Below are 57,671 nucleotides of genomic sequence, written 5' to 3' on the forward strand. Positions count from 1 at the left end.
CGGCGCTGGTGTCCGTTAGCCGTGGATGCCGCGGCGTTGCAGTGTCCGCCAGCGCAGCCTTCATCGAGTCCGCGCCCGACTAACGGACACAGCTGGGCTTATTCGGCGAAATATCGCCGATCAGGAACTCTAACGGACAGCGGCGCCGTTATTTGTCCATTTTGATCGCATATCGCCCCCAAAATGGGCGAATAGGAGCTCCTGTGTACGTTAGCCGCGCAGCTCGCTGACAGACAGGGAAATAACGGCGCTGGTGTCCGTTAGCCGTGGATGCCGCGGCGTTGCAGTGTCCGCCAGCGCAGCCTTCATCGAGTCCGCGCCCGACTAACGGACACAGCTGCGCTTATTCGGCGAAATATCGCCGATTAGGAACTCTAACGGACAGCGGCGCCGTTATTTGTCCATTTTGATTGAATTTCGTCCCCAAAATGGGCGAACAGGAGCTCCTGTGTCCGTTAGCCGCGCAGCGCGCTGACAGACAGGGAAATAACGGCGCTGGTGTCCGTTAGCCGTGTAATGCAGCCGTTAACAGGTAGCTTTCTGCTTATATTCCCTCTTTCATCCACCAATTCTGCCTATCGCCAATCGATCCACCATTAGTTCTGCCAGCATTTCCTCGTTCATCCACCAATTCAGCCTATCGACACTCGATCCACCACTAGTTCTGCCAGCGTTTCCACGTACGCCCACCAATTCAGCCTATCGACACTCGATCCACCACCAATTCTGCCAGCGTTTCCATGTACGCCCACCAATTCAGCCTATCGACACTCGATCCACCATTAGACCTGTCTGCATTTTCTCGTTCCTTCCACTACTTCTGGTTGCTTTTCACAATCCCCGCTAGTTATATCTGCGTTTCCTCGATCCACCACTAATTCTACCTATGTTCCTCGTCCATCCACCAAATCAGCCAATCGTCACTCATTCAGACGGCCTATCGCCAGTAAGAGGTTGCAACGAGACAAACTTGGCTATACCAGGGCAGTTCACTTCTTCTAACGGCATTTATATGCTATACTACAAAATGCGAACGCACGGTCGCATCGTGATGCTTCCCCCCATTGCAGCGTTTGCAAATTTATGCCGGAAGCTATACTCTTAGAATGAATTATGCCATTTATTCGCAGGAGGGGACAGACTTGAGATCATCTCGCTTCATATGGGGAACAATTGGCTTGACAGCCTCCATTACGACGATTGCATTCGCGGTAGGATTCGGCTACGCGGCGAATCAGATATGGTTTCCGAAAGCATCGGGTACGCTTCAGCTGAACACAGAGGCGCCGAAGAAGGAAACGATGATTGAAAGCAAGGCCAAGCTGCAAATTGTTGCGCTCGGCGATTCGTTGACCGCCGGTACAGGCGACAACACGGGCAAAGGCTACGTCGGACGCGTCCGCGAGAAGCTCGAGCAAGAAACCGGCAAGCCGGTCTTTGTGCTGAATAACCTGGCGATTCCGGGCTATAAGAGCGATCAATTGTTAGCTGATCTTGCTCTGAAGAAGACGCAGGATGCGCTGGCTCAGGCCGATATTGTTTTGCTGACGATTGGCGGCAATGACATATTCGCAGGCGGAGAAGGGTTGTTCACAGGGGACAATCAAACCGAGTTTAACCCCGAAGCCGCGGTTAGCCGCGTCACGCCAGCACTTGAGAAAATGGACAAGATTTTGCAAGCCATCAATCAGGCGAATCCGAAAGCAACCGTGCTTTATGTCGGGCTGTATCACCCGTTCCTGGATCTCGACGCCAAGAGGGAGGGCTCTTTGATCGTTCAGCGCTGGAATAACGGTGTCTTCGAACTGATCAATCGCTACCCGCAGATGATCATTGTCCCGACCTACGATTTGTTCGAACAAAATTTGATGAAATATTTGTCGTCTAGCGATCATTTTCATCCCAATGCGGATGGCTATGAGCGGATTGCGGATCGAATTTTACAAATTCTGAAGTAATGGGGGCAGGCAAAAATGGCAGCATCAGCAACAACATCAGCAACAGCAACAACCGTTCCTACAACCGTGTTGTCCGTTAAAAACTTAAAAAAACGAATTAAAAATAAAGAGATTATCAAAGGCATTTCCTTCGACGTGTATGCAGGTGAAATCTTCGGCTTTCTCGGACCGAACGGTTCCGGCAAAACGACAACCATCCGGATGCTTGTCGATCTGATCCGTCCGACGGAGGGCAGCATCGAAATCTGCGGCTACGATGTCCGCAAGCAGCACAATCAAGCTATGCGCCACATCGGCTGTATCGTTGAGAACCCGGAGCTGTACTCGTACTTGACAGGTTGGGAAAATCTTGAGCATTTCGCCCGGATGCTGCCGGATGTCGGTGAGGAGAGAATCCAGGAGGTCGTCGACATTGTCTCGATGGACGCTCGGATTCACGATAAAGTGCGGACCTATTCGCTCGGGATGAGACAGCGGCTTGGCATCGCTCAAGCATTGCTGGGACGGCCGAGCCTGCTTATTTTGGACGAGCCGACCAACGGCCTTGATCCGCAAGGCATTAAGGAAATGAGAGAATTCATCCAACGGTTAGCCGAAGGCGGATTAAGTTTGTTCGTTTCGTCCCACTTATTGAGTGAAATTCAACAAATGTGCGACAGGGTCGCGATCATTAGTCACGGGCAAGTGATTCAAGTAGGAGCCGTAGATGATTTGATTGCGCAGGGGGGCAAAGTGGTGTGGTCCGTGTCTCCGGCCGATAAGGCCGAGGGGCTTCTAGATGCGTCGCCGCTTGTGCATGCCATCGAGGAGATTGCTCAAGACGAGCACCATCTCACCCAGTCTTCGGTGAAACAAATCGTCACTCAGATGGATAAAGAGCATGTCCCGCAATTAAGCCGCGAATTGATGGAAGCAGGAATTAGCCTCTTTGCCGTAGAAATCAAGAACCCGACACTGGAAGATTTGTTCTTGAGCCTGACCGAAGGGGAAACGATACATTAGGGAGGGTGAGAGAAGTGCGTACTTTGTATGAGCTTGTCAAAAACGAATGCATCAAAATGATCAAGAAAAAGCGGTTCTATGTCATTATTCTTATCCTGCTTGCCCTTATTCCTATGTTTACGTATGCTCAAATGCGAGTCGCACAAAACGCTCAGAAGCAATTCGGCACAACGGATTGGAAGGCTGAGCAGCGTCAGAGAGTGATCGACTGGGAAAAGCGCCTAAGCTCCGTGCGCACCCCGGACGAGTTCAAGCAGCAGCTCAGGGTGCAAATTCAAATTGCGAATTATTATTTGGAGCAGGATGTCGATCCGAGCTCCCCGAATGCCGTTACGTTTACGCGCGAGTTTGTGAAAAATGCCGTCTCTTTATTCATCCCGTTGATCATTATGGTGATTTCTGCAGACATCGTATCATCCGAGCATTCTACGGGGACTATTAAATTATTGTTGACAAGACCGGTTCAGCGATGGAAAATCCTATTGAGCAAATTAATTACCGTTATTTTCTTTACTTCGCTCACCGTATTGTCCACAGGGGTCATGTGTTACTTGATTTCAGGCCTTGTGTTCGGCTATAACGGATGGACGATGCCCATATTTACCGGGATCCAAGTGAATGGTACGGAAGTGGACTTCTCCTTGGTCAGAGCCGTCGATCAATGGTTCTTTCTCCTTATGGAGTTCGGACTGGTATGGTTCTCTGCGCTGGTTGTCTCTTTCATGTCGCTTATGATCTCGGTGCTCATTCGTTCCACAGCAGCAGGTATGGGGGTAATGCTCGCCGTATTGATATCTGGTACGATTCTCTCGAATATGGTGTCGTCTTGGGAAACCGCCAAATATTTATTTATGGTCAACCTGGATTTAACCAAGTATTTAACGGGAGGGCTTCCGCCGATCAAGGGGATGGACTTAGGATTCTCGCTAAGCGTTTTGAGCGTTTGGGCTGCAGCTTCGCTCATCGTGTCCTTTACAGTTTTCACGCGCAAAGATATATTGAATTAAAAGATAACATGGAGAGGCGGATCTCCTGATGATGTACCCTATACTAGACAAAGGAGGGCTTCAATGACTGAGCAGCTAGAATTAGCGAATGGAAAAGCCCCAACATCCAATTATGAAGCAGATGATATTCAAGTACTGGAAGGGCTCGTCGCTGTGCGCAAAAGACCGGGCATGTACATCGGCAGCACCAGCTCATCCGGTTTGCATCACTTGGTTTGGGAAATCGTCGATAATGCGGTAGATGAGCATTTGGCGAAGTTTTGTTCCAAAATAACCGTAACGATACATAAGGACCAATCGATTACCGTTCAGGATAACGGCCGTGGGATTCCGACCGGCATGCATAAGACGGGAGTGCCTACGCCGCAAGTCGTGTACACCATTCTCCATGCCGGCGGGAAGTTCGGCGGGTCGGGCTATAAGAAATCCGGAGGTCTTCACGGCGTAGGCGCATCGGTTACGAACGCGCTTTCCGAGTGGCTGGAGGTTGAAATTTACCGGGACGGCAAAATTCACCGGATGCGCTTCGAATATTGGGTGGACGATGCGGGCGTCGAGCACGTCGGGGAGCCTGTAACCCCGCTCGAAGTGATTGGCAATACGAATCGGACGGGAACGAAGGTTACGTTCAAGCCTGACAAAAGGGTGTTCCAAGGCGGGACAACGATCTCCTATGATACGCTGGCCGAGCGGCTGCAGGAAATTGCTTTCCTGAACTCGGGGCTGCTTGTGAATATCAAGGATGAGCGTACGGACAAACAGGAGTCTTTTCAGTATGAAGGCGGCGCCAGCCAATTCGTTGAGTTCCTGAATGAAGAGAAGACGGTGCTTCACCCGGTCATTCATTTTGCCGCAGAAAAGGATGAGATTGAGGTCGAAGTCGCCCTGCAGTATAATGACGGCTACACCGAAACGATTGCTTCCTTCGTGAACGCCATCCCGACTCGCGGCGGCGGTACGCATGAGACAGGTTTCAAGACGGCGTACACGCGCGTCATGAATGAATATGCCCGCAAAGCGGGAATTCTCAAGGAAAAAGAAAAAAATCTGGACGGCACCGACCTGCGGGAAGGGATGATGGCTGTCATCAATATTAAAATGGGCGAGGTCGAATTCGTCGGTCAAACGAAGGACCAGCTTGGAAGCGCTATTGCCAGAAGTGCGGTCGATGCGGTCGTTTCCGATAAAATGACGGTATTCCTGGAAGAGAATCCGCAAATCGCGCAAATGATGCTGAAGAAGGCTGTGCAAGCCTCCAAAGCACGTGAAGCGGCACGCAAAGCGAGAGAAGAGATTCGCAGCGGGAAGAAGGGCAAGAGCGAAAGCTCGAACCTGGGCGGGAAGCTGACTCCCGCACAATCCAAGGATCTCCAACGCAATGAATTGTTCGTCGTTGAGGGCGATTCCGCCGGCGGATCGGCGAAGCAGGGCCGCGACTCCAAGCATCAGGCCATCCTGCCGCTGAAAGGCAAGCCGATGAATCCCGAGAAAGCGAAGCTGCTCGACATCATGAAAAATGACGAGTATAAAGCGATTATCGCCGCGATCGGCGCTGGCGTCGGTTCCGATTTTGAGTTAGATGAGATGAATTACGGCAAAATTATTATTATGACGGACGCCGATACCGATGGCGCGCACATTCAAGTGCTCTTGCTTACGTTCTTCTACCGGTATATGAAGCCGATGCTGGATGCAGGCAAGGTGTATATCGCTCAGCCTCCGCTCTATAAAGTGACGCGCAAAGGCAAAAACGGCGGGTACAAATATGCTTGGACGGACGAGCAGCTGCAAGCGGTTGTCAAAGAAATGGGCAAGAACAGCGAATTGCAGCGTTATAAAGGACTTGGCGAGATGAATCCGGAGCAGCTGTGGGAAACGACGATGAATCCGGAGAGCCGTACTTTGCTGCAAGTGCAGATCGAGGATGCTGCGAAAGCGGAGCGCCGCGTGACGACATTAATGGGTGACAAGGTAGATCCGCGCAAGCGCTGGATTATCGAGAACGTTGATTTTACCGAATATGTAGAGTAGACCAAAAAGAGTGGTGACTGAACGTTGGGCATTTTAGAAGAGTTTTTACCCGCCTATCTGGAGGAGATCGTTGGCGATCGCTTCGGGCGGTATTCCAAATATATTATTCAGGACCGCGCGATTCCTGACGTAAGAGACGGCTTGAAACCCGTTCAGCGGCGTGTTCTGTATGCAATGTACGACTCCGGCAACACGCCGGATAAACCGTATCGCAAATCCGCCAAAACGGTTGGGGATGTCATGGGTAATTATCATCCGCACGGCGATGCGTCGATCTATGACGGCATGGTGCGGATGGCGCAGCCGTGGAAAATGGGGCATACGCTCGTGGACGGCCACGGTAACTGGGGATCGCTCGACGACGATCCGCCGGCAGCGATGCGTTATACGGAAGCAAGGCTGTCCGAGATTGCGATGGAACTGCTTCGCGACATTGAGAAACGTACGGTGTTGTTCAAGGACAACTTCGACAATTCCACGAAGGAGCCTGTCGTGCTTCCGGCGCGTTATCCCAATTTGCTCGTAAACGGTGTGAGCGGCATTTCGGCAGGCTTCGCAACGGAAATTCCACCGCATAATTTGCGTGAGATTATCGACGCTTGTACGGCGATGATCGACAAGCCCGAGATTACGGTCGACGAGTTAATGACCATCGTCAAAGGGCCGGATTTCCCGACCTCCGGTATTATTATGGGGGAAGAAGGCATCCGGGACGCGTATCGCACCGGCAAAGGCAGGATCTACATCCGCTCCAAAACGGCGATTGAGGATCTGCGCGGGGGCAAACAGCAAATCGTGATTACGGAAATCCCGTACCAAGTCGTGAAATCGCGTCTTGTTACGTCGATGGAAAATATTCGTCTGGAGAAAAAGGTCGAGGGCATCGCGGAAGTGCGCGATGAGAGCGGCCGCAACGGCTTGCGGATCGTGATTGAGCTGAAGAAAGAAGCGGATGCGCAGGGGATTCTGGCCTATCTGCTGAAGAAAACGGACTTGCAAGTCACGTATAACTTCAATATGGTTGCGATTGTGAATAAGGCGCCGCGCCAATTGGGGATTCGCGAAATCCTGGAAGCTTACATCGAGCATCAGAAGGAAGTCGTTACCTTCCGTTCCCAATATGAGCTGGAGAAAGCGGAAGACCGCGCTCATGTGCTGGAAGGACTCGTGAAAGCACTTAATATATTGGACGAGGTTATCGCGACGATCAAAGCGTCCAAAAACCGCCAGGATGCTCAAAATAATCTGGTCGAGAAATTCGGCTTCTCCGAGCGCCAAGCCGATGCCATCCTTGTTTTGCAATTATACCGGTTAACGAATTTGGAAATTACGACGCTTGAGAAAGAATTGAAAGACGTTGAGAAAACGATTGCTTATTTGCGCGGCATTCTTGGCAGCTTGAAGAAGCTGCTCGGCGTGATCAAGGATGAGATGGGCGAAATCCGTAAAAAGTACGGAATCGACCGCCGTTCCGAGATCCAAGGGGAAGTTGAAGAGCTCAAGGTGAACCTGGAAGTGCTTGTTAATCCGGAAGATGTATTCGTTACGCTCTCGAATGAGGGTTATCTGAAGCGCACCAGCAAGCTGTCCTTTACTCGTTCCGGCGGCGAGTTGGAGAATACGGGACTTAAGGATGGGGATTACCTCCGCTATCTCCTTGACGTGAATACCATAGAGAATCTGCTGATCTTCACAAAGAAAGGGCTGTATTACCTGCTGCCTGTCCATCAGGTGCCCGAGTACAAGTGGAAAGAAAACGGCACCGCCATCGTTAATGTCATCCCGATCGCCAAGGAAGACCGCATCGTCAGCGTCATTCCGGTGAAAGGCTTCGACGATCCGGCGAAATCGCTCGTGTTCGTGACACGCAGAGGCCAAGTGAAACGGACGGAGCTCAAAGAGTACATGACGAACCGTTCCAACGGAATCGTCGCGTGCAAGCTCGGCGAGCAGGATGATGTGCTGCAGGTGCAGCTCAGCGACAACACGAAGGAAATTCTGCTCGTCACGAAGCAGGGCATGAGCATCCGCTTCCGCGAGGAGGAAGTGAACCCGATGGGCCGTGCGGCCGGTGGCGTGCGCGGCATCCAGCTCAAGGAGGACGACGAGGTCGTTGCCGCCGAGTGGATTTATGGCGATGAGGGCGAAGTGCTCGTCATTTCGGATCTCGGGTATGCGAAACGGTCGCTTGTCGTCGATTATCCGATTCAAGGGCGCGGAGGGAAAGGCATTCTTACCTTCGAATTCAAGGAAGGCAAGCGCGTAAGGCCTAACGGCTCGGCGCTCATCCGCACGTTCATCGTGAAGATGGATTATTTGATCACCGCGATTATGAGCAATGGCGAGAAGCTTCGCTTCTCTACGGAGACTGCACCTTTGGAAGACCGCAAGGCTCAAGGCAAGCAGCTGATCCCGGTGACCAAGACGGAGTCGATCGTCGATGTGCTGCGCTTCCCTCAATCATAGGAGATTGACGGAGGGTCCAGCTTTTCCATCAATTTAAAAGCTAACTCCAATACGACCCACAGGGGCATCGGTTCATCCAACCGATCCAGCCACTGTGGGTCGTTCAATATGCCGGCTTCCAGTGCTTTTTTGCCGAGCTCCATTTTCCAAGCGTCCACTTGACACCACTCCTTCATAGGCAGTTCACGATAAATATCCGCTTCACAGTATATGTCGGGAGTGGGCGTTGTGTTAAAAAAAGTCGAGCGGCAAGCCGCCTCTCACAGGAACAGACAAAGTTAGCGGAGCGTCGACAAACTGCCACAGCATGTCCTATTCAAGCGCAGCTTTTGTAGGAAAGTATTAATGGCATTAACCTTTTAACGAGCGGTAATGCGTGCTATACTTGGCTTATAGTAGATGTTGGAAGCGAGTTGATGTGAGGTTGTATTCTGATGAGTTTGGAAAGCTGTGGCTGAAATTGTCTAAGGAATTGAAGAGCCAGATGGAAGTAGGATTAGCACCTACGATTACAGAAGGGCAACTTAATGTATTAGAATTGCTTATGACGAATGAGCGTATGAAGCCTTCAGATCTAATCGAATATTTAACTACAACACCTGCGGCGGTTACAACTCTATTAGATCGTATGGAGAAAAGCGAATTAATCGTGAGAGTGCGAGATGAGAAAGACCGCCGGATCGTCTGGGTTCATGTAACAGACAAAGGAAGGGCGGAATGCGAGCGCGGTACGTTAATCCGGGAACAACTCCTCGATACGTACCTGAGCCGCGTGTCCGCCCATAATCAGAAACTGCTCATTTATTTGCTAGGAAAGGTTGCGAATTGATGTCTTGCGGCAAGGAACTTACAATTCCGGAATTGTAAATTCGCTCCACGGCCGCTGCACCGGAGGCAGCGAGCGGAAATGCATCCGCTCCTTAAGCGTCGGATGCTCGAAGGAGAGCGCCGCCGCCCAGAGCGCAAGCTGCTGGCCCGGCTTATTGACCGCGCTGCCATAGCGCTGGTCGCCATACAGCGTGCAGCCGATCGCGGCCATCTGCACGCGGATCTGATGCGGCCGCCCGGTATGCAGCTTGATCTGTACCAAGCTGAAGCCGTCACGGCTGCCGAGCAGCTTATAATCCAGCACAGCTTCCTTGGCTTCGTGCTGGCCCGGTTTGACGACGGAGACGGTGTTCGTCTTCGTATCCTTCCAGAGCCAGTGACGCAGCGTAGCGGACGGCTGTGGCGGTTTGCCATGCACAATTGCGACGTACGTCTTATCGAGCTGCCTCGTTCTTACGGCGTCCGAAAGCCGCGAAGCGGCCTTGGACGTCTTGGCGAAGACCATGACGCCGCCGACGGGACGGTCAAGCCGGTGAACAAGTCCGAGGTATACATTACCGGGCTTGTTGTGCCGAAGCTTGATGTCCGCCTTCAGCGCGTTCAGCAGGTCGGGATCGCGTGAATCGTCTTCCTGCGTCGGCATGTTCACGGGCTTCTCCACGACGAGAATGTGGTTGTCTTCGAACAGAATAGGTATTTGCGTGTCGGCCACGTTAAGCCTCCCAGCGTCCCAATATGCCGCAAGGGAGCATTAATCCGGAGTGGGTGATCGGCAATCCGATTTCTCCGCTGGAGATTGTGCCGCCGTGCTTGCTTTTCATCGCCATGGACAAGATGTTGTGCAGCACGGTTGCCGAGATGCCGGTTGTATACGAATTGATCAACAGGAAGAGCGGATTGTCGGTCAGAATCGTTTGGCATGTCTGGATGAAAGGAAAGAGATCTTCCTCCAATTTCCAGGTTTCGCCATTCGGCCCGCGTCCGTACGATGGAGGATCCATGATGATGGCATCGTATTTGCTGCCGCGGCGCTGCTCGCGCTGTACGAATTTGAACACGTCATCCGTAATGAAGCGAACGGGACGGCTGCCCATGCCGCTTAAGTGCAAGTTCTCTTTGGCCCATTGGACGACGCCTTTGGACGCATCGACGTGACAAACCTCGGCACCTGCATATGCGCACGCTAGCGACGCACCGCCGGTATAAGCGAACAGGTTCAACACTTTAATCGGCCTTTTGGCGCCTTGGATCTTCTCAATCATCCATTTCCAGTTCACGGCTTGCTCCGGAAATAAGCCCGTATGCTTGAAGCCTGTAGGCTTAATATAGAAAGTAAGCTTCTGGTCATAAGTGATCGTCCAACGCTCAGGAATTTCCGTATGGTGCTGCCATTGCCCGCCGCCGCTGGAGCTGCGGTGATAATGAGCATCCGCCTGACGCCAGGCTTGCGTTTCTTTCTCCAACGGCCAAATGATTTGCGGGTCCGGTCTTCTCAGGACGATCGTCCCCCAACGTTCCAGCTTTTCGCCGCTGCCGGTATCGAGAAGCTCGTAATCTACCCAGTCTTTTGCATAAAACATTGCTTCATTCCATCCTTCAACTTGTTTACTTTAACAAACATCCATTGTACACCATTTATTGACTTAAATCGATCTTTTCAATCAAAGCGGGCAGTTCTTTTTCGGTAAATTGCTGCATCTGGACCGGTTCCAGCGAATCTTTCAACGATTCCTTCACGGAATCCAGCGATTTAACGGATCTCGATTCAACTTTGATGACATGGTAGCCATATTGCGTCTCGACAGGGTCGCCGACGGTTCCAATCGCTTGCTCGACGGCAGCTTTCTTAAATTCGGGCACCCAGAGGCCAACCTCGGCATCCGCATACAGTCCGCCGGTCTCCTTGGAACCTGGATCGTCCGTCAGTTGTTGAGCCAGCTTCGCAAAGTCTTCGCCGTTCTTCAAGCGCTGCTGCACATCTTTCGCCAGCTTGAGGGCTTCTTCTTTGGTCCGTTTCACGGTGCCGTCGCTGCTGGTCAGACCGATAAGGATGTGGCGTACGGAGGCAATCGTATAAGCGTCCTTGTTCGCCTGCAGGTTGGCATCGTACTGCGCCTTCAGCTGGGCATCCGTAATGGTGGACCTGATTGCATGCTGCGCGATGACTTGTCCGACCCAAGCATATTGAAGCTGCGATTCCGTCACATTCGCTCTCTTGAGTATGTCTTGGAACTGCTGTTCGCCGGAATCTTGCTTCCACTTGTTGATTTGTTGTTCGGCCCCGGTTTTGGCTGCAAGGCGTTCTGTTTCCGAGGATCTGTCATACAAGATTCGGTTCCCGATCAATTGGGTAAGAACGTTTTTTTGATACGCCTGATCGTCTTTCGAAGCGTTATGGTATTGGTTGAATAAACCTTGAATCGCGAAGAACGTATCGAAATCGCCGCGGGTTACCGTACCGCCATGGTACGAAGCCACAATGGCATTCGGATTGCTGCCGATCCAGATCGTCTCATTCGCCTCATCCCATTCGACCTTCTTGCCAAGGGCTTCACTGACGAAGCGAAGAGGCACATATGTCGATCCTTCATAAATAAAGCCTTTGCCGCCATCAGGCGTCTTCTCGACACCATCGAACATATATTTGAGACTGCGGAAGGCGACTTCAATTTGAGTGCCAGCCGCAAAAGCGGCCGTGCCGCTAATTAACGAACCGATCGTTAAACCAACGATAAGTCCTTTTACCTTGTCTTTCATAACCTGGGTTCCACCTTTCAGTTATTAGTCACATTAATAATTCACCCCGCGCGAACTATTTTCCTTTTTTTAATATGAGGGGTTGAAGGAATTATCGCCTTGTATGTGGTATTAAAGGTGTATGTAATTATTTATTACATCCATATATTGATTGTTTAGGTTGAATATGGGAGGGATTACATGGGGGTTAATGTTGGTACACCCAGCTCAGAAGATTTGTTTCTGCTTCATGAAGGATCCCTGTATCACAGTTATCGGATTATGGGGGCGCATGTTAGCAAAGCTAAGGGCCAGGAGGGCGTTCGATTCGCTGTATGGGCACCTCATGCCAAACAGGTATATTTGCTCGGTGATTTCAATCAATGGCAATCGGGTAAGCATCGCATGGAGAAATTCAGCACGCTTGGCGTATGGATGCTTTTTGTTCCTGAGGCAAGCGAAGGGGACTATTACAAGTTCGAGATTCATAGCGAAACCGGCCAAATTTTGTTGAAAGCCGACCCCTACGCCTTCTATTCCGAAGTTCGTCCAGGCACGGCCTCGCGAGTCGCCGATCTCCATGGCTATGAATGGCAGGATCAAGCATGGCAGCAGCAGAAAAAGCTGAATCCGTCTTATGATAAGCCTCTGTCCATTTATGAGGTGCATCTCGGTACTTGGCGTAAAAAAGATAAGAAAAGCGAAGAATTATATACTTATGAGCAGCTGACGGAGGAGCTTGTCGACTACGCAGTTGAAATGGGTTATACACATATTGAAGTCATGCCGCTCGCCGAGCACCCGTTCGACCGCTCTTGGGGCTACCAGGCAACCGGGTATTATTCGGTGACGAGCCGGCACGGTTCGCCTAAAGCGTTCATGCAGTTCGTCGACCGCTGCCATCAGAAGGGGATCGGGGTCATTATGGACTGGGTGCCCGGCCATTTCTGCAAGGATGCCCACGGGCTCAGGCAGTTCGATGGAAAGCCGCTGTATGAATACGAAGATCCCCGCAAAGCGGAGAAGCTGGAGTGGGGGACGCTCACGTTCGATTTCGGCAGGCCGGAGGTGCAGAGCTTTCTCATCTCCAACGCGATCTTCTGGATGGATATGTACCATATCGACGGAATACGGGTGGACGCGGTCGCTTCCATGCTGCATCTGAATTTCGGAAGATGGAACGAGAAGCCTCTGAAGAATCAATGGGTCGGTGACGACAACCCTGAAGCGATCGCTTTCCTGAGAAAGCTGAATCAGGTCGTCTTCTCGTACTACCCGGAAGCGTTAATGATGGCGGAGGATTCGACCGACTGGCCGCTCGTGACGGCTCCCGTGCATGACGGCGGATTAGGGTTTAACTATAAGTGGAACATGGGCTGGATGAACGATATGCTTCGCTATATGAAGCTGGATCCGGTTTACCGCAAATATCACCATAAGCTGATTACGTTCTCTTTCATGTACGCGTTCAGCGAAAATTATGTGCTGCCGTTCTCCCACGATGAGGTCGTACACGGCAAACGCTCCCTGCTGCATAAGATGCCGGGTGATTATTGGCAGAAATTCGCCAACCTTCGCGTATTATATGGATATATGACGGGGCACCCTGGGAAGAAGCTGCTGTTCATGGGCAGTGAATTCGGTCAATTCGACGAATGGAAGGACCAGGAAGAGCTGGATTGGTTCCTGCTCCGGGGTTATGAGAAGCATGAGCAGATGCATCATTACGTGAAGAAGCTCAATCAATTCTATAAGGACCAGCCGGCCTTATGGCAGAAGGATCATCACCCGGACGGATTCCAATGGATCAATCCGCATGACGAGAGCCAGAGTGTCGTAACCTTCATGCGCAAAGGCGATTCGTCTGAGGACGATTTGATTCTCGTCTGCAATTTCACGCCGGTGGTCCATCCGGACTATAAGATCGGCGTTCCGCACAACGGGATCTATGAAGTTGTTTTCAATAGCGATGCAGTCGAATTCGGAGGATCCGGTCAAGGGAACAAACTGCCGATTACGAGTGTCAAACATACGTGGCATGGCCTGCCTTACAGCTTATCGTTGTGTATTCCGCCGCTTGCGGCTGTGTATATAAAATGTGTTCAGCAATTCCAAGATGAGAATGACGACGAAGTTGAAGGGGGAAATCAGAGATGCGCAGTAAAGAATGTGTTGCCATGCTCCTCGCTGGTGGAGAAGGACGAAGATTAGGCGTACTGACGAACAATTTGGCGAAGCCAGCCGTACACTTTGGCGGTAAATACCGTATCATTGATTTCACCCTAAGCAATTGCACGAATTCGGGTATCGATACTGTAGGTGTCTTGACCCAATATCAACCACTTGTGCTCAACACGTATATAGGCATCGGCAGTTCATGGGATTTGGACCGCAAGAACGGCGGTGTCACCGTATTGCCTCCGTTCATGGAACAAAAGGGCGGAGACTGGTATAAAGGTACAGCCAATGCGATTTATCGCAATATCGGCTTCATCGAGCAGTATGACCCGGAGTATGTACTGATCATCTCGGGTGATCACATATATAAGATGGATTACGACAAGATGCTGTCGTATCACAAAGAGAAGAATGCGGATGCGTCGATCGCCGTCATTGAAGTGAAATGGGAAGAAACGAGCCGTTTCGGCATCATGAGCGTCAATGACAATCAGGAAATTACCGAATTTGCCGAGAAACCAAAAGAAGCGAACAGCAATCTGGCTTCGATGGGTATTTATATTTTCAACTGGAGCGTGCTCAAAGCGTATTTGATCGCCGATGAGGAAAATCCGAATTCCAGTAAAGATTTCGGGAAAGATATCATCCCGATGATGCTGCAGAACGAAGCAAGAATGTTCGCATATCCGTTCGAAGGCTACTGGAAGGATGTCGGTACGATCGATTCTTTATGGGAAGCGAATATGGATCTGCTGGATGAGAATAATGAGCTTAATCTGAATGACAAAGATTGGCGCGTATACTCCCAGAATCCGTATCAGCCTGCACAATATGTAGCGCCAACGGCTAACATCAAGCGTTCGTTGGTGAACGAAGGCTGTGCAATTTTTGGCGATGTCGATCATTCGGTTCTGTTCTTCGGCGTTCAAGTAGGGGAAGGCACGCAGATTCGCGACTCCGTCATTATGCCTAATGCCAAAATTGGAAATAACGTGATCATTAACAAAGCGATTATCGGGGAGAACACCGTCGTGGAAGACGGCGCCGTTGTCGATGGAAACGGGGAAATTACACTAATAGGCGGCAACGAACGAGTACTCGCGACTGCCAAACAGAAGGGATGATCACAGATGAAGCATGTAATGGGTGTCATTAATTTAGTGAACGAACCGGATGATCTGGAGGAGTTAACGTATTTCCGCTGCCCAGCATCCGTGCCGTTCGGCGGGCGCTACCGGTTAATTGATTTTACATTGTCGAACATGGTCAATTCCGGCATCGATAACGTCGCCGTGTTTACCCAGCACAAATATCGTTCCTTGATGGATCATCTGGGATCCGGCAAAGAATGGGATCTCGATCGCAAGCGGGGCGGGCTGTTCGTACTCCCTTCTGTACTGGATGAGCCGACAGGCGTTTCACGCGGCGATCTGTACCAATTCTACAGCCACCGGGACTATTTCTATCGCGGCAAAGAAGAGCTCGTAATTATTTCCCGCAGCCATATGGTATGCAACCTCGATCTGCGCGACGTCGTTCGCCATCACGAGGATACGCAAGCGGACATTACCGTCATTTACAAACAAACGGATGAGGATATCCAGGGCAAATTCCGCCGTCTGGCGGTCAAAGAGAACGGACAAGTAACTTTGATGGAAGATCATACCGGCAGGCTGCGGACGAACAACATTTCCATGGAAATGTACGTGATGAGCAAAGCACTGCTGCTCGATATGGTGGAATCATGCTTGGCGCAAGGCTACGATCATCTCGTGCGTGACGGCATTATGAAAAATATCGATAAGCTCAGCGTTTACGGCTATAAGTTCGAGGGCCATGTCGGTATCGTGAACTCCATTCAAGGCTATTACAAACATAGCATGCAGCTGCTAAATCCGGCGATCTGGCGGGAATTGTTCTTCCAGAAGAACCTGATTTACACCAAAATCAAGGATGAGCCGCCGGCCAAATATTTGGAGTCCGCTTCTACCAAAAATGCGCTGATCGCAAACGGCTGCACCATCGAAGGCAAGGTGGAGAACAGCATTTTGTTCCGCGGTGTGAAAATTCGCAAAGGCGCTTATGTGAAAAATAGTATCATTCTCCAAAACTGCGAAATTGAGGAGAATGTCATCATCGAGAACGCGATTCTCGATAAGGATGTCTTCATCTCCCGCGGACGGGTGCTGACCGGCGATAACAAAGCGCCGTTTATCGCTGCCAAAACGAAAGTTATTTAATACTCATAATCGAAACCAAAGCCGAGAAAAGCCTGCCTTCCATAGGCGGCTTTTCGACTATTATCCGAGGAGTGGAAAGATGAAAGTATTGTTTGCCGCTTCAGAAGCTGTACCTTTCATTAAAACAGGCGGATTGGCCGATGTGATCGGTTCGCTGCCGAAGGAGCTCGTAGGACAGGAGTTGGACGTTCGCGTTATTTTGCCCAAATACGGCGACATCCCCGCGAAATACCGCGATGCCATGAAGACTGTCGTTACACATGATATCTATATCGGCTGGAGAAAGCAGTATATCGGTATTCAGATGCTGCAGCAGGACGGGGTCACGTTTTATTTCGTCGATAACGAATTCTACTTCAAGCGCCCGGGTATTTACGGCTATGGGGACGAAGCGGAGCGCTTCGGCTTCTTCTGCAAAGGGGTCATCGAGACGCTGCCGCTGATCGATTTCCAACCGGATGTCATTCACTGCCACGATTGGCAGACGGGGATGATCCCTGTGCTGCTGAAGGCTCACTATAAGCATCTTCCGTTTTTTAGCCAGATCAAAACCGTGATGACCGTACATAATCTGAAATACCAAGGCGTCTTCAGCCAAGATCTGTTTAAAGAGCTGTTCGGCTTATCGGATGACCATTTTACGGGAACGGCGCTTGAGCTGCATGGCGGTGCCAGCTTTCTCAAAGGCGGTCTCCTCTATTCGGACCGGTTAACGACCGTGAGCCAAACCTACGCCGAGGAAATCCAAACGCCGTACTACGGCGAATATTTGGACAGCCTGCTGCGTCACCGGAGAGACCAGCTGACTGGCATTGTCAACGGGATCGATTACGATATCTTCGATCCGATGACCGATCCGCATCTGGCCGTCAATTACCGGGATTCGCTGCCGAAGAAGGAAATGAACAAGACGGCGCTGCAGGAGCGGCTCGGCTTGCCGATGAAGCCGGATGTGCCCATGATCGCTTTGGTCACGCGATTGGTGCAGCAGAAGGGGTTAGACCTCATTCAGCACGTTCTTAAGGAAATACTTCAGCTGGACATTCAACTTGTTGTGCTAGGGACGGGCGAGCACGGATATGAGCAAATGTTCCGCGACGCCGCTCTAAACAATCCGGACAAGGTATCGGCTCAAATTATGTTCGATGAGGCCTTGGCGCATCAGATCTACGCGGCTTCGGATCTGTTCTTGATGCCTTCCCAATTCGAGCCTTGCGGCATCGGCCAGCTCATTGCCCTCCGGTACCGCTCCGTGCCGATCGTACGGGAAACCGGCGGCCTTAAGGATACCGTACAGCCTTACAACGAGTTCACGGGAGAGGGAACCGGCTTCTCCTTCCGGGATTACAATGCGCACGATATGCTGCATACGATCCGGCGTGCGGTCTTCTTCTACAAGAACGACCGTGATGCTTGGTTGAAAATTGCACAGAACATGAAAAAGGGCGATTTCAGCTGGAAAAAATCCGCGCAATTGTATATCTCGCTGTATAGGGAAATGGTCTGATTCTCTTCATTTTTCACCGGCTGTTGACGATAAAATAATGTCAGGTGAAATTCGGCAGGGGAGGCAGCAGTGCAGCATGAACCCGACAAACGTGATCTTAACGGATGCGGATATGTATCTGTGCATGCTCTTTCAAACACCGGTTGAGGTGTGGTTTGACGATGAAATGGAAGACGCGGGGACTTGTATAGAAGCGTATTCGGAAGACGTCATTAAAGTAGGCGGCGTGTACTATCTGAGAAAGCTTTGTCTTATTAAAAAAGCGGCATAGCCTAAGCATAAACCTCTTATTCGGCATATGAATAAGAGGTTTTTTCGAATTTTGCCGAAATAAGGTATAATATTCCTGATCCGCTGACATCAAAGGTTGGGAGTGGCGCTATGGATTTGTTCTCACATGCATTAACGGTCTTATTTATCATTAATATTTTGCTTGCTCTTACGGTTGTATTCCTGGAACGCCGGAACGTGGCCGCGACATGGTCTTGGCTGATGGTCCTGTTATTCATACCGATTCTGGGTTTCTTGCTTTATGTCATTTTCGGGCAAAATTTGAGCCGCCGCAAGCTCTACAAGTGGAACAAACGCATGCTGGAGCGTGTTCAGAAGCTTATCTCCGAGCAGCGGGAGTCGCTGATGAACGGTACAATGACTTATCTGGATCCGATGGTCGAACAATACCGGGACTTGATTTATTTGAATGTCGCCTCCAACAATGCCTTTATCACACAGGATAACAATGTCCATATTTTTACGGACGGGATCACGAAATTCAACGATCTGCTGATGCACATCGAAGCGGCGCAGCATCACATTCATATGCAGTATTATATTGTGAAAAATGATTCGCTCGGGCAAAGAGTGATGCAAGCGCTGACGAAGAAAGCGCGCGAAGGCGTGACCGTCAGATTGCTGTACGACGATATCGGTTCGCGCTCGCTCAAAGATTCGTTCTTTCGCGAGTTCCTTCAAGCCGGCGGACAGAGAGCCGCCTTCTTCCCTTCGCGGATTCCGTATTTGAACTACCGGGTCAACTACCGCAACCATCGGAAGCTGGTGGTCATTGACGGGAAGATCGGCTATATCGGCGGCTTCAATGTGGGTAATGAGTATCTCGGGATGGATCCCCGATTCGGCTTCTGGCGCGATACCCATCTCCGTTTGACGGGAAGCGTCGTTCGCGCCTTGCAATCCCGGTTCTTCCTTGATTGGAATTTGGCCGCGGCGACTCCGGTAGAAACGGAGATGCCGTATTTTCCGGCGCTCGAGCATGCCGATGGAGCGGAGCGGGTGCCGATGCAAATCGTGGCGAGCGGTCCGAACGAAGCTTGGCCGCACTTCGTCTATACGTTTCTCAAAATGATCCATATGGCGAAGAGCCGGATCCTGCTGCAAACGCCGTACTTCATTCCCGAAGAAAGCATGCTGAATGCGCTGCGGATCGCGGCCTTATCCGGCGTCGACGTGCGGATCATGATTCCTCAGAAAGCGGATCATCTGTTTGTTCATTGGGCGTCGTTATATTATGTCGGGGAGCTGCTGCAGGCCGGGGTCAAATGTTACCTGTACGATTACGGATTCCTGCATGCCAAAACAATTGTCGTGGACGGCAAAGTCGCATCGGTCGGCACCGCGAACTTCGACATCCGCTCCTTGCGGCTTAATTTCGAGACGAATGCGCTGATGTACCATGAACCGACGGCGAAGCGGCTGGAGAATACGTTCTGGAAAGACATGGAAGGATGCATGGAATTGACGCTGGAGGAATATGAAAAGCGCTCTCTGCGAATCCGGTTCCTGGAATCCGTCTCGAAATTAATATCCCCCATTTTGTAAGCGTAAAAAAGATCACGTGATCTCTCCTGCGAAGGGAAAGAGCGTGATCTTCTTTTATTCATGGATTCGATTGAGTTTTAATAGACCGTTTCGCCGTTGTCGTAATTGAATTGCCAGTGAATGCCGAATTTGTCTTCCAGACTGCCGTAGGCTTTGCTCCAGAACGTTTCTTGCAGTTCCATTACGATTTTGCCGCCTACTTTGAGCTTGTCGAAGGCCGAATGAATTTCTTCCAGATTCGTACTGATGAGTGAGATGGAAATGTTGTTTCCTGCAACGAAAGGCATGCCTGGGAATACGTCCGAGAACATGACATTGCTGCCGCTAATGGTGAGTCTCGCGTGCATGACCAGGGACTTGGCTTCTTCCGGGAGCGGGTAATTCGGATCGGAAGGCGTATCGCCAAAAGTCATTATTTTCGGCGTTTCACAGCCGAATACTTCCGCGTAATATTCCACCGCTTCACGACAATTTCCGTTGAAATTCAAGTAAAAATCTAAAGACAAACCAATCACTCCTCGTCAATTGATCATTCACAATTACTTCCATATTGTATCATTTTGCTTGTCCATTATTCAATTTATGAAATATGAATTTATCGTATCGTGGCGTCAATGGTCAGCTTTTCTGAAATTCGGAAGGGGTCATGCCGGCCAGCTTCTTGAAAACTCTCGCGAAATAGCCGGCATCGTCAAATCCGACCTTCTCGGCAACCGCCTTGACCGGTATGCCGCCCTGTTTCAACAAATATTTGGCCTCCTTGATGCGGACATGCTGCTGAAAATCCGTAATCGTTGATCCCGTTTCCTTCTTGAACTGCCGTGATAGATGTGCCGGATGCACGCGGCAAGCATCGGCCAGCTCTTCCAAATTCAGCAGCTTGTTAGAGTGGAGCGATACGTATTGGACGGCTTTCCGGATTAAAGGTGAGAACCCATTGACCGCTTGGGAGCGGACCAGCGAACAATAGTCGTTGAACATGGACGTCATCAGTTTATTCAGTGATTCGATCGTATCGGACCGCTCGATTCGTTTGGCGAATTTCTCTGAAATTTGGTGCAGATAGAAGGGCTGGACGCCGGCGTTTCTCGCTGCAATGCGCAGCAAGGTATTCAAAATGATAATCGCATTCCGCAGAGCTCTTACGGGCTGGTTCGGAAACCTATCGGAGAAGTCGTACAGGTTTCTCATCTTCGCCCGGACTTGCTGCAGCTGTTCCGCATCGCCATGCTGTACGGCACGCATCATCTCTTGTTCGATTTGGTAGCGCAGATCGATGAGATCGATGTACTCCTCATCGGGCTGCAGCAGCAGCTGGTGTTCCTGCAGAGCCGCCTCTGGATGCTGTTCCGGCGCCAGTTCTTGAATCCGGGCTTGAGCGAAGGAGTCCAAGTTGGCCAAGATGTTGGCCAGGCTCTGCACTTTGGCCAAGCTGATTAATTTTAACCCCCGGTAGAACGCTTCGAGCTCAATACGCTTCGGCTGATCCATTCGATAGGTCGCATGCAGCTGGTTGACATCCGGAACCTGCAATAAGAATGGGCCGACAACGAGACATATCGCCGGCTCTCCCTCCTGATGCAGCGCCTTGGCCAAATAAGTTAATCCCCATTCATTCGTCAGCTTGCAGACGGTGTCGGACTGTTTGGCCGCCTGCGCACCGAGAGAGCGAAGATTCGCCAGCTGCCCTTCCTTCAAGAAATCCGGCAGATGATCATGCTCGTGTTGGAGCGATGCGGCTCCGTGATGATTGAGAATGACCGTATTGATATCGGTCAAATGAAAAATGGACATGGAGATGGCGGAAAGGTGGAGGGGCTGCATAAGCATAATAATTTCTCCTTGGTGTTAATATTGTCCTAATAACGCTAACTGACTTCTATTTTTATTCATTGAATCTCAGTATAATCTTATTTGTTGGGGTTGAAAACGAGAAAAAGGAGAAATGACCGATGTTATATCCAATTGTAACGGAGTCAAGGGGCGTTATTGATCTAAACGGCATTTGGAAGTTTAAACTGGATTTTGGAAAGGGCTTTCAAGAATCATGGCACGAGTCGCCTCTGAAGGACACGATATCTATGGCTGTGCCTGCTTCCTTCAATGATGTCGGCGTGACGGCAGACATACGCAATCATGTCGGCTGGGTGTGGTATGAGCGAGACTTCGCGGTGCAGAACCTGCTGTTCTCGGAACGCATCGTCCTTCGGTTCGGCTCCGCAACGCATAAAGCCCGTGTCTATGTGAACGGGAACCTTGTGGTCGAGCATACAGGGGGGTTCACGCCTTTCGAAGCGGAGATTCATTCGTATTTGAATTCGGGATATAACCGGTTAACGGTTGCTGTTAACAATATCGTGGATGAATCGACGCTGCCTGTCGGGCACTATAGCGAGCAAGAGCTTCCGGGACGCGGCCGGGTCGCCAAGAACAGCCCGAATTTCGATTTCTTTAACTACGCGGGCATTCATAGGCCTGTCAAAATATATACGACACCGCACACGTACTTAAAAGACGTGACGATCGTGACGGGCTTGAATGCGCAGGCGGGCATTGTCCATTATTCGGCGGAAATTGTCGGCGAGGCGGAACTTAAGGCGATGATCCTCGACCAAGACGGTCAAGCCGTTGGGGAAGCCAGCGGTGCCGAGGGGACGATTGAAGTGGCGAACGCGCAGCTCTGGCAGCCGTTGAACGCGTACTTGTACACTTTGAAGATAGAACTTATCCAAGGCGGTCAAGTGGTTGATGTTTATCGGCAGCCTTTCGGCATTCGAACCGTAGAGGTCAAGGACGGCAAATTTCTCATTAACGATCAACCCTTCTATTTCAAAGGCTTCGGTAAGCACGAGGACACGCCGATTCATGGAAGAGGCTTCGACGAGGCGGCGAACGTGCTCGACTTCCGATTAATGAAGTGGATTGGCGCCAATTCGTTCCGGACGGCGCATTATCCATACTCGGAAGAATTGATGCGGTTGGCTGACCAAGAAGGGCTCGTCGTTATTGACGAAACGCCGGCAGTTGGGCTGCATCTGAACTTCATGGGAATGTTCGGGGGCGGAACGAAGCGCAAAACGTGGGAAGAACTGACAACGCATGAGCCTCATCGGCAAGTGATTCGCGAGCTGATCGCCCGAGATAAGAACCACGCCTGCGTCGTGATGTGGTCCATCGCCAACGAGCCTGCTTCCGAGGAGGAGGGGGCGGATGTTTACTTTAAGCCGCTGGTCGAGCTGGCCAAGGAGCTTGATCCTCAGCGGCGCCCGGTGACCATTGTGACTCATCTGATGTCTACTCCGGAAACGTGCAAAGTAGCGGAGATGGTCGATGTGCTGGCGCTTAACCGCTACTATGGCTGGTACGTGCAAAGCGGTGATCTGGAGGCTGCCAAACATAAGCTTCGCGCTGAATTAACCGGCTGGGGCAAGCGCTGTCCAGGCAAACCGGTCATGATGACCGAATATGGCGCCGACACCGTTGCGGGCTTCCACGATGTGGACCCTGTGATGTTCACCGAAGAGTTCCAGGCTGCCTACTTGCAGGCGAATCATGAGGTTTTCGATGAATTCGCCAGCTTTGTTGGCGAGCAGGTGTGGAATTTTGCCGATTTCAATACGAGCCAAGGGGTTATTCGTGTGCAAGGGAATAAGAAAGGCATATTCACGCGGGACCGCAAGCCGAAATATGCGGCACATGAATTGCGGAAAAGATGGCAGTCTATCCCTGATTTCGGGTACAAAAATAGCCCAATGGAGAGATAAGCCAAATCTAACGGACACCAGAGCCGTTAAATGCGTGACAAGCGCGGTTGTAGAAATCTAACGGACACCAGAGACTCAATTTGCCGGAATCGGTGCGAAATCGCACGGATTTCGGTCGAATAGCGGTACGTGTGTCCGTTAGATTTCTATTTCGGCCGAAAATGGCCGAATAAGAGCTCCTGTGTCCGTTAGCCGTCAGCCGGCTTGACGGACCGGATGTGGAGCTTGCGGCGCAAGCTCTCCCGGCGTCGGCGACAGGAGGCTGAGGCAGCAATCGAGGACACCACATCCGTTAAGTGCGTGCATGCACGAGCGTACACCCGAGACCTAATTTTCCGGAATAGGTGTCAAGTTATTTCGCACGAATCTCTGATGTCTCGTCAACGCGCCCGACTAGTCTAACTACTCCAAGTAGTCATCACTACCTGCCAAACAAGCACTCAATAACATTGAACGCACGCATCATTTACATCAACCACTGTTCGGAGCCGTCAGCTGATTATTGCTCCGGTAGCAGCTGCTCCTTTTTGCGAATAGCGGGATATTCTCCCGCTAATATCTCCAAGGTTCCGCCTTCTAGCTGCACTAACTGGAAATTTTCACGTTATTTCAGCCGAAAATGCCTGTTTACAGGGGCATGGCGGCTGATTAACGGGAGACATTCCAGTAATTCCGCTACAACGTTCATTTCGGTAAAATTAACAGATGAATTCCTCTTAACCGGATATGACATCCTACACCACTCGCTACGTCACATAGACGCGCCCACTAATCTAGCTACTCCAAGTAATCAGCACTACCTGCCACACAAGCTCTCAATAACATTGAACGCACGCATCATTTACATCAACCACTGTTCGGAGCCGGAAGCTGATTATTGCTCCAATAGCGGCCCTGTTATATCTTCGAATCCCGCTTTCTTGCTGCCGTAAACTGGGGATTGCGAAATCGACGGATTCCGGGCAAATAGTGGCACGTGTGTCCGTTAGCTCGACTACCGGCGGCGGCCCAAGCCGCGCCCAAGCTCTCTGGCGGCGCTGGCAGGCCGCCGAGGCAGCAATCGCGCTTCGCGAAATCTAACGGACACCACAGCCGTTAAATGTATCTCAAGCGCGAGCGAAAAAATCTAACGGACACCAGAGACCCTATTTGCCGGAACCGGTGCGAAATCGCACGGATTTCGGGCAAATAGCGGTACGTGTGTCCGTTAGATCAACATTTCGGCCGAAAACAGCCGAATAACAGCTCCTGTGTCCGTTAGCCCGCGCCGATTGGGCTGAACGGACCGAACCAGAGCTAGCAGCGCAAGCTCTGCTCTCCTGCGGTGTCGCCCAAGCTGCGCCGCAAGCTCTGCTCTCCTGCAGTGTCGCCCATGCTGCGCCGAAAGCTCTCCCGCCAGCCGCCCCCGAGCCGCACCTCCTTATGCCGAATAGCTGTTCGACGAAAGCGTCTTCGAATGGCGAAGCTTTTTCGCCATAATGCAGTACCCCATGCCGACGTAAGTCAGGCCCCAGAAGAAGGCGAAATATTTGTTATCCTCAATAGGCAGGAACATGGATAAGATCATCAGAAGAATCAGTGCGGGGATCCAACGAGGAAACACTTTGGCCATGTAAGTCACAACCATAAACACGAGCGTGCCGCCCATAAAGCCGATCATCCCGAACATCCGGGTAATATTGACCAGCAACCCCTCCGGTTGAACGGCGTTAGCGCCGCCTGCGGCAAATTGGGACCAGAGCATGGCCGTTGTCAAAATATTGCCCACGATGATTGCAAGAATCGTAATCATGCCGATGACGCCTGTTTCTCTGGATTGAACCATGTAAAGTACGATGGACCCCACCGACATCAGTACGCATGCGATTAAGCCTGTAGTCAGTTCTTGCGTGCTGTCCGTCCCCCAAATCAGCGACGCCGGCGTCATCCCCATGCGGAATACACCTGCCAGTATACAAATAACCCCAAACCATTTGACCAATAACCCTTCATTCATTGTTAATCATCCTCCAAATCTGTTTGTGTGCTGCTCATGTACTTAGCATACAGGGGAGGTCATCACGGTTCCTAGAGCAGCCCATTCCTGATTTTCGGGAAGCTGTGCCAGAACCATATCGGGAACGGTCGGGAAAGCGCCGGGAATTTCGCATCAGACTGTATTCAGAGGTCCGCCAGGCAAGCTATAATAGTAAAAAGAAAGTTTAGAATGGCGGTGCCACCATGTTTACAGAGTATACGAAAGCAGGGAGTCAGGATGGGGTATCGCCCCGGCTAACCACAACTTGGAAGATCCGGACGGCTCAATGGCTGGTGCTAAGCTTCAGCGCGTTGACAGCCGTGCTGTTCATAGCAGCGATCCCAGACTATTACAATTCATTAGTAGATTCATGTATTTTGCAAGGCTGTGGAAGATTGGTCCCGGCCATGCCGGTGCCCGCGGAGGGACTAACCCTGGAGCAGTTTGCGCTCATTTTTGTGATGATCGACAGCTTGTTCACACTAGCCTTCTACGTGACATCGGCGATTATATTGTGGAAGGGCTTCCGGGAACCGATGGGCCTGCTGGCCGTTGTTGCTATGGTATCTTTCGGCACCACGTTTCCGGCGCTGGTTATGGTAGCATCGAATGATAATATGTTTACTTATTATTGGTTTCTCTTCGTATCCATGATAAGCTGGGCATCTTTGTCCTTGTTTTTATTGCTTTTTCCGGACGGCAGGTTCGTGCCCAAATGGACGCGGTATGTTTTTGTCATGATTATGATTGTGAACAGCATCTCGCTCTTATATCAAGGGAACATGTGGGAGACGTTTCATATCCCCGCGGTCATTCAGTTTCTGTGGTATGGATCCTCCACGCTGATTTTGATTTATTCGCAGGTTTACCGGTTTCGCCATGTGGCGTCAGCGGCTGAAAGACAGCAAACCAAATGGGTCGTCTACGGGGCGTCGGTCGGAATTGTCGGGTTTATCGGCATGAGCGCTTTTTTTAACCCGAATATGAATGATGGATCCGCCATGACGTATGTGTATTTAAATGCATTTCTGAACTTGTCATTGACGGCCATTCCTATCACCCTGATGTTGGCTGTGTTACGGCAAAGGTTATGGAATATCGATCCGCTCGTGAATCGAACGCTCGTATACGGATCCCTGTCGGTATGTGTTGTGCTCATCTATACGTTGACGGTTCTTTATTTGGGACAGCTCTTCCAAACGGGCAAGGATTATATAGTCTCCTTACTGGCAACGGCCGTTGTAGCCGTAGCCTTCGCCCCTTTGAAGGAATGGCTGCAGAAACAGATCAACCGCATGATGAAAGGCCGTCACGACGATCCGTACGCCGTCCTGCTTGAGCTCGGGAATCTGCTGATTCAGCCCCAGGCGCCGGAAGCCATGCTGAACGCCGTCGTCTTCACGGTGAAGAATGCGATGCGTCTGCCCTACACAGCGATTTATGCCGGTGTCGGCGGTCAGGACACGCTCGTCGTGTCGGCCGGCGAGCCGATGCACGAGCTCCATGTTATGCCGATCATTCATCGCGGCGAGGAGTTGGGGACGCTGCAAATCGCCAGCCGTTCGTCCGGCGAGTTATTCACGTCGGAAGATAACAAATTCCTGGATGTGCTGCTGAGGCAAGCGGGACCGATCGTGGAGAATTGGCAAATGACGCAGGGCATGAAGCTGCTGGCCCAAGATTTGCAAGAGTCCAGGGAGAAGCTTGTGCTCGCGCGGGAAGAAGAAAGGCGGCAAATCCGCAAAAATCTGCACGACGATCTGGCTCCGAAGCTGGCCGCGCTCGCGCTGAATGCCGCGACGGCTCAGATCTATGTAGAGAAGCAGCCGGAGGTAGCCATCGAGATGCTGGTGGATCTGCGTAAAGTCATCCGCTCGACGGTGGACGATATTCGCACGCTAGTTCATGATTTGCGGCCGCCTACGCTCGATGAACTTGGGTTGATCGGGGCTATACAGGAACGGATCACGCTTTTGACCAAGCCCGCAGCCATGTTAGCGGGTGAAGAAGGAACAGAGCCGCTGCGCATTCAGCTGTATGCTCCGCAGCCGCTGCCCCCTCTGCCAGCCGCCGTGGAAGTAGCGGTGTACAGGATCGTGACGGAATCCTTGGTGAATGTTGTGAAGCATGCCCAAGCGACCACTTGTGCCGTGAGGCTGGAAGTGTCCGATTCCAATCAGCTGCAGGTGGAAATCGCCGATAACGGTAAGCCGTCCGGTGCTCCGCCGGCCCATGCCGCCGTTGGCGGCAAAGGCGGCATCGGACTCGTATCGATCAAGGAGCGAGCGGCCGAATTAGGCGGCCAATGTACGATAGAGCGTCCGGCGTCCGGCGGAACGAGGGTATTAGCCATTCTGCCGCTGCCAGTCAGTGAAAAATAGCCAAGATGAGGAGCAGAACAATAGCGATGAAAATAATGATTGCAGACGACCACCCGATCTTTCGCAGCGGCGTGCGGAATTTAATTAAAACGACGGACGATTTGGAAGTGGTGGGTGAAGCGGCTTCCGGGGATGAGGTGCTGCGGCTTGCGGAGCAGTGTCAGCCGGATATCATTCTAATGGATATTCGAATGCCGGGGCTGAACGGAATTGAGGCGACGCGGCTGGTCAAAGAGAAGTTCCCGCACATTCAGGTGCTCATCTTGACGATGTTTCGCGATGATCAATCCGTCTTCACGGCTATGCGCGTAGGTGCCAAAGGCTACGTGCTTAAAGATGCCGACGAATTGGAGCTGCTGCAGTCCATTCGAATCGTTGGAAATGGCGGAGCGGTATTCAGTTCGGACATTGCATCGCGCATGATGCATTTCTTCTCCTCGCCCAAAGCCCTCCAGGCAGCGGAGCATCCGGCGCTTTCCGAGCTCTCCAAGCGGGAGATGGAGATACTGGAACGGATCGCCGAAGGCGATACGAATGCACAGATCGGAGCGCGTCTGCATATTAGCGCCAAAACCGTCGCCAACAACGTGTCGATGATTTTGAACAAGCTGCAAGTCGTCGACCGTAATGAAGCAAGCCGGCTGCTGAAGGAATTTCGGGAAGGGGAATAAGGAAGGGAAGGCCAGCGATCGCTGGCTTTTTGGCATCCTGCCGAAACGTGCACAGAAAGTCGGACGTGATCCCGCCGGTTTTGTTATTTTGAATTAAGAGGGAGGTTAGCCGGATCATGCTGGAGCATTGGAATCGCGCTTTGAATTATATCGAACTTCAGTTGACGGAAGACGTTGACGTTCAAGAAGCAGCCAGATTGGCGTTATGCTCGGAGTTCCATTTTAAACGGATGTTCACTTTCCTTGCCGGGATACCGCTGGCCGAATATATTCGCCGCAGACGATTGACGCTGGCTGCCTTTGAGCTGAGCCAAAGCCAGACGAAGGTCATCGATGTTGCGATCAAGTACGGGTACAGCTCGCCGGACGCGTTTACTCGCGCGTTTCAAAGTCTGCACGGGATTACCCCGTCCGAAGCAAGGATGCATGGACAACCGCTTAAAGCCTACCCTCGAATGACATTTCAATTGACCGTTAAGGGAGGAGACGCTATGAATTACCGTTTGGAAGAGAAAGAAGCTTTTCGAATTGCCGGCATCATGCGAAGGGTACCGATTGTTTTCGAAGGGGTGAACCCTGAGATAGCCGCCATGTGGGGGAGCTTGACTGAGGAGAACATCGTTCAGCTCAAGCAGCTGTCCAACATTTCGCCGAAAGGATTAATCAGCGCATCGGTGAATTTCAGCGAGGAACGCATGCAAGAGAAGGGGGAGCTCGATCATTATATCGGCGCAGCGACAACCTCGGATGTTCCGGAGCCATGGGCAGTGATTGAAGTTCCGGCAGGCACCTGGGCCGTATTCGAAGCCGTCGGTCCTTTCCCCGAGACGCTGCAAAACGTGTGGGGCCGCATCTACAGCGAATGGTTCCCGTCATCCGGTTACGAGCAGGTCAACGGACCCGAGATTCTCTGGAACGAGCATAAAGACACGTCATCGCCGACGTTCAAGAGCGAGATCTGGATCCCGGTCGTCAAAAAATAAACGCAATGAACGAAGCCTTTGGCAGCCGGAACGGCTGTTAAAGGCTTTAGTCGGTTTTGCGAATGTTTCACTGTTTTGCGAATAATCCATAATTATGTGCATTATCCGAATTACTGCGGATTGGAATGCGCCGCAAGCGCGTCTATAGTTAGGCTTAAGTTGATCTGTACCAGCATCAACGCACAAAGGAGGGATTGCGGGCATGAAGCTGGCCGTTATTGGAGCAGGCGCAATCGGCATGAAACATTTGGAGGCAGCCGCTGCGGTTGAGGGACTGGAAGCCGTAGCGGTTGCCGAGCTTAATCCATCTCTCGCCCAGGCTGCAGCCGAGCAATTCGGCATTCGCGCTTACTCGGATTACCAGGTGATGCTGCAGCAGGAGAAGCCGGACATTGCGGTCATCGCGCTGCCGCATTTCCTGCATAAGGAGGCGGCGATCCACTGTGCGGAGCATGGCGTACATCTGCTGCTTGAGAAGCCGATGGCGCTGAATACGGCGGAGTGCGATGAAATTATAGCGGCTGCAGACCGGTATGGCGTTAAGCTGATGGTCGGCCATACCCAGCACTATTTTCCCGAGAACAGGGAGGCCAAACGGATCATCGAGAGCGGCGAACTCGGACAACTTGTGATGATTCTCGATACGCGGCATGTTCACTATTTGAGAGAAGACAGGCCGGCCTGGTTTCTGGAGAAGCGGAAATCCGGCGGAGGCATCATAACGAATCTGGGATCGCATTCCATTGATAAAATTCAATGGATGACGCAGAGCCGGGTGACCAAGGTGAGGGCTTCCGTCAGCTATCTGGATGACCGCTTCGATGTGGAGGGCAGCGGCGTCATCTGGCTGGAGACCTCTTCAGGCGTTCGGGCGACAATCGCGCAATCCGGATATCCAGGTGTGTCGCGCAATGAAACGGAGATTATCTTCACCAAGGGAATGCTCAAGCTGGAAACAGGTAAGGGGCTTGCCATCAGCCGCAACGGGGGATATGTGCAAGTGCCTTTGGAGCCGGCGGGTCAACCGCTGGCCATGCAATTGTTGGATCTCATGGAGGCAATAACAAATAATCATATACCGGATTGTTCAGGCGCCTACTCCAAGTCCGTCATCTCCGTCATAGAGAGCGTGTACGCTTCTAGTAGGACAGGAACCGAGCAGGTTGTTCGGGTGTAAACCCACCGTTCGTTATCATACCGATTCAGGAGGATGAATGAAATGGATAAAAAAGTGAGATTTGCCGTCATCGGCGCGGGCGTTATCGCTCCTTCCCATGCCAAAGCGATTGCAGGTAATTCGGAAGCCGAGCTGGTGGCCGTTGCGGACGTTGAGCCGGATAAAGCCAACAAGCTTGCCGAAGATTTCTCCATTCCTTACGTTTATCGGGATTATCAGGAACTGCTGAAGCGGGACGACATCGACGCGATTACGGTTGCCGTTCCAAGCGGCTATCATGCCGAGGTAGTCATTGCCGCAGCCGAAGCGGGCAAGCATGTATTAGTCGAGAAACCGCTCGATATTACGGCGGACAGCATGACGAGAATGATCTCCGCATGCCGCCAAGCGGATGTCAAGCTTGGCTGCGTATTCCAGCGCCGCGTAACTGAAGCGTCCATCGTCGCGAAGCAGGCGATCGAATCGGGCAAGCTTGGGAAGCTGGTGCTGGGGGACGCCTATCAGAAAAGCTACCGCAGCCCGCAGTACTACAAAAGCGCAGGCTGGCGCGGCACCTGGGCGATCGACGGCGGCGGCGCTTTGATGAATCAAGGCGTGCACGGCATTGATTTGATTCAATGGCTGATGGGCGATGTGCACTCCGTGTTTGCATACTCTTCCGCGCTTGTGCGCGAGATCGAAGTGGAGGATACGGCTGTAGCTGTCGTGAAATATAAGAGTGGAGCCTTCGGCGTCATTCAGGGAACGACGTCCGTTTATCCCGGACAAGAAACCCGTTTTGAGCTGCATGGCGAGAAAGGAACGATCATCTTTGACGATTCGGGCTTCAAGCAATGGAAGTTTGCGGATCATGAGGAAGCGATGCCTCAAGTCGTACCAAGAGTGAGCGCAAGCAGCGATCCCGCGCAAATTGCGAACGACGGTCATTTCATTCTGGTCGACGATTTGATCCAGGCGATTCGGGAGAACAGGGATCCTTTGGTATCGGGGGAAGAAGGCAGGAAGGCTGTCGACTTGATTCTCGCGATCTATGAGTCGGCGCGCACGGGGAAAGAGATTACATTGAACTAGACGGCGAGCAGGTGGAGGCTTGATCTGGCTTGATCTGGCATCGCCCGAAGGAGGACGGCTATCCATATGGATCCGATTGTTGGCAGACATTACCGTACAGGCGCTATAATCGAAGTAACCGCATCCGAAGGCTGCCTGCAAGAAATTCAAATGGCGGACTCTTCACCATATGATTCTCAAGGGCAAGTAGAGAAGCTGCCTTGGATTGCCCCCGGGCTCGTTGATTTGCAAATCAACGGATACCTTGGCATGGACTTCAATCAATCACCGCTTGCCATGGAAACGGTGATTGAGCTGACGCATGCGCTCTGGCGCGAAGGAGTCACTTCGTATTATCCGACCTTGATCACGAATGCGGATGGCCCGATCGAGCAAATACTCGGCGCCATATCCGAAGCTTGCCGCATCGATCCGCTGACCCGCAGCTGCATTCGCGGCATTCATCTCGAAGGGCCGTTTATTTCTCCGGAGGACGGACCGCGAGGCGCGCACGGCAAGGCGTATGTGAAAGCTCCGGACTGGGAGCTGTTTCAGCGCTGGCAGGAAGCTGCGGAAGGGCGGATTGCGATCGTTACCATGTCGCCGGAATGGCCGGAGGCGGACTTGTTCATCCAGCAGTGCGCCGCAAGCGGGGTGATCGTATCGATCGGGCATACGAATGCCTCGCCTGAGCAGATCCGCGCCGCTATTGCCGCCGGTGCGCAGATGTCCACGCACCTGGGCAACGCCGCTCATCTGATGCTGCCCCGGCATCCGAACTATATTTGGGAGCAGTTAGCCGCTGATCAGCTATGGGCCTGCATGATTGCCGACGGCTTTCATTTGCCGGAATCGGTGTTGAAAGTGTTCATGAAGGTGAAAGGCGATAAGGCGATTCTTGTCAGCGATGCCGTATATTTGAGCGGACTTCAGCCGGGCACGTACACCACGCATATTGGCGGCGAAGTCGTGCTTGCTCCGAGCGGCAAGCTGCATCTGGCGGATAATCCCAACATGCTGGCCGGCTCCGCCCAAATGATGCTCTGGGGCATTCAGCATCTTGTTAAGAATGGCTTGAGCAGCTTGGCTGACGCTTGGGATATGGCGTCGGTGCGGCCATCTGCGATAGTGGGTCTGCCTGCAGCCCAGGGGCTTGAGCACGGCGCTCCGGCGGATTTCGTACTGTTCGAGTCCAAGGAGGACGGTTCATTGCGCTTGCTCAGCACTTATAAGTCGGGCAAGCCGGTTTACACCGCTGCTTCAGCTGTACCGCCAACGAATACAACGAACGAATAGAGAGGATGTTGAGCATGACTGCACAGAACGAGTTAACTATCGGTATGATCGGTTTAGATACCTCGCACTGTCTCGCCTTTGCGAAGCTGCTGAATGACCCTGCCCATGCCTATCATGTTCCAGGGGGGAAGGTAACCGCTGCGTATGCCGGCGGTTCGCCTGATTTCGAATTGAGCTGGTCGCGGCTGGCAAAGTTCACAAGCACGTTACGCGATGAGTACGGTGTCGAGCTCGTAGATTCGCCGGAGGCTGTCGCGGAACGGTCGGATGCGATCCTGCTGACGTCGGTGGACGGACGCGTGCATTTGGACCAGTTCCGCCGTATTGCCCCTTCCGGCAAGCCGGTATTCATCGACAAGCCGTTCGCCGTGACGACGGCGGATGCCCAAGAAATGGTGCGGCTGGCCGCCGAATACCGCGTGCCGCTCATGAGCGCATCCTCGCTGCGCTATGAGCAAGGGCTCGTTGACGCGCTTGCAGAGGAAGCGTCGCCGATTATCGGGGCTGACAGTTACGGCCCCATGGACATACAACCTACGCAGCCCGGGCTGTTCTGGTATGGGATTCATGCGGCGGAGATGCTGTACCGTATACTGGGCCAAGGCTGCGTCCAGGTGACGGCCTCCACGAATGAAGACTACGAATTGGTAGTCGGCATTTGGCAGGATGGCCGAATCGGGACGATTCGCGGGAACCGCAGAGGGAACAAAACGTTCGGTGCGGTCATTCATCGCGAGAACATCACCCGGTTCGTTGACGGCAGTCTGTCTGAGAAGCCTGTCTACGCGGGACTTTTGGAAGACGCCATGCGCATGTTCCAAACGGGAACTCCAGGGATCGATCCGCAGGAAACGGTCGAGATTATCCGTTTCCTGGAAGCGGCCAACGAGAGCCGGACCACCGGCAATACCGTCCTGCTGTAGCCGTATGGCCATCTGCCGGCTATAACGCAAATGTAAAGGAGCGAACAAGAGATGATAGAGGACCGACTTGGCGTCATTAGCGATGAGGTCAGCGATGATTTCATAGAAGCGCTGGACTGGATAAGAGCCGAGGGTTTAAAGTACGTGGAAATTCGCACGGTGGACGGCGTCAATGCGGCGAACCTGAATGATGAGCAGGTGGAGCGCGTTCGGACGGAAGCCGCCAAGCGCGGGTTGCGCATATCCGCATTGGCTTCTCCGTTGTTCAAATGCGCCCTCGATCCCTCCCGATCCGTCGCCTCCGGCGACCGGTTCGGGCAGGCGGAGGAGAGCGTAGAAGCGCATTTCGCCAAGCTCGAGCGGGTCATTGACATTGCCAGGAAGCTCGGCACCAGCTATATCCGCATCTTTTCATTCTGGCGGGAGAGCAATCCCGCACAATATGCGAATGAAGTCGCCGATCATCTGAAGAAGGCTGCAGCTGTCGCGGAGCGGCATGGTGTGACTCTGCTGCTGGAGAATGAAGGATCTTGCAATGGCGGCTATGCATCCGAAGTGGCATGGTTCGTTCGCGAGATCGGCTCTCCCGGTTTGAAAGCATTGTGGGACCCCGGCAATGAAGCATTAGGCGTATATTGGTCATATCCCAAGGTGTACAACGAGGTCAAAGATTTGTTGGCCCATGTTCATCTGAAGGATGCTTTCATCGACAGCATGGGCAACCCCGTCTGCGTTCCGATCGGCTCGGGTCGAGTGCCTTATCTGCGGCAAATTCTCGACCTGGAGGCTCAGGGCTATCAAGGGCTGTACGTGATCGAGACGCATTACATACCGCCAGGCGGAAGTAAAATGGACGGAACGAAGAAGTCGCTGGAAGGACTTCGAAGGCTGTTGAACCATCGAACGGTCCAAGAGGAGAGAGCGGGCCACCTCAACGTGAAAGTGTACGAGAATCGCCGGGGGATGGGGGCCGCTGCGGCGGAGGCGGCAGCGGCGAAGATCAAGGAGCTGCAGTCGCGGAAGGAGAACGTGCGGATCATCTTTGCTGCCGCCCCGTCACAGAACGAATTCCTGGCGGAGCTCGTCCAGCAGCAGGGCATCGATTGGTCGCGCATTACTGCCTTCCATATGGACGAATATATCGGATTGCCGGACGATGCGCCGCAGAAATTCAGCCGCTTCCTCACCGATCGCTTGTTCGATCTCGTTCATCCGGGTGAGGTGCATCTGATCCGAAGCGCGACGGAAATCGAGCAGGAATGCCGCCGTTACAGCGAGCTCCTCGCGGAAGCGCCGATCGATGTCATTTGCCTCGGCATAGGAGAGAACGGTCATATCGCGTTCAATGATCCGCCGGTCGCCGATTTCGCGGATGAGCGGATGATGAAGCCGGTCGAACTGGACGCGGCATGCCGGCAGCAGCAGGTCAATGACGGCTGCTTCCCGGACTTTGACGCTGTGCCTACGCATGCGCTCACCTTGACGATTCCGACGATGATGTCCGGAGCGCACTTGTTCTGCATCGTCCCGGGGCCGAACAAGCGCGATGCGGTTAGCCAGACGCTGCACGGACCTCTGGCGGTAGCTTGTCCGGCTTCCATCCTGCGGACACATCCGGACTGTACGTTGTTCACAGACCTGGATGCTTACGGTTCGGTGCAATAACAACCAAGAGGGTGTCGCTTGAGCCGTGATTACGGCTGGGCGACACCCTCTTGGCACGTTGTTAGCTACTCCGGCATGCTGCACCGCAATGAGGTTCTGTACTTCGTGTAGTGCACATACTCTCCGCTCATCCAGAAGAGCAGCGTGTGTCCGTCACGACCGCCACGGGTGAGGAACGGCCGCACTTGGTGACACGGGGAGCTGGCTGTGACGGGAGCTGAAGACCAGGTGGCGCCAAGATCCTCCGTTTGCCACCGCTCGATTTCGAAAACTCCGTTCACTTCGCGGGAGAGGAAGACAACGGACGGGTCGCCGTGATCGAGAATGATGCCGCCGGAATAATAAGGCTCCGTCTCGACGGCACCCTGCGGCGTTCGGGGAAACCAGCGTCCGGCGGCCGTCAGCTCATTCGTCACCCATCTCCCGCCAGCCCAACGGCTGTAATAATAACGGTGATCTTCGAGGGAGTTGAATACGGCATAGACGATGACGGGATTTCCTTGCTCATCGTGCGCGATATCCCATATCCAGGCGTTACGGCCTGCCGCCTTACCGTCAAAAACGATTTCGAGTTCGGCTATTTCGAGCGGTAAATCCGCCATTTGCTTGACCAACGTAGCATCCGCACGGTAGACGGCGCCTTTCGCATAACGGGCGTAATAGATACTATTAGAAGGCTCAACGTTCGGATGTCCGTCGGTGCAAGCGAAGTGAATCGTATCCCTGCCGTTGGATGCGTAACGAATATAAGGCCGCTGCCCCTTGTCCATGATCAAGGTGCGCACCGGAGACCACGCGTTCAGCTCCAAGTCGGAGGTCACGCTGAAATTCGGCTTGAAGTTGCCTCCCCGCCAGAACAGATAGAGCTGCCTTTCAGCCGCCAGATAGACCGGGGTTGGATACGTGTAGCCGTAATGCCCGCTCGTATTCGCCGGCAGCGTCTGCTCCGCTCCGAAGGAGGATAAGTCTTCCGGTAGTTGTGTCCTGCGGTAGTACATCGAATCCCCGTTGTGCGCGGAATAGAAAATCGTGATGTGCCCAGCGTCATCGATATACAGCGAAGGATTGGCATGATCGTCCTGCTGCAGCGCCGGACGAATCAAGAACGATCGGTTAGTGCCCAGCGTATGGTCGAAACAACCGATCCACACATCGCCGGCGCTGCTTAACCAGCCGGCGTACGTGCGTCGGTGCCGTCCCTCGTAGTAGAGGGCGCGCGGGTCGGCGAAGAAACACCAAGCTCCGTCAGAGGTGAATTCCTGAATTGAAGTTAATTGAATGGTCATCACGGATCTCCTTATCAATCATTCGTCGTATGGAAGTCAATACCGATGGTTTGAGCCGGAAAGGTACAGAACGCCATGCAGGAAGCAGTCGCTCCCCGCAAGGCGTTCATCCGGGCATTACTTAAGTCTGTCGTAAGCGGTTTGTGTAATTTTCATCAATTCATCGACGCCCAGCTTCTTGGCCTCGGCCACATATTGATCCCATTCGCTCATGCTGCGTTGGCCGAGAATGAATTTCGTAATTTGTTCATTGCGGTGTTTGTCCACAGCCGCTTGGAGCAGGGAGACATTCGACAGTTCGCTTTCAATGTACTGAGGTCTCACGCGATAAACGCTATCGTGCTTGCGAGCCAATTCGTAGGCATTCCGCTGCTCCGGTGTGGCGGGAATGAGATGGGCGTCATAATCGAACCAAGTATAGGCGCCGTTCGTTGCCAGCCCTGTTTTTTTGCGGACATCGGTCACATCCAAATATTCAGGACGCAATTTCTTTTGCCCGTTCTCCGTGGTGTACACTTCGTCGCCCTTGCCCCAGCTCAGAATTTGCTTGCCCTCTTCGCTGTAGAACCAGTCGAAGGCTTTCAGGGCTTCCTTCACATTCTTCGATTTGGAGGAGAAGGTCATCCCTGTTTCGAGAATGTGCGTATACGGGTTCACCTTAAAGCCGGGCACTCCTTCCGGAGGTGTCATGAAGGCGAGGTTAAAGCTCGGATTCGTCTTCTTCATCGGGATATTAAATAAGTCCAACCGTCCGATGTAATCGAGGATCATGAACGTTTGATCGTTCGATACGGCATTCTGCCATTGCTGCACGTTGAATGTGAGCCAATCCGGCGGAATCAAGCCTTCTTTCTGCATGCGCTGGAAGAATTCGATCATCGATTTGTACTCGTTCTCGATAGGGCCGTAACGCACCTTGCCTGTTTTCTCATCCTGGAATAAGCCGTTCGTCGTACCGAACTGTGCGGAAGTAAAGTTCAGGATGCCGAGATTCGCTCCGCTTCGGAACGAGAAAGGGTAGCTGTTCGGGTACAGCTCCTTCAGTTTTTTGCCGACCGTAATGAGCTCTTCATAGTTCGTTGGGGGATTCAGTCCGTGCTTCTTGAAAATATCTTCCCTGTACATCCAGATAATCCGGTTCGTTTCGCCGAATCCTTCGTTCGGAAGCATATACATTTTACCGTCTGCGGCCAAAGAAGCTTTCGCAATTTCCGGGAATTTCTTTAACCAAGCGGTTAAATTCGGCATGACGTCTTTATAGTCGAGAATGTTAACGAGAACGCCTTGCTGGCCGAATTTATCGGCGTCCGCGCGAGGGTTGAAGAAGGTAATGTCCGGCATATTGCCTGAAGCGACATTCAGATTAATCGTGTCCTTGAGCTCGCCCGAAGGCAGCTGGACATTGAAAGTGGCGCCTGTCTTCTCTTCAATCCACTTCCAGACCACCCAGTCCTTGTTATAAGGCCAATTCGGATGACTCTCCAAAAGCATGGTAAACGTATGTTTCGTCTTCTCCGCAGGGGCGGGATTCGCTGAGCCTGCAGCGTCTGGCGACGCCGCCGGGGGGGTCGTTCCTGAGCAAGCGACTAATAATGAAGTGCAAATTGCGAGCGTTCCAAGTGACATACTCCATTTCTTCATCATGCTTGAATCTCTCCTCTTTGTTATTATTCATTTCCCCTAGACTTGGATGCTCAGTTGCTATGTATAGCTACGACTTGACCGCCCCAATCATCACGCCTTTCACGAAATACTTCTGCAGGAACGGGTAGGCCAAGAGGATGGGAACCGTGGAAACCATAATGGTCGCGAATTTCAGAGGCTCTTCCAGGACGACGTTCGCATCGCCGATCGCCGTGGTATCCGCTTGGTTCATCTGGCCGGCAAGCACGATGTTGCGCAGGATGACCTGCAGAGGGAAGAGCTCCTGATCCCGCAAATAAAGCAGAGGCAGCAAGAAGTTATTCCATAAGCCTACGGCGTAGAACAAGCCGATGGTTGCGAATACCGCTTGCGATAATGGAAGAACGATCCGGAAGAAAACGCCGATATCGCTCAATCCGTCCATTTGACCGGATTCCTCCAGCTCCGCCGGAATCGCGGAGAAGAATGTACGCATGATAAGCAAGTTCCAGGTGCCCACTGCGCCAGGCAGCACCATGCCCCATATCGTGTCCATCACGCCAAGCTCTTTGACCACTAGAAAGGTCGGAATCATCCCGCCGCTGAAAAATAGGGTGAAAATGATCATCAGAGTGAATCCGCGCCCGAATATCATGTGCCGTTTGGCCAGGGCATAAGCGCCGAGCGAAGTGATGACCAGAGAAATCGCCGTACCAACTACGACGTAAACGATCGTGTTCCAGTAGGCGGTTCCGATGCGCGGATCTTTCAATACTACTTTATACATGTCGAGGGTAAATCCTTTCGGATACCAGCTAATATCGCCCTTGAGCACATGAATGTTGCTGCTGAGGGAAACGGCGGCCATGTAGATGAACGGATACAGGGTCATCACAACGACGCCTAGAAGGATGATGACGTTGATGACGGAGAACAACGATATTTTCGAAAGCTTCATTATGGAATATCCTCCTTAGCCTGCAAGGTCTACCAGAGACTTGTTTCGGAGAAGCGTTTGCTCAGCGCATTCGTGGTGTAGATGAAGAGGAAGCAGACGACGCCGGTGAACATGTCGATCGCAGCTGCGTAGCTGAAGTTGCCGCTGACAAGTCCCGTACGGTAGACGTAAGTGCTTAAGATGTCGGCCGTGGAATAAGTCGCCGGGTTATAGAGAAGGAACACTTTCTCGAAACCGATCTCCAGCACGCGTCCGACATTCAGGATGAATAGGATAATGATGGTCGTGGAGATTCCTGGCAGCGTGACATTCCACAGCTTGCGGAAGCGGCTCGCGCCGTCCATATCGGCGGCTTCATAGAGGGAAGGATCGATCGAAGAGAGCGCAGCCAAGTAAATGATCGCTTCCCAGCCGATATGCTGCCATATTTCCGAGCTTACATAGATGAATCGGAAGAGCTCCGGCTTCACCATGAAGTGGATCGGTTCCAAGCCGAAAGATTGAATCAATTGATTAACGAAGCCTTGCGAAGGTGAGAGGAACATGACGACCATACCGGCCACAACGACGTTGGAGATGAAATGCGGTAAATAACTGACCGTTTGCACGAAACGTTTGAATAGCATATGTTTTAACTCATTCAGCAGGAGAGCCAATACGATGGGAGCGGGGAATCCGAAAATGAGCTTGTTCACCCCGAGTAAAAATGTGTTTCGCAGCAGCACCCAGAAATCGGGACTGTTAAAAAACATGTTGTAATACTTCAGGCCAACCCAATTGCTGCTCCATATCCCCTTGTACAAGTTATAGTCTTTGAAGGAGATGACGATACCGAACATGGGTAAATACTTAAATAGCACATAGTACAGCAAACAAGGCAAGAACATGAGCAATAAATATTTGCTTCTTGCGATCTTCCTCCATAGGAGCCTTCGACTGGACACGGCCGGTAAGGGAAGATCCGACTTGGCTCCGGCTGCGTCTAACTTATTCATTGGCATATACCCCTCACTTTCCTATTCGCGGTATGTTGGAGCTGTCACTGGCCTTGCCGAACAGAGCATCTTGGCTGCTGTTGCCGCTGCTTGGAAAAAGCATAACACCGTTAACGCGGGATGTAATCCGTGACATTTCCGAATTGTCCCCACTTTCTAAGAATTCCGTAAATATGTTAAGTTTTCGTGAAAGAATGAAATTGCAAAGTGGCAGGTTTGTCCGTATTATTTAAGTAAGACTTCTGCTATCCGCGACGGATGGAGGAAACGATCGTTCAGCGCATCTAAACCGGAGGTGGGTAGGATACGATTAATAACGCGATTTCAATCCAGAACTTCTTCCTTGCTCATTCGTTTGCTGGTAGGGTTTCTTACGGTCATTGTGCTTCTTATGTCGTTTAACTACTTGTCCTTTACGTTTTTTCAAAACAATATTCGCAATGAAATCATCCGTTATAACGCGCAAAATATTCGCTTTACCTCCGAGCGGTATGAGGAACATTTTCAATTGGTGCAAAAGCAGATGTACGCACTATATTTCCATGATGATGTGAACCGGCTTCAGAAAGCTAGCGGGAACGCTCGATTCGAGCTGCTGGATCGGGTGAAACAAGAAATCGTTAAGGTTGTGGGGAATCCCCTCATCTACGTGGACAACGCGATCATCGTTTTCAAAGAGGGTTCATTGACGCTCAGCAGGAACGGAACGAACGACAGGGTGGCGATGTTCGAGAAGTTTTATGCCAGCCGGGATTACCCGGATGCCTTTTGGCAGAAGCAGTTCAATGAAACGTACGCGTCCAAGCTGTTCCCCATGTCGATGTTCTACGAGCATGCTTTCCATCAATCCGGGGATGCGACGTTCATGGGCCGCTTCATCCCGTATATTGTCAAGCACTGGCAGAACGATGACTTCTACCTCGTGGCCATGCTGGATGCCGACAAGCTGTTCGACGCGTTCCACCGGTCGGTCAACTCCAATTTCGTTATTCTGGACAAACAAGGCGAGTTGTTGTTCGCTACAGGCGGAGCGGCAGCCCGCACGAATCTCCCGAATCTGCCTGCCGGCAAAACGTATTTCCTGCACGACAATACCTATTACTTCTATCAGACCGGAGCGAATAGCGGTTTCACCTATTTAAATATCATTCCAGGGGCTAGTATATCGGAGCAGGTATCCAAGCTTAATTTGACGTTGATCGTTCTGCTGGTGTTAGCCTTGATCGTAAGCATCGTCGTTTCTGTATTATTCAGCGTACGCTTTAACCGCCCTGTGAAGCGGCTTGTCACTTCGCTTCAGATGCCGGGCGGAGAGGATCTGCGGTTCAAAAGCAATATCCGCGAATTCGAGCTGATCGGTCAGAAGCTGGACGATATGCTCCAAGCGAACGCCCGGATCCAATCGGATCTCGCGCAGAAAAATATTCAGCTCATGTCCTATGATTACTTGAATAAGCTGAAGAAGATCTACAGCGGATCGCGGGGAAGCGTCGACATCGTTTCCACACAGGAATATCGATTCGTCGTCTATGAAGTGACCTACAAGGACAGGTTCTGGGAGGAAATGAGAGAAGAGCCCGGACCTTTAACGTACAGCATTTATACATATATCAATCATAGCTTGCTGCAAGTATTCCCCGCATCGTTAACGATTCAGGTGGAGAGCCTCCAGATGCTGTCGGTCATTAACGAAATCGACGATGAGCGATTCGAAGCTTATCTGTCGGAGCTGCTGAAGGTCGTCGCTCATGACGCCGATTTCTATTTCCTGACGATTGCCCTATCACCGGCCTATCCGCAGTCTTTCGATTTCACGGTAGCTTATGAACAGACGGTTAAGCTGTTGAAGGAGCGCAAGCTTAACGAGGATACCCAAATCGTTCGTGAGCCGAACGGCCGCCCGGCGATGCATCGGCTTACGGCAGCACAGGAACAGCAGTTCGACTCCAATCTGGCTGCAGGCAACACGCAGGAGCTGCTGCATCTGCTTGACCGTCAGCTGGCCATTATGGAACGCAAGTGCGAAACCTTGCTGCAGTATCAAGAATTTCTGGTCGATATCGTTCAGAAGGTGCGGAAGTCGTTCCATACGCTGCGCTTAGACGAACGGGCGCTGCAGCCAATTATCTCCGGGCTCAATACAGGGCAAAGCTTTTACTCGGGGAAGCATTACCGCAAATTTTTCAGCCAGCTGCTTGTTGCCGCTTGCGAGGAAATTAGAAGGAATCAGAAGAACGGCGACCCTGTCATCGACTTTGTTTTTGACTACGTATCCAACAACTATACTCAAGATATAAGTTTGGACATTTTGGCCGAACATCTGCATATCACCGGCGGATACTTATCCACGTATTTCAAAGAGAAAACAGGGGAAAACTTCATTGATTACGTGAATGGAGTTCGAGTCGGCATAGCCCAGCAGCTGCTGCTGGAAACGGATTTGCGCATTCAGGATGTCGCTTCCCGTGCAGGCTATCAGAATATTAATTCGTTCAACCGGATGTTCAAGAAATTCACAGGCGTGTCGCCCAGGGAATTCCGGAAGGAGAAGCGGACGGAAGAGGAAGAGTAGGAGCAGCAGCTGCTCTTTTTTTATTGCGATCTGCCGAATAATGGAATAGAAGCGCCTCCGGCATCACATGATAAGTCTAGCCGTTCATCAAGAAATCATGAGACGCAAGGGGGAGCTTATATGAAATTAACGACGGAGCAGCGGATTACCCTCCACGGGTTTAATAACTTGACCAAATCGTTAAGTTTTAATATGTACGACATTTGCTTTACGAAGACGAAGGAAGAGCGCGAAGCGTATATTGCCTACATCGACCAGCAGTACAATGCTGAGCGGTTGACGGCTATCTTGAAATCCGTAGCCGATATCATCGGTGCGCATGTTCTTAATATCGCCAAGCAGGACTATGAGCCTCAGGGATCGAGTGTGACGATGCTGGTCTCGGAAGGGCCGATCGAGAAGGCGCCTAACGAATCGTTCGAGGAATCGCCCGGACCTCTCCCGGAGGCCGTCGTCATGCATCTGAACACCAGCCACATTACGGTGCATACGTATCCCGAATATCATCCGGATGAAGGCATCAGCACCTTCAGGGCTGACATCGACGTCTCCACCTGCGGGGAAATATCTCCGCTGAAGGCGCTCAATTACCTCATCCACTCCTTCGATAACGACATTCTGACGATGGATTATAGGGTTAGGGGCTTCACCCGCGACATTAATGGTCATAAGCTGTTCATCGATCACGAAATCAGTTCGATCCAGAACTATATCCCCAGCGATATCCAAGACTTGTATCAGATGATCGATGTGAACGTCTATCAGGAAAACATTTTCCACACCAAATGCAAGCTGCGTGAGTTTGATCTCAACAATTATTTGTTCGGCTATACGAAAGATTCGCTGAGCAAAGAGGAGCAGCTGGAGATCGAGAAGAGCGTGAAGTGGGAGATGGATGAGATTTTTTACGGGAAAAATATGGTGTTTACTTGAATATGTACGGTCGCATCGGACGGTGTAACACAGCTAGGGCCTCCAGGAAATCATTCCTGGGGCTTTTTGGCATTTCAAGACAAATACCCGGATTGACAAACGGTCGAAGGCAGCGTATGATAAGTTTCAGATTTAGTAAATTAGTAATTTAGTAAATTAGTAAATGAAAAAACTGAAGTGGAGTGTGCCCACCAATGAAAATTCCAACATCTTTGAAACATAAACCCGTTATCGTTTCTGAAAATTACGAGCAGGTTGACGGCAGATATGCCAACAACACGGATGCTCAAGGCTTATCGTTAGGACTCGCCCAATGGAACGACCGGGGCAAGGTTGATATTTCAGCCAAAGTATGGAGATACACCGGGGAGAAGTGGTCGAGGCAATCCGAGGAGCTGCCCATGCATCGTGTGCTGGACCTGGCTATTCTGATATGCAGAAGCAACCTGTACTTCCAGGACGCCTATCGCTTCCCCAAAATGTACGATCCCGAGAATACGATGATTGACCGTATCGGTCTGCAAGGGGATGCGATGACGGTATCCGTCTGTGCCGACAATCCCATGATCGACCAAGATATTCAGTTATTCGCTCAAGCTCTTGGCGACGACGGCGAAATGATCGGCGAAAGGCTTCGCGTCTTATCCAGCCTGCTGAAAGAGATGGGTTATTGAAATGAGAGCTAGAAAGGAACATTGTTATGGAAAAACTTGAAGATTATACGCTGTCTCCCGGCAGGCTATTTACCCCTAGCGAACGAGAGCTGATTTGGAGCAAACCCTCCTCCCATAAAGTCAGTGAAGAAGAACGCCGAATATGCCGGGAAATCAAGCGGAATTGGCAGCGCGGCGAAATGAAAATCGCCAATATTTTGCTTGAGGGCGATGCCGGGACCGGCAAAACGCAGCTGGCCAAAGCATTGTCGGCGGAGCTCGGGCTGCCGTATACGAAAGTGACCTGTTTCGCCGATATGGATAAATCGGATATTATCGGCTCCATTTTGCCGGTCATTCCGCCGGAGACATCCGACTCGCAGGAGCATGGTGAGCAAAGCGCAGCGTCCAAGCATGAGAAGGATGCGGTCGAATACCGCTTTTATCCTTCCGAGATTGTCCGCGCTTATCAAAATGGCTACCTGCTGGAAATTCAAGAACCGACCGTTATTCGGGACGCCGCGGTATTAATGGCTCTGAACTCGGCATTAGAGCTGGATGGGAGCATCAATCTGCCGACCGGGATCATTCGCAGACATCCGGATTTCGTTGCCGTTATAACAACCAACCGCAGTTATGCAGGAACGAGACCGCTGAATGAAGCGCTGCGCGACAGAGTTCAGCATACGGAGAAGATGGACCTGCCCGCGAAAGCAACGATGGTTGAAAGGGCTAAGGCGAAGACAGGCTTCCAAGACGATAAAGTGTTGGATGTTCTCGCCGATACGATCATTATTTTGGACCAAACGGCCCGGGCTCATGCAATCAAGGGCGTGGCCGGCATGCGCTCCTACTTTTATTGGGGGGATGCCGTGGCCGGCGGCGCTTCAGTCAAGCAATCTCTGTATCATAAAGTCATTTATAAAATTACAACCGACGAAGAAGAAATCAAGATACTGGAAGAAGCCTTGCAGCGGCATGGCTTGCTTGCCGGATTGGACGAAGTGGAGTCCGATCTTCAAAAAAAAAACGGATTTTGGATACCGCAGAAATGAAGTCGTGGGGTGAGCTGGACAGCTTCGAATTGGAGCCGGACACGCAAGCGGAGGCTGAGGGCATAGCCCTGAAGAGAACGGCGGATAGCGAAGCCAATGCTTCTCAGGCTGCCGACGACTCGACGAGAATGGAAAGCTCAGACAAAGGGGAACACGGAGCCTCCAAATATCATCAAGCCAATCCCGAAGCTATGACGGAGATTGAGCAGCAGCAAGAGCGCAATTTCCGCCAGAAATTGAATCGTGACGCCCGTGAGATCGTATCCGACTCGATTCATAAGGGGGTCAAACTCATTGTGCATCGCCCCTCCTACAGCGGGTCCGATGAGCAGGAATATAAGCGTGTTAGCAGAGAGCTAATGCCTGTCGTCCGAGAAATTGCTCGAAAAACTTTACCGCTGCTGGAGCATGAACATGCACCTGAATTTGCCAGAAACCAACTGTATGGCAGCAAGTTTCAAGCGGACAGCGTCGCGTATCATGATTTCAGATACTTCGCCAAGAAACGGCCGCCGACGGAGTCTCCGTCGCTTGTCGTTGGCTTAAGAGTTGATGAGTCCGCCTCCATGGCTGCCTTCGGGCGTCTGGACGCGGCCAAGCGTGCAGTGCTGGCCGTTTATGAGTTTTGTCGAATGTGCGATATTCCTATACTCATTCACGGAGATACGGCGGACGTATCCAAGCTGGAGATGATGTCGATTTATGCTTACGCCGATTATGAACAGACCGATCCGCGTGATCGTTTCAGGCTGATGGGCATTCGCGCCAGAAGCAACAACCGTGACGGGATGGCGCTTCGCATTATGGCCGATCGGCTGGTGAGGGCGCAGCAGACGACGAAGCTGTTGATCAGCATCAGTGACGGGCAGCCCAAAGCGATGGAGGATTACTCCGGCATAGTGGCCATGCAAGACATGCAGATGACCATCGCGGAATACGCGCGGAAGGGAATTACTTTTGCCGCCGCCGCGATCGGCCAGGACAAAGAGGTCATTAGTCACATCTATGGGCACGAGAGATTCATGGATATTACGAATTTGCAAGAGCTGCCTGCGAAATTGGTTCGCATGATCGCCAGATATTTGTAAGGCAGTGCGGATGTATAGAAAGGAAAGGAGAACGACAACGTGGACAAAAGCAGACGAAAGGAATTGCAGGAGCAATTCAAAGAAATTAAGACTTATATGGGCGTCATTCAAATTAAGAATCAAGTTAACGGCAAAATATTTATCGATAGCCATTCGAATTTGAAAAATAAATGGATGACTATACAGATGCAATTAGACATGGGGAGATTCGCCAATCTTCAATTGCAGAAAGACTGGACCGAATTGGGCGGCGACTCTTTCACCTATGAAGTGCTGGAACAGAAGGAAACGGACCAAGTGACGGATATGCGCTGGGAGCTCAAGCTCATGGAGAAGCCGTGGCTGGAGAAATTGCAGCCCTATGGAGACTGCGGTTACAACAAGCTGCCGGTCAAAAAGTAGACGTAAAATCCCATATATTTACCAATACAAATATTAGAAAGCATCCTTGCGGATGCTTTTTTTCATTTTTTTCAACATGAATTAGACGTTAACCTAGCAACTCTGACTGTATACATAGTATTGCGACAAATTTAGTTCAATTTGGCCACCGACAAAGTGACAAGTTTATAGCAAGGATTTGTGTACAATCATTTAAAATATGATCTAATTCTTTCCGAGTGGAATAATTAGCGTCTTCTCTGCTTACTAATTACAAGATGTCCCAAATTCATGTGTTAAAGAGGTGTAAACATGCGTAGTCCATTAAGACATTACATTTTGACGTTCCTGCTATGTGTAACGCTTCTCGCCACGATGGGTTTCGATTATGTAACCCGGAAGAACACTTACAATCCTGAGACAACTTCGAATTCCAAAGCAGCTGCCGAGTCTGACCATCCGTTGATAATGACTAGCGCCCCGATAGATCCCCAGGATCAAGCGAACACGCCTTCCGCGATTGCCGCGGACGCTGTGAACATATCATCTCCTACAAGTCCGAATGTGGAGAGCCCCATCGTTGAACCGGCCGCCCCGGAAGTTCAGCAGGCGAAATATGAAGTAACAGCCTACTATCTCAACGTACGCGCGGAAGCGAACAACACATCGCAAATATTGGGCGTTGTAACGAAGGGCAGTACGCTGGAAGTCGTTGGCCCGACAGACCAAGGCTGGCTCGAACTGAAGAGCGGGGGCTATGTCCACGGCGGTTATGCAGCGTTGATCGGCGCAGAAGACGTCAAGCCATCCCCCCAGCTGCAAACGGTCCAAAGCGCTGAACGCACCCTTGTCGTACAAGCTGCGCCTCCTGAGAAGAATAGCCAACCGGCCGAGCCTAGCAAACCGACCTCCAAGGTCAAGTCGGCATCCGGGCTGACGGAAGAGCATATTGCGAAAATCATTGAAAATACCGCCTTGGAAGGCCAAGGTTTAGAGAAGCCGATACTGGAAATCGAGGAAATGTACGGAATTAATTCCTACTTCACGATAGCGGTGATGAAGCTGGAAAGCGGACATGGCAAAAGCCAGCTGGCCAGAACCAAAAACAATTTATTCGGACTTAACGCTGTGGACAGCGATGCCTATAATAAAGCGATCAGCTTCAAAACAAAAGGGGACAGTGTAAAGAAATTCGGTGAAATCATCTCCGCGTTTTATTTTGACAAAGGATTGACAAGCGTTGAGAAAGTAGCCGGAAAATACTGCCAAGCCAACTCCAAATGGCCGTCGCTGGTGAAAAGCATTATGAACAGCGATTATGATAAGATTGCCTAAGTGGATGCTTTACTGAGAGTATCTCGGAACTTATGTGGAATTGTCAAACGACCAATCTAACAGTAGAATTGAAATGAAACCGGACCATGAAACGCCGATTTCAACGAATAGATTACATATGATCCCAAATGGAGATTGGTAGAGGTGGTGCTCAATGACAACGCAAAGCAACCCCAACCGATTAGCCGCTGAGAAATCGCCGTATTTGCTGCAGCACGCACACAACCCCGTTGATTGGTATCCTTGGTCCCAAGAGGCCTTCGCAAAAGCAAAGCAAGAAAACAAGCCTGTTTTCTTATCGATTGGCTACTCGACCTGTCATTGGTGTCACGTCATGGCACATGAATCGTTTGAAGATCCGATTATAGCCGAGATGCTGAACCGGGATTTCATTTCCATCAAAGTCGATCGCGAGGAGCGCCCCGATGTCGATCACATCTATATGGCGGTTTGCCAAGCGATGACGGGACAAGGCGGCTGGCCGCTGACGGTGTTCATGACACCGGAGAAGAAATCGTTCTTCGCCGGGACGTACTTTCCGCGCAGCCGTAAGTACAACCGGGCCGGCATGGTCGAGCTCATCGCCCAATTCGCGGCCAAGTGGAAGGAAGACGCCGAGCGGATCCGCGAGATCGGCGAACAAGTGATGCAAGAGACGACGCATAGGCTGCTGAGCAGCCGCACGGGCGGCGAATTGAATGAGGAGACGCTGCATGAAGCATTCCGTCAGTACGAGCATTCCTTCGATTCAGCCAACGGAGGCTTCGGAACTTCTCCCAAATTTCCGGCTGCGCACCAATTATCGTTCCTGCTCAGATACTATCAGAGAACGGGGAACGAGCGTGCGCTCGAAATGGTCGAGAAGACGCTGGACGCCATGCATCGCGGCGGCATGTACGATCACATCGGATTCGGTTTCGCGCGGTATTCCGTGGACGAGAGATGGCTCGTACCCCATTTCGAGAAAATGCTGTACGATAACGCCCTGCTCCTGATGACGTATACGGAAGCGCATCAAGTAACGGGCAAAGCGAAATACGCAGAAGTTGCGCATCAAATCATCACATATGTGCTGCGGGAGATGACGGATGGGGCAGGAGCTTTCTATTCCGCGGAAGACGCCGATTCGGAGGGCGTGGAAGGGAAATTCTACGTATGGACGCCGGATGAAGTGGAGGATGTGCTCGGCATCGACGAGAGCGATCTCTTCTGCGAGCTGTTCGATATTACGGATGAAGGCAACTTCGAGGGGCACAGCATCCCGAATCTGCTTCAGACGACGCTAGAATCGTTCGCCAGACGGAAGCGGATTCCGCCGGACGAGCTGACGGCGCGCATGGAGGCGGCGCGCACCAAGCTGTTCGAACACCGCGAGCGGCGCGTTCGTCCGGGCAAGGACGACAAAATTCTGACCGCATGGAACGGTCTGATGATCGCCGCGCTGTCCAAGGCCGCACGTGCCTTGGACGAGCCGGGCTATGCGGAGGCAGCCGCCAAAGCCGCGGATTTCCTGCTTCGCGAGCTGCGCCGCGAAGACGGGCGTTTGCTGGCCCGCTACCGGGACGGCGAAGCGGCCTTCCTTGGCTACGTGGACGATTACGCGTTCCTCGTCTGGGGCTTGCTCGAGCTGTACGAGACGACGTTCGAGCTGCGCTATCTTCGTGAAGCACTCCAGCTGAACGCCGACATGCTTCGTCTCTTCGGAGACGAAGAGGGGGGCGGGCTGTTCTTCTACGGCAGCGATGCCGAGCAGCTGCCCGCCCGCCCCAAAGAGATCTACGACGGCGCGATGCCGTCGGGCAACGGAGCAGCCGCGCTGAACTTGCTGCGGCTGGCGAGACTGAGCTACGACGCGAAGCTGTCGCAGGCTGCGGACCGGCAGCTCCAGGCGTTCGCCGGAGCGGTGCGGAACCATCCGCCGGGCCATGCGCTGACGCTGGCCGCGCTTGATTTCGCTTATGGCGAAGCCAGCGAAATCGTCATCGCCGGCGACCCGGCGAAGCCGGATACGCAGCGCATGCTGCGCGCCGTACAGCGGCAATATGTGCCGAATGCGCTGCTGATTCTTCACCCTCCGGGGGCCGCGGGTGAGGAGGTGTGCAGGCTGATACCGCTCGCCGGAGACAAGCTGCCGCTCGGCGGCCGGGCAACCGCGTACGTCTGCCGGAACTTCGCCTGCCATTCGCCGACACAAGATATCGAAGAGCTTGAAAATCTTTCACGCGAAGACTGATAATAATTATCATTATTGGTTACAATAGGTGTAGAGGAAAAAGAGGCCCCTGAGGGCCTCTTCCAACGACTAAACTTTAGGTTCGAACGTTTTGCAGTCGGTTTCTTCGGAATTGCGCGCTTGATTGCTGCCGTGGTGACTCACGACATAAATCGAAGACGCATTGCATTTGTTGCCGTTTGCCCAATATTTACAGGAATTTACTTCGCATAGTACATCCTTTGCCATGTTACCCTCACCTCCTTTACCTCATAGGGTGGGGTAATTTGGCATGTTTTTATACATGGCAACGATGTAAATTCGAAAAAAAAGCGGAAGCTCCGATACTCACCAATCCTCCTGTATGCCTCATATACTTGAGTAGGGTTAGCTACGACAAGCTACGACAAGAAGGTGAAGGCATGGCGGAGAAGAATGAGCTGCAGCAGTGCGTCCGCTGCAAATTCGTTACGGAGAAAGAGGATCGCTACTGCATCAAATGCGGAGCCCCGCTCAAAAACCGGTGCACCCGGGAGAAGACGCTGCTTCACAAGGGCTGCTCCAAGGTGAATAAGCCGGATGCCAAGTTTTGCGCGGATTGCGGTACCGCAACGATATTTAACGAGTGGGGACTGCTGTGAGCAGTCCCTCTGTCATTATGCGAGCGGCGAAAGCATGACGGTAAACTGTTTCACCCCGTATACGAACGGGCTCTGGATGTACATCATCTCCGAGCCTGGGACAAACCGGATCTCCCCGAACCTCTTCACAAGGGCCTCAATGACGAGTTGTGCTTCCAACCGGGCTAACGGCGCACCCAAGCAGAAATGAATGCCGAAGCCGAATGAGAGATGGGCATTGGGTTTGCGGTCGGCAATAAACGTATCCGGTTCCGGGAATTTGGCCTCGTCGCGGTTCGCCGAGGCGACCCAAGAGACGACTTGCTCTCCCTGCCGGATCCGCTTGTCTCCGATCTCGACATCTTGGGTCGCTACCCGGCCAATCGCCTGAATCGGCGGATAGTAACGCAGGACTTCCTCGATAAACCCGGGAATAAGCGCCGGATCGCCGCGAAGCAGGGACTGGAGCGCGGGGTCTTCCGTCAAGCGGCGGACGGCGTTCGTAATCAAATTCGTCGTCGTTTCGTTACCGGCCGCGAGGAGCAGGATCGAGAAACCGAGAATCTCCGGGTCGGAGAGCTTCTCGCCCTCGATTTCGGCTGCCAGCAGAAGGGAAATCAGATCTTCTCGGGGCTCGCTGCGGCGCTGCTTGACAATATGGGCGAAGTACGCGGTCAGTTCGTCTGTAGCCCGCTCCTTCTCGGCGATCACTTGAAGGAACGCCTCATCCGTGTTCTGGTCCGGTCCCTTGACGAGAATGTCCGACCATTCCTTGAATAAGCTGCGATCCTCCGGAGGGACGCCGAGCAGCTCGGCGATAATAATCACGGGCAGCGGAACGGCCAGCGCAGAGACGATGTCTGTCGTTGTCGTCGCCTTATGTTCAATTTCATCCAACAACTCTGCGGTAATCGAGGAGATGCGGGATGCCAAATCCGCGACCACCTTGGGGGTAAAGGCTTTGTTCACCAACCCTCTCAGTTGGGAATGGCGGGGCGGATCCATCGTAAGTATGGTTTCTCTGTCCTTGACGGCTAGGGCCCGCCGGGAAGAGAAGGTGGCGGGATCTTTGAGAATCCGGTGAACGTCCTCGTAGCGGAAAACATCCCAGCAGCTTCGGCTTTCATCATAACGAACCGGCGTCTTTTGGCGCAGCTCGTTAAACACAGGGAAAGGCTGAAGCCTTTTTTCCTTCGTGTTCAATTCAGCCATTGGGATAATATTGGCGTAACGTTGCGATTTGTCCATAACCGTTCAGTAAGCTCCTCTCCAAATTGATCTAAAGGTTAACTTGCCCAGCATCTAGCAATTAATTCCACAACGACAAAAGGGTTATCCCGCAGGCAGATACACCAACCTGTTGAATAACCCTCTTAGCTGTCATTTGTTTTGCAAAATCATCGGCCACAGCTCCGCTTGGTCATACCCGAGCCGCCATGCCGCAACGCCGGCGATATCGTATTTTTTGGCCAGCTCCAGCCGCTTTTTGACGGTTGAGGCATCCTCGAGCCAGAATACATACGTATAGCCGCCTTCTAGATACTCCACCCGGTATTGCTCAAAGGTCGGGTCCCACGTTTGCGTTGCCGATTTGGAAGCGAGCAGCCCCGGAATATCCTTCATCAGCAGCGTTCTATTGCCTTGAAGTGTGCCGGCTGCATCCAGCTTCCATTCCCGCACGTAGTAGGGGATGCCGAGTACGATTTTGTCCCGGGGGATGCCGTAAGACAGAAATTCTTGGATACCGCCGTCTGCCCATGGAAGCCCGGCTACGGATCCGGCCGATGTGCTGCCGCGGTAGTATTGATCGTAGGCCATGATCACGACATAATCGACGATGCCGCCGAGCTTCTCGTGGTCGAAAGCCGAGAGATGGTTCCATTTGACGCTGCCGCGCGGCAGATCGATGGAAATCACGAGGCCGCGTTCGTGAGCGTAAGCCGTTAGCTTGGCGATGAACCCGGTGAAAGCGTTGCGGTCTGACCCTGCAAGGCTTTCGAAATCGACATTGATGCCAGGGACGCCTAACTGAACGGAACGGTCAACCAGCGCTTGGATGAACTTATTCTGCGCAGCGGAATCGGCCAGGAATTGGGTCGTAAGCGTTGCGTTGAACTGGTTGCTGACGAGCGGATACACGGTGTAGCCGTTACTTTGCAGCCATTTTACCGTATCCGGGTTGGACATATCCTTCAGGTTGCCGGCTGCATCCGCCAGTTCGAAATAGGTAGGCGAATCGACATCCAGCCCGATCGTGTTGTTCACCTGGGTTTTGATCGTTTCTCCGCCGGATTGGCCGTTCCAGCCCCAGACCTGCAGCTTTTTGAAATTGTCCCAAACCACCCGGCGCTCCAGCGTTTGGATGGAGCTGTTGCTGTAGAGCACGCTGTAGTTCAGCGCTTCGGGAAGATTCTTGAATTCACCGATGAGCGAGGAGCTTTGGTACACTTGATAAGAGGCGTAATTGTTCCAAATTTTGCGTCCATCCATGAAGATGGAGGCATGTCCCCATAGCTTGGCATAAGCGGTGGCTTCATCGAGTGAAGTGAAGTCCTGCAAGAACGTATCGTTCTGAAATACTTTATAAGTCTTAAGATTGCTGTATACGGTTGCTTTCGTATTTGTGTTGATGACGGTGGAATTGCCCCATTTCAGCGCTTCGTTCACGGCATCTTGGAGCGATGCGAATGCCCAATTGTCTGCGGAGAAAGTTCCTTGATACACCTTGTAGACGGGATCGCCGGATTGGAGAGCCTTCTTCTCCTCGCCCGAGATGTTGTCCCAGACCCACGCGCGGCTGTCCAGATCGATAATGTGGGCGCCGCCCCATTTCTTCGCTTCGGCTATGGCCTCGTCTAAGGTGAGGAACTTCCACGAATCGAGCGTGATTTCATTCTGGTACACTTGGTACCGGGGATAGTTGTTCCATACCCACCCGGTAGCTTGCAGATCGCGTACGCTGGCGTACGACCATTTCTTCGCTTCCGCAATCGCAGCATCCAGTGTAGCGAACTGCCACTCAGGCAGCGTAGTGTCCTTCTGATACACTTGATACCGCGGGAAATTGTTCCACAGCCATTTGCGTGTGCCGATCTCCTCGACATGACTGTTGGTAAATCCTTTGGCATAAGCTTCAGCTTGCTTGTAATCGGCGAATTCCATCAATACTTGATTGTATTGATACACGCGGTATTTGGTCGTTTTGTCAGAAGCTGCGCTTGCGGTGTCCGCTGCATGCAAAGTCTGCAAAACCGTGAGCGAAGCGATCAGGCCGCCCGTCACCAGTAGCCACTTTCCAATTCTCATGTTTACGCCTCTTTCTATTAATCTATGTAATTGGACGTATGGAATGATAGATTGGTTGCGCCGCCAAATGGTGGAAATGCAGAATTGGGCCTATGGATGTTGGACGATGGAACGACTTTCGAGTAACATGAGGTATACATAGTCATTCTCGGGATGACAACAAGCGAGGGGAACGATTCATGAGGCAATATCCAGAAGATTATTTGGAGTACCTTCTGCAGTTTCACGCAGAGCGGGATTATTTCGAATGTCATGAGATTATGGAGGAATTCTGGAAGGAGCATCCCGGCGATGTTCGGAGCAAAACGTATGTGGCGCTCATCCAGATCGCCGTCGGCATGTACCATATTCGCAGGGGGAACCGTCCGGGTGCGGTGAAAATGCTCCAGAGCTCGCTGCGCAACGCGCAAGCCGAACATGTGGCTTCGCTCGGGCTGGACGCCGAAGAACTGGTGCGGTTAATTCGGGACACGCTGACTCAGATCGAGCAGGATGGCTATTCCTATGCAGATATTAATCTGCCGATTGCGGATGCTGGGCTGCTTGCGCTGTGCACGGCCGAGTGCCGGCGAAGAGGCTTGAATTGGCAGGCGCCCAGCCGGCTTGAAGACAGTGAATTGACTGAAAAGCATACGCGAAGAGACCGTTCGGGCGTCATTGAGGAACGAGCGAGACAATATCAAATTCGGAAGGAAAAAGGTGGCGCCAAGTGAACGCGGAAGGAAAAGTACTTGTTGTAGACGATGAGCCGAATATAGCCGAAGTCGTCCGTTTGTATTTGGAGCATGCGAACTATGAAGCGCTTTTGCTGCCGCGAGGCCAGGAGGTGCTCCGTACGATCGTCGAAGAGAGGCCGAGTCTGGTGCTGCTGGACATCATGCTGCCGGATATTTCGGGCTATGAGCTCTGTGAGCAGATCCGGAAGATGGATGCTCCGTACCATCAAACGCCGATCATTTTCGTGACGGCCAAAGGGGAATCCATCGACAAGCTGCGAGGCTTCAATCTGGGTGTTGACGATTACTTGGTCAAGCCGTTCGATCCGAATGAGCTCATCGCGCGTATCAAGGCTGTGCTTCGGCGCACCGTTCAGCTGCCGGTTGAGTCGTCCAATTCGCAAAGCGCGGTACGCAAAATTTTGGAAATCGGCAATATCGTCATCGATCTGGATCAATACCGGGTCACTGTCGGGGGCAAACGGATCGATTTGACGCCGAAGGAGATCGAGCTGCTGCATTTCCTGACGAGCCACCCGGGCCGCGTTTTCACACGTGAGGACTTGCTGGGCTATGTCTGGAATTTCGATTTCACGGGCGGTACGAGAACCGTCGACGCACACGTGAAGAACTTGCGCAAGAAACTGGGACAGCATGATACGTGGAACATACAGACGCTATGGGGCATAGGCTACTCCTTCGAGGTGGTCCAGCATGTTTAAGGCTTGGGTGGCGGGAAAGTACAACAGCTTGTATCTGAAAATTTTCCTGTCGTTTCTGGCGACCTGCGTGCTGTTTTTCGTAGGGTTGTTCCTTTTCTGGAACTATTACTTCACAGACTTGTTTTACAAGGACAAAGTCGAGCTGATGGAGAAGCGCGCCGTTGAAGTCACCCGGCTGATGAATTCCGTTCAGGACGGCACGATTTCCACACGGGAGCTCAAATATACCGTACGCATTCTAGCCAGAAGCATTAACGGGCAGGTGTGGCTTGTCGATGACAAAGGCAACATTATGACGGGTTCCTCCGATAGCGAGGGCCGAACGATTCCGAAGCAGATGGACGCCCAGTTCATCGACGGCCTGCACGGACGCACCGGCTACGGCATGGTTACGTTAACGGCGCCGGACGGCAGAAGCATCAACTTGTTCACGTATCACGCTCCCTATCAAATGGGCGGCCAGCCGATGGTGTTTATTTTGCACTTCCCGGCAGGCGATATCAGCGAGGCGATTTCGGCGGTACGGGTCAATATTTTGGTCCCGCTGCTTTTCTCCCTTGTCGCCGTCGGCTTCATCCTGTATTTTATATCCCGCAAGCTTGCCGGTCCGCTGCAGCAGATGAATCGTGCGGCGCTCGAGCTCGCGCATGGCGATTTTACGACCCGGGTGCCGGTGACGTCTCACGATGAACTCGGTCAGCTAGCAAGGAGCTTCAATTTCATGGTGGAGCAGCTGGAGGAATGGGAGGGCACGAGGCAGGAGTTTCTGACGAACGTATCGCACGAGCTCCGGTCGCCGCTTACGACCCTGAGAGGCTTCATCGTCGCCATGAATGACAAGATCATCCCCGAAGACAAATATTCGCATTACCTGGGCATCTGCGATCAAGAGGTGCAGCGATTGCAGCGATTGGTGACGGATCTGCTGGATCTGGCGCAAATCCAAAATGGTGTCGACGTATTCCGGTTAAGGCCTGTTTCCGTCGCCGACGTCTTGGAAGATTCGCTCGAACTATTGAAAGCGCCGATTGCGGTGAACGCTATTTCCCTGCATCTCATTTTGCCGCCGCCTGATAAGGAGCCTGCCCTGGTGGCGTTAGATCCGGACCGGTTCGCCCAAATCGTTCATAATCTCATCTACAACTCCTTGAAATTTACCCCCAAGGGCGGCGTTCTGACCGTTGCGCTGGAGGAAGAGGCTGACGAGGTTCACTTGTATATACGCGATACGGGGATGGGGATGACGGAGGACGAACTGTCGCGCATCTGGGACAGGTTCTATAAGGCGGATGAAGCCAGAACGTCGCGGACGGATGTGCCGACGGGCACAGGACTCGGCCTGACCATCGTGAAGCATTTGGTCACAGGCATGCAGGGAACCATTCAAGCGCGCAGCCGGGTAGGGGAAGGGACCGAATTCCGTGTGACCTTTCCGCGGATTTCGTAGTTTTTCACATTTTTTTTACAACTTAAGCAAACTTCTTTCATGTTTACTTTGTA

General features: G+C 52.1%; 47 protein-coding genes. 33 read left to right on the forward strand and 14 right to left on the reverse strand.

From position 1 onward, the window contains the following. The first annotated feature begins 1,142 nt into the window (after nt 1–1,142). From J2X61_RS19530 to gyrA, 5 genes are all read left to right on the forward strand, one after another. Nucleotides 1,143–1,958 carry a GDSL-type esterase/lipase family protein gene (locus J2X61_RS19530; protein WP_274468176.1) on the forward strand — a complete coding sequence of 272 codons (816 nt, stop codon included), beginning with the start codon at nt 1,143–1,145 and terminating at the stop codon, nt 1,956–1,958. 15 nt (nt 1,959–1,973) lie between these two features. Then, the gene (locus J2X61_RS19535) at nt 1,974–2,960 is read left to right on the forward strand and encodes an ABC transporter ATP-binding protein (protein ID WP_274468177.1); all 987 of its coding nucleotides are present in this window, start codon (nt 1,974–1,976) and stop codon (nt 2,958–2,960) included. A gap of 14 nt (nt 2,961–2,974) precedes the next feature. Continuing rightward, complete coding sequence (locus tag J2X61_RS19540; RefSeq protein ID WP_274468179.1) at nt 2,975–3,967, forward strand: ABC transporter permease; 993 nt, start codon at nt 2,975–2,977, stop codon at nt 3,965–3,967. Nucleotides 3,968–4,030: 63 nt separating this feature from the next. Beyond that, complete coding sequence (gene parE, locus J2X61_RS19545) at nt 4,031–5,998, forward strand: DNA topoisomerase IV subunit B (protein WP_274468181.1); 1,968 nt, start codon at nt 4,031–4,033, stop codon at nt 5,996–5,998. A gap of 24 nt (nt 5,999–6,022) precedes the next feature. Then, entirely contained in the window at nt 6,023–8,464 is a 2,442-nt protein-coding gene (gene gyrA, locus J2X61_RS19550) for a DNA gyrase subunit A (protein WP_274468183.1), read from the forward strand. Here the strand turns inward: gyrA and J2X61_RS19555 are convergent. Next, nucleotides 8,455–8,622: a hypothetical protein gene (locus tag J2X61_RS19555; RefSeq protein ID WP_274468185.1), complete on the reverse strand. Its 168-nt coding sequence runs from the start codon at nt 8,620–8,622 to the stop codon at nt 8,455–8,457. The genes gyrA and J2X61_RS19555 overlap by 10 nt on opposite strands. Before the next feature lie 266 nt (nt 8,623–8,888). Between J2X61_RS19555 and J2X61_RS19560 the strand changes: the two genes are divergently transcribed. Continuing rightward, nucleotides 8,889–9,293, forward strand: a complete 405-nt coding sequence (locus J2X61_RS19560; RefSeq protein ID WP_310190127.1) for a MarR family winged helix-turn-helix transcriptional regulator — start codon at nt 8,889–8,891, stop codon at nt 9,291–9,293. An 18-nt stretch (nt 9,294–9,311) separates the two neighbouring features. Here J2X61_RS19560 and J2X61_RS19565 read toward each other — a convergent pair whose 3' ends face one another. The 3 genes from J2X61_RS19565 to J2X61_RS19575 are packed head-to-tail and all read right to left on the reverse strand — an operon-like array spanning nt 9,312 to nt 12,049. Continuing rightward, nucleotides 9,312–10,004, reverse strand: coding sequence for an RluA family pseudouridine synthase (locus J2X61_RS19565; protein ID WP_274468186.1), 693 nt, complete (start codon nt 10,002–10,004; stop codon nt 9,312–9,314). Between the two features lies 1 nt (nt 10,005). Then, the gene (locus J2X61_RS19570) at nt 10,006–10,872 is read right to left on the reverse strand and encodes a class I SAM-dependent methyltransferase (protein WP_274468187.1); all 867 of its coding nucleotides are present in this window, start codon (nt 10,870–10,872) and stop codon (nt 10,006–10,008) included. A gap of 55 nt (nt 10,873–10,927) precedes the next feature. Then, entirely contained in the window at nt 10,928–12,049 is a 1,122-nt protein-coding gene (locus J2X61_RS19575; protein WP_310189933.1) for a peptidylprolyl isomerase, read from the reverse strand. A gap of 180 nt (nt 12,050–12,229) precedes the next feature. Between J2X61_RS19575 and glgB the strand changes: the two genes are divergently transcribed. The 6 genes from glgB (at nt 12,230) to cls (ending at nt 19,789) form a co-directional block, all read left to right on the forward strand. Beyond that, nucleotides 12,230–14,239 (forward strand): 1,4-alpha-glucan branching protein GlgB, encoded by a 2,010-nt coding sequence (gene glgB, locus J2X61_RS19580; RefSeq protein ID WP_310189934.1) that lies wholly within the window; start codon nt 12,230–12,232, stop codon nt 14,237–14,239. Further along, a complete protein-coding gene (locus J2X61_RS19585) occupies nt 14,182–15,330 on the forward strand; it encodes a glucose-1-phosphate adenylyltransferase (RefSeq protein WP_274468192.1) in 1,149 nt (382 codons plus the stop codon). Before glgB ends, J2X61_RS19585 begins: the two co-directional genes overlap by 58 nt. A gap of 6 nt (nt 15,331–15,336) precedes the next feature. Next, complete coding sequence (gene glgD / locus J2X61_RS19590; RefSeq protein ID WP_274468193.1) at nt 15,337–16,446, forward strand: glucose-1-phosphate adenylyltransferase subunit GlgD; 1,110 nt, start codon at nt 15,337–15,339, stop codon at nt 16,444–16,446. Nucleotides 16,447–16,525: 79 nt separating this feature from the next. Beyond that, nucleotides 16,526–17,953, forward strand: a complete 1,428-nt coding sequence (gene glgA / locus J2X61_RS19595; protein WP_274468195.1) for a glycogen synthase GlgA — start codon at nt 16,526–16,528, stop codon at nt 17,951–17,953. Nucleotides 17,954–18,029: 76 nt separating this feature from the next. Further along, nucleotides 18,030–18,224, forward strand: a complete 195-nt coding sequence (locus tag J2X61_RS19600) for a hypothetical protein (RefSeq protein ID WP_274468196.1) — start codon at nt 18,030–18,032, stop codon at nt 18,222–18,224. Nucleotides 18,225–18,334: 110 nt separating this feature from the next. Beyond that, nucleotides 18,335–19,789 (forward strand): cardiolipin synthase, encoded by a 1,455-nt coding sequence (gene cls / locus J2X61_RS19605; protein ID WP_274468197.1) that lies wholly within the window; start codon nt 18,335–18,337, stop codon nt 19,787–19,789. A 77-nt stretch (nt 19,790–19,866) separates the two neighbouring features. Here the strand turns inward: cls and J2X61_RS19610 are convergent, their stop codons facing one another. Together J2X61_RS19610 and J2X61_RS19615 are read right to left on the reverse strand one after the other, a co-directional pair. Then, the gene (locus J2X61_RS19610) at nt 19,867–20,295 is read right to left on the reverse strand and encodes a VOC family protein (protein ID WP_274468198.1); all 429 of its coding nucleotides are present in this window, start codon (nt 20,293–20,295) and stop codon (nt 19,867–19,869) included. A gap of 112 nt (nt 20,296–20,407) precedes the next feature. Beyond that, the gene (locus J2X61_RS19615; protein ID WP_274468199.1) at nt 20,408–21,619 is read right to left on the reverse strand and encodes a helix-turn-helix transcriptional regulator; all 1,212 of its coding nucleotides are present in this window, start codon (nt 21,617–21,619) and stop codon (nt 20,408–20,410) included. 122 nt (nt 21,620–21,741) lie between these two features. Here J2X61_RS19615 and uidA point away from each other — a divergent pair, with 122 nt between their 5' ends. Beyond that, on the forward strand, nt 21,742–23,553 hold the full coding sequence (uidA, locus tag J2X61_RS19620) for a beta-glucuronidase (protein WP_310189938.1): 1,812 nt from the start codon (nt 21,742–21,744) through the stop codon (nt 23,551–23,553). A 1,420-nt stretch (nt 23,554–24,973) separates the two neighbouring features. On the opposite strand, the gene J2X61_RS19625 is transcribed toward uidA, so the two are convergent. Further along, nucleotides 24,974–25,549: a hypothetical protein gene (locus J2X61_RS19625; RefSeq protein ID WP_274468201.1), complete on the reverse strand. Its 576-nt coding sequence runs from the start codon at nt 25,547–25,549 to the stop codon at nt 24,974–24,976. Between the two features lie 224 nt (nt 25,550–25,773). Here J2X61_RS19625 and J2X61_RS19630 point away from each other — a divergent pair, with 224 nt between their 5' ends. The 8 genes from J2X61_RS19630 (at nt 25,774) to J2X61_RS19665 (ending at nt 35,716) form a co-directional block, all read left to right on the forward strand. Continuing rightward, the gene (locus tag J2X61_RS19630) at nt 25,774–27,951 is read left to right on the forward strand and encodes a GAF domain-containing sensor histidine kinase (RefSeq protein ID WP_310189940.1); all 2,178 of its coding nucleotides are present in this window, start codon (nt 25,774–25,776) and stop codon (nt 27,949–27,951) included. Nucleotides 27,952–27,977: 26 nt separating this feature from the next. Next, nucleotides 27,978–28,622, forward strand: a complete 645-nt coding sequence (locus J2X61_RS19635; RefSeq protein ID WP_274468203.1) for a response regulator transcription factor — start codon at nt 27,978–27,980, stop codon at nt 28,620–28,622. A gap of 116 nt (nt 28,623–28,738) precedes the next feature. After that, nucleotides 28,739–29,605, forward strand: coding sequence for an AraC family transcriptional regulator (locus tag J2X61_RS19640; RefSeq protein WP_310189942.1), 867 nt, complete (start codon nt 28,739–28,741; stop codon nt 29,603–29,605). A gap of 202 nt (nt 29,606–29,807) precedes the next feature. After that, nucleotides 29,808–30,782 (forward strand): Gfo/Idh/MocA family protein, encoded by a 975-nt coding sequence (locus tag J2X61_RS19645; protein ID WP_274468205.1) that lies wholly within the window; start codon nt 29,808–29,810, stop codon nt 30,780–30,782. A 42-nt stretch (nt 30,783–30,824) separates the two neighbouring features. Next, nucleotides 30,825–31,853 carry a Gfo/Idh/MocA family protein gene (locus J2X61_RS19650; RefSeq protein ID WP_310189944.1) on the forward strand — a complete coding sequence of 343 codons (1,029 nt, stop codon included), beginning with the start codon at nt 30,825–30,827 and terminating at the stop codon, nt 31,851–31,853. Between the two features lie 66 nt (nt 31,854–31,919). Next, nucleotides 31,920–33,128 (forward strand): N-acetylglucosamine-6-phosphate deacetylase, encoded by a 1,209-nt coding sequence (locus J2X61_RS19655; RefSeq protein WP_310189946.1) that lies wholly within the window; start codon nt 31,920–31,922, stop codon nt 33,126–33,128. A 14-nt stretch (nt 33,129–33,142) separates the two neighbouring features. After that, nucleotides 33,143–34,051, forward strand: a complete 909-nt coding sequence (locus J2X61_RS19660; RefSeq protein ID WP_310189947.1) for a Gfo/Idh/MocA family protein — start codon at nt 33,143–33,145, stop codon at nt 34,049–34,051. Between the two features lie 51 nt (nt 34,052–34,102). Beyond that, entirely contained in the window at nt 34,103–35,716 is a 1,614-nt protein-coding gene (locus tag J2X61_RS19665; RefSeq protein WP_310189949.1) for a TIM barrel protein, read from the forward strand. 65 nt (nt 35,717–35,781) lie between these two features. Here the strand turns inward: J2X61_RS19665 and J2X61_RS19670 are convergent, their stop codons facing one another. The 4 genes from J2X61_RS19670 to J2X61_RS19685 all read right to left on the reverse strand — a co-directional run bounded on the left by J2X61_RS19670 (nt 35,782) and on the right by J2X61_RS19685 (nt 40,578). Beyond that, on the reverse strand, nt 35,782–37,002 hold the full coding sequence (locus J2X61_RS19670; RefSeq protein ID WP_274468210.1) for a BNR-4 repeat-containing protein: 1,221 nt from the start codon (nt 37,000–37,002) through the stop codon (nt 35,782–35,784). A gap of 117 nt (nt 37,003–37,119) precedes the next feature. Beyond that, the gene (locus tag J2X61_RS19675; RefSeq protein ID WP_274468211.1) at nt 37,120–38,646 is read right to left on the reverse strand and encodes an extracellular solute-binding protein; all 1,527 of its coding nucleotides are present in this window, start codon (nt 38,644–38,646) and stop codon (nt 37,120–37,122) included. A 67-nt stretch (nt 38,647–38,713) separates the two neighbouring features. Next, on the reverse strand, nt 38,714–39,583 hold the full coding sequence (locus J2X61_RS19680) for a carbohydrate ABC transporter permease (protein ID WP_274468212.1): 870 nt from the start codon (nt 39,581–39,583) through the stop codon (nt 38,714–38,716). Nucleotides 39,584–39,612: 29 nt separating this feature from the next. After that, on the reverse strand, nt 39,613–40,578 hold the full coding sequence (locus J2X61_RS19685) for an ABC transporter permease (protein WP_396135469.1): 966 nt from the start codon (nt 40,576–40,578) through the stop codon (nt 39,613–39,615). Nucleotides 40,579–40,921: 343 nt separating this feature from the next. Between J2X61_RS19685 and J2X61_RS19690 the strand changes: the two genes are divergently transcribed. The 8 genes from J2X61_RS19690 to J2X61_RS19725 all read left to right on the forward strand — a co-directional run bounded on the left by J2X61_RS19690 (nt 40,922) and on the right by J2X61_RS19725 (nt 50,828). Beyond that, nucleotides 40,922–43,150 carry a helix-turn-helix domain-containing protein gene (locus J2X61_RS19690; RefSeq protein ID WP_310189952.1) on the forward strand — a complete coding sequence of 743 codons (2,229 nt, stop codon included), beginning with the start codon at nt 40,922–40,924 and terminating at the stop codon, nt 43,148–43,150. A 120-nt stretch (nt 43,151–43,270) separates the two neighbouring features. Next, nucleotides 43,271–44,083, forward strand: a complete 813-nt coding sequence (speD, locus tag J2X61_RS19695) for an adenosylmethionine decarboxylase (protein WP_274468215.1) — start codon at nt 43,271–43,273, stop codon at nt 44,081–44,083. A 194-nt stretch (nt 44,084–44,277) separates the two neighbouring features. Beyond that, a complete protein-coding gene (locus tag J2X61_RS19700) occupies nt 44,278–44,757 on the forward strand; it encodes a DUF6530 family protein (protein WP_274468217.1) in 480 nt (159 codons plus the stop codon). A gap of 26 nt (nt 44,758–44,783) precedes the next feature. Further along, the gene (locus J2X61_RS19705; protein WP_310189954.1) at nt 44,784–45,791 is read left to right on the forward strand and encodes an AAA family ATPase; all 1,008 of its coding nucleotides are present in this window, start codon (nt 44,784–44,786) and stop codon (nt 45,789–45,791) included. Beyond that, on the forward strand, nt 45,788–46,879 hold the full coding sequence (locus tag J2X61_RS19710; RefSeq protein WP_274468219.1) for a vWA domain-containing protein: 1,092 nt from the start codon (nt 45,788–45,790) through the stop codon (nt 46,877–46,879). The genes J2X61_RS19705 and J2X61_RS19710 overlap by 4 nt, the downstream gene beginning before the upstream one ends. Nucleotides 46,880–46,918: 39 nt before the next feature. After that, nucleotides 46,919–47,281, forward strand: a complete 363-nt coding sequence (locus tag J2X61_RS19715) for a GIY-YIG nuclease family protein (protein ID WP_310189955.1) — start codon at nt 46,919–46,921, stop codon at nt 47,279–47,281. Nucleotides 47,282–47,572: 291 nt separating this feature from the next. Beyond that, nucleotides 47,573–48,595: a glucosaminidase domain-containing protein gene (locus J2X61_RS19720; protein ID WP_310189957.1), complete on the forward strand. Its 1,023-nt coding sequence runs from the start codon at nt 47,573–47,575 to the stop codon at nt 48,593–48,595. Between the two features lie 154 nt (nt 48,596–48,749). After that, a complete protein-coding gene (locus J2X61_RS19725; RefSeq protein ID WP_310189958.1) occupies nt 48,750–50,828 on the forward strand; it encodes a thioredoxin domain-containing protein in 2,079 nt (692 codons plus the stop codon). Nucleotides 50,829–50,897: 69 nt separating this feature from the next. Here J2X61_RS19725 and J2X61_RS19730 read toward each other — a convergent pair whose 3' ends face one another. Further along, complete coding sequence (locus tag J2X61_RS19730; RefSeq protein ID WP_145655172.1) at nt 50,898–51,056, reverse strand: DUF1540 domain-containing protein; 159 nt, start codon at nt 51,054–51,056, stop codon at nt 50,898–50,900. Nucleotides 51,057–51,229: 173 nt separating this feature from the next. Between J2X61_RS19730 and J2X61_RS19735 the strand changes: the two genes are divergently transcribed. Beyond that, complete coding sequence (locus J2X61_RS19735; protein WP_274468223.1) at nt 51,230–51,448, forward strand: double zinc ribbon domain-containing protein; 219 nt, start codon at nt 51,230–51,232, stop codon at nt 51,446–51,448. A 15-nt stretch (nt 51,449–51,463) separates the two neighbouring features. On the opposite strand, the gene J2X61_RS19740 is transcribed toward J2X61_RS19735, so the two are convergent. Beyond that, nucleotides 51,464–52,675 carry a cytochrome P450 gene (locus J2X61_RS19740; protein ID WP_310189961.1) on the reverse strand — a complete coding sequence of 404 codons (1,212 nt, stop codon included), beginning with the start codon at nt 52,673–52,675 and terminating at the stop codon, nt 51,464–51,466. Nucleotides 52,676–52,807: 132 nt separating this feature from the next. Continuing rightward, nucleotides 52,808–54,733: a glycosyl hydrolase family 18 protein gene (locus J2X61_RS19745; protein WP_310189962.1), complete on the reverse strand. Its 1,926-nt coding sequence runs from the start codon at nt 54,731–54,733 to the stop codon at nt 52,808–52,810. Between the two features lie 179 nt (nt 54,734–54,912). On the opposite strand from J2X61_RS19745, the gene J2X61_RS19750 reads away from it, so the two are divergent. Genes J2X61_RS19750 through J2X61_RS19760 form a run of 3 tightly spaced genes read left to right on the forward strand, consistent with a single transcriptional unit; the run spans nt 54,913 to nt 57,618 of the window. Further along, the gene (locus tag J2X61_RS19750) at nt 54,913–55,446 is read left to right on the forward strand and encodes a DUF309 domain-containing protein (protein ID WP_274468227.1); all 534 of its coding nucleotides are present in this window, start codon (nt 54,913–54,915) and stop codon (nt 55,444–55,446) included. Then, nucleotides 55,443–56,171, forward strand: coding sequence for a response regulator transcription factor (locus tag J2X61_RS19755; protein ID WP_274468228.1), 729 nt, complete (start codon nt 55,443–55,445; stop codon nt 56,169–56,171). The genes J2X61_RS19750 and J2X61_RS19755 overlap by 4 nt, the downstream gene beginning before the upstream one ends. Further along, nucleotides 56,164–57,618: a sensor histidine kinase gene (locus tag J2X61_RS19760; protein WP_274468229.1), complete on the forward strand. Its 1,455-nt coding sequence runs from the start codon at nt 56,164–56,166 to the stop codon at nt 57,616–57,618. Before J2X61_RS19755 ends, J2X61_RS19760 begins: the two co-directional genes overlap by 8 nt. Nucleotides 57,619–57,671: the final 53 nt, after the last annotated feature.

The organism is Bacillus sp. 3255, assembly GCF_031456485.1.
GTDB lineage: Bacteria > Bacillota > Bacilli > Paenibacillales > NBRC-103111 > Paenibacillus_E.

Bases quoted from the DNA above. Each gene is read 5' to 3' on its own strand.
- glgB (WP_310189934.1), top strand. From the start codon at position 12,230: ATGGGGGTTAATGTTGGTACACCCAGCTCAGAAGATTTGTTTCTGCTT.
- J2X61_RS19585 (WP_274468192.1), top strand. From the start codon at position 14,182: ATGCGCAGTAAAGAATGTGTTGCCATGCTCCTCGCTGGTGGAGAAGGA.
- J2X61_RS19535 (WP_274468177.1), top strand. From the start codon at position 1,974: ATGGCAGCATCAGCAACAACATCAGCAACAGCAACAACCGTTCCTACA.
- J2X61_RS19575 (WP_310189933.1), bottom strand. From the start codon at position 12,049: ATGAAAGACAAGGTAAAAGGACTTATCGTTGGTTTAACGATCGGTTCG.
- J2X61_RS19570 (WP_274468187.1), bottom strand. From the start codon at position 10,872: ATGTTTTATGCAAAAGACTGGGTAGATTACGAGCTTCTCGATACCGGC.
- J2X61_RS19735 (WP_274468223.1), top strand. From the start codon at position 51,230: ATGGCGGAGAAGAATGAGCTGCAGCAGTGCGTCCGCTGCAAATTCGTT.
- J2X61_RS19710 (WP_274468219.1), top strand. From the start codon at position 45,788: ATGAAGTCGTGGGGTGAGCTGGACAGCTTCGAATTGGAGCCGGACACG.
- uidA (WP_310189938.1), top strand. From the start codon at position 21,742: ATGTTATATCCAATTGTAACGGAGTCAAGGGGCGTTATTGATCTAAAC.
- J2X61_RS19740 (WP_310189961.1), bottom strand. From the start codon at position 52,675: ATGGACAAATCGCAACGTTACGCCAATATTATCCCAATGGCTGAATTG.
- J2X61_RS19705 (WP_310189954.1), top strand. From the start codon at position 44,784: ATGGAAAAACTTGAAGATTATACGCTGTCTCCCGGCAGGCTATTTACC.
- J2X61_RS19675 (WP_274468211.1), bottom strand. From the start codon at position 38,646: ATGATGAAGAAATGGAGTATGTCACTTGGAACGCTCGCAATTTGCACT.
- J2X61_RS19750 (WP_274468227.1), top strand. From the start codon at position 54,913: ATGAGGCAATATCCAGAAGATTATTTGGAGTACCTTCTGCAGTTTCAC.
- J2X61_RS19680 (WP_274468212.1), bottom strand. From the start codon at position 39,583: ATGAAGCTTTCGAAAATATCGTTGTTCTCCGTCATCAACGTCATCATC.
- cls (WP_274468197.1), top strand. From the start codon at position 18,335: ATGGATTTGTTCTCACATGCATTAACGGTCTTATTTATCATTAATATT.
- J2X61_RS19665 (WP_310189949.1), top strand. From the start codon at position 34,103: ATGATAGAGGACCGACTTGGCGTCATTAGCGATGAGGTCAGCGATGAT.
- J2X61_RS19650 (WP_310189944.1), top strand. From the start codon at position 30,825: ATGGATAAAAAAGTGAGATTTGCCGTCATCGGCGCGGGCGTTATCGCT.
- J2X61_RS19645 (WP_274468205.1), top strand. From the start codon at position 29,808: ATGAAGCTGGCCGTTATTGGAGCAGGCGCAATCGGCATGAAACATTTG.
- J2X61_RS19670 (WP_274468210.1), bottom strand. From the start codon at position 37,002: ATGACCATTCAATTAACTTCAATTCAGGAATTCACCTCTGACGGAGCT.
- J2X61_RS19630 (WP_310189940.1), top strand. From the start codon at position 25,774: ATGTTTACAGAGTATACGAAAGCAGGGAGTCAGGATGGGGTATCGCCC.
- glgA (WP_274468195.1), top strand. From the start codon at position 16,526: ATGAAAGTATTGTTTGCCGCTTCAGAAGCTGTACCTTTCATTAAAACA.
- J2X61_RS19625 (WP_274468201.1), bottom strand. From the start codon at position 25,549: ATGAATGAAGGGTTATTGGTCAAATGGTTTGGGGTTATTTGTATACTG.
- J2X61_RS19640 (WP_310189942.1), top strand. From the start codon at position 28,739: ATGCTGGAGCATTGGAATCGCGCTTTGAATTATATCGAACTTCAGTTG.
- J2X61_RS19600 (WP_274468196.1), top strand. From the start codon at position 18,030: ATGAACCCGACAAACGTGATCTTAACGGATGCGGATATGTATCTGTGC.
- J2X61_RS19700 (WP_274468217.1), top strand. From the start codon at position 44,278: ATGAAAATTCCAACATCTTTGAAACATAAACCCGTTATCGTTTCTGAA.
- J2X61_RS19655 (WP_310189946.1), top strand. From the start codon at position 31,920: ATGGATCCGATTGTTGGCAGACATTACCGTACAGGCGCTATAATCGAA.
- J2X61_RS19720 (WP_310189957.1), top strand. From the start codon at position 47,573: ATGCGTAGTCCATTAAGACATTACATTTTGACGTTCCTGCTATGTGTA.
- J2X61_RS19760 (WP_274468229.1), top strand. From the start codon at position 56,164: ATGTTTAAGGCTTGGGTGGCGGGAAAGTACAACAGCTTGTATCTGAAA.
- J2X61_RS19745 (WP_310189962.1), bottom strand. From the start codon at position 54,733: ATGAGAATTGGAAAGTGGCTACTGGTGACGGGCGGCCTGATCGCTTCG.
- J2X61_RS19685 (WP_396135469.1), bottom strand. From the start codon at position 40,578: ATGAATAAGTTAGACGCAGCCGGAGCCAAGTCGGATCTTCCCTTACCG.
- J2X61_RS19615 (WP_274468199.1), bottom strand. From the start codon at position 21,619: ATGCTTATGCAGCCCCTCCACCTTTCCGCCATCTCCATGTCCATTTTT.
- glgD (WP_274468193.1), top strand. From the start codon at position 15,337: ATGAAGCATGTAATGGGTGTCATTAATTTAGTGAACGAACCGGATGAT.
- speD (WP_274468215.1), top strand. From the start codon at position 43,271: ATGAAATTAACGACGGAGCAGCGGATTACCCTCCACGGGTTTAATAAC.
- J2X61_RS19730 (WP_145655172.1), bottom strand. From the start codon at position 51,056: ATGGCAAAGGATGTACTATGCGAAGTAAATTCCTGTAAATATTGGGCA.
- J2X61_RS19660 (WP_310189947.1), top strand. From the start codon at position 33,143: ATGACTGCACAGAACGAGTTAACTATCGGTATGATCGGTTTAGATACC.
- J2X61_RS19635 (WP_274468203.1), top strand. From the start codon at position 27,978: ATGAAAATAATGATTGCAGACGACCACCCGATCTTTCGCAGCGGCGTG.
- J2X61_RS19725 (WP_310189958.1), top strand. From the start codon at position 48,750: ATGACAACGCAAAGCAACCCCAACCGATTAGCCGCTGAGAAATCGCCG.
- parE (WP_274468181.1), top strand. From the start codon at position 4,031: ATGACTGAGCAGCTAGAATTAGCGAATGGAAAAGCCCCAACATCCAAT.